Source organism: Rhizobium sp. CFBP 13726 (assembly GCF_014841925.1).
GTDB lineage: Bacteria > Pseudomonadota > Alphaproteobacteria > Rhizobiales > Rhizobiaceae > Neorhizobium > Neorhizobium soli.
The window spans coordinates 1,076,232-1,132,023 of the sequence record NZ_JACYUU010000001.1 but is presented as its reverse complement, the minus strand read 5'-3'; the positions used below and the strand labels follow the sequence as shown (position 1 = coordinate 1,132,023).

57 protein-coding genes, 1 tRNA gene and 1 pseudogene (2 of these 59 only partly in view) are annotated in these 55,792 nt (G+C 60.3%); 30 read left to right on the top strand and 29 right to left on the bottom strand.

Translation table 11 applies throughout. The features are described from left to right. The 7 genes and pseudogenes from alaS to IFT66_RS05560 form a co-directional block, all read left to right on the top strand. Positions 1 to 1,559, top strand: partial view of an alanine--tRNA ligase gene (alaS, locus tag IFT66_RS05585; RefSeq protein ID WP_192076952.1) — the 3' portion only. Its footprint begins 1,099 nt before the window's first position; the window shows 1,559 of its 2,658 coding nt (coding positions 1,100-2,658); the start codon falls outside the window, past its left edge; its stop codon occupies positions 1,557 to 1,559. Positions 1,560 to 1,611: 52 nt separating this feature from the next. After that, positions 1,612 to 2,478 carry a tRNA 2-thiocytidine(32) synthetase TtcA gene (gene ttcA / locus IFT66_RS05580; protein ID WP_192076951.1) on the top strand — a complete coding sequence of 289 codons (867 nt, stop codon included), beginning with the start codon at positions 1,612 to 1,614 and terminating at the stop codon, positions 2,476 to 2,478. Between the two features lie 40 nt (positions 2,479 to 2,518). After that, entirely contained in the window at positions 2,519 to 3,343 is an 825-nt protein-coding gene (locus tag IFT66_RS05575; protein WP_192076950.1) for an inositol monophosphatase family protein, read from the top strand. A gap of 96 nt (positions 3,344 to 3,439) precedes the next feature. Beyond that, positions 3,440 to 3,655, top strand: a pseudogene (locus tag IFT66_RS23820) (ArsR family transcriptional regulator); the annotation flags it as partial. Continuing rightward, entirely contained in the window at positions 3,639 to 4,124 is a 486-nt protein-coding gene (locus IFT66_RS05570) for an SRPBCC family protein (protein ID WP_192076949.1), read from the top strand. The pseudogene IFT66_RS23820 and the gene IFT66_RS05570, both read left to right, overlap by 17 nt. A 221-nt stretch (positions 4,125 to 4,345) precedes the next feature. Beyond that, positions 4,346 to 4,729 (top strand): ADP-ribosylation/crystallin J1, encoded by a 384-nt coding sequence (locus tag IFT66_RS05565; protein ID WP_192076948.1) that lies wholly within the window; start codon positions 4,346 to 4,348, stop codon positions 4,727 to 4,729. A gap of 220 nt (positions 4,730 to 4,949) precedes the next feature. Then, positions 4,950 to 5,234 (top strand): hypothetical protein, encoded by a 285-nt coding sequence (locus IFT66_RS05560; protein WP_192076947.1) that lies wholly within the window; start codon positions 4,950 to 4,952, stop codon positions 5,232 to 5,234. A gap of 734 nt (positions 5,235 to 5,968) precedes the next feature. Here IFT66_RS05560 and IFT66_RS05555 read toward each other — a convergent pair. From IFT66_RS05555 to IFT66_RS05485, 15 genes are all read right to left on the bottom strand, one after another. Beyond that, the gene (locus IFT66_RS05555) at positions 5,969 to 7,174 is read right to left on the bottom strand and encodes a multidrug effflux MFS transporter (RefSeq protein WP_062456653.1); all 1,206 of its coding nucleotides are present in this window, start codon (positions 7,172 to 7,174) and stop codon (positions 5,969 to 5,971) included. A gap of 118 nt (positions 7,175 to 7,292) precedes the next feature. Further along, on the bottom strand, positions 7,293 to 7,625 hold the full coding sequence (gene grxD, locus IFT66_RS05550) for a Grx4 family monothiol glutaredoxin (protein ID WP_062456655.1): 333 nt from the start codon (positions 7,623 to 7,625) through the stop codon (positions 7,293 to 7,295). Positions 7,626 to 7,770: 145 nt separating this feature from the next. Next, positions 7,771 to 8,040: a hypothetical protein gene (locus IFT66_RS05545; protein WP_192076946.1), complete on the bottom strand. Its 270-nt coding sequence runs from the start codon at positions 8,038 to 8,040 to the stop codon at positions 7,771 to 7,773. 16 nt (positions 8,041 to 8,056) lie between these two features. Beyond that, positions 8,057 to 8,293, bottom strand: a complete 237-nt coding sequence (locus IFT66_RS05540) for a BolA family protein (protein WP_062458029.1) — start codon at positions 8,291 to 8,293, stop codon at positions 8,057 to 8,059. Positions 8,294 to 8,442: 149 nt separating this feature from the next. Beyond that, the gene (gene purL / locus IFT66_RS05535; protein WP_192076945.1) at positions 8,443 to 10,650 is read right to left on the bottom strand and encodes a phosphoribosylformylglycinamidine synthase subunit PurL; all 2,208 of its coding nucleotides are present in this window, start codon (positions 10,648 to 10,650) and stop codon (positions 8,443 to 8,445) included. A gap of 102 nt (positions 10,651 to 10,752) precedes the next feature. Next, positions 10,753 to 11,250 carry an acyloxyacyl hydrolase gene (locus IFT66_RS05530; protein ID WP_092661132.1) on the bottom strand — a complete coding sequence of 166 codons (498 nt, stop codon included), beginning with the start codon at positions 11,248 to 11,250 and terminating at the stop codon, positions 10,753 to 10,755. A 170-nt stretch (positions 11,251 to 11,420) separates the two neighbouring features. Beyond that, complete coding sequence (locus tag IFT66_RS05525) at positions 11,421 to 11,819, bottom strand: hypothetical protein (RefSeq protein ID WP_174196610.1); 399 nt, start codon at positions 11,817 to 11,819, stop codon at positions 11,421 to 11,423. Positions 11,820 to 11,869: 50 nt separating this feature from the next. Next, entirely contained in the window at positions 11,870 to 12,544 is a 675-nt protein-coding gene (gene purQ / locus IFT66_RS05520; RefSeq protein WP_192076944.1) for a phosphoribosylformylglycinamidine synthase subunit PurQ, read from the bottom strand. Continuing rightward, entirely contained in the window at positions 12,541 to 12,798 is a 258-nt protein-coding gene (locus tag IFT66_RS05515; protein ID WP_062456667.1) for a hypothetical protein, read from the bottom strand. Before IFT66_RS05515 ends, purQ begins: the two co-directional genes overlap by 4 nt. 17 nt (positions 12,799 to 12,815) lie before the next feature. After that, a complete protein-coding gene (purS, locus tag IFT66_RS05510; RefSeq protein WP_062456669.1) occupies positions 12,816 to 13,058 on the bottom strand; it encodes a phosphoribosylformylglycinamidine synthase subunit PurS in 243 nt (80 codons plus the stop codon). Between the two features lie 15 nt (positions 13,059 to 13,073). Then, on the bottom strand, positions 13,074 to 13,838 hold the full coding sequence (gene purC, locus IFT66_RS05505; RefSeq protein WP_062456672.1) for a phosphoribosylaminoimidazolesuccinocarboxamide synthase: 765 nt from the start codon (positions 13,836 to 13,838) through the stop codon (positions 13,074 to 13,076). A gap of 236 nt (positions 13,839 to 14,074) precedes the next feature. Beyond that, complete coding sequence (locus tag IFT66_RS05500; protein ID WP_192076943.1) at positions 14,075 to 14,629, bottom strand: RBBP9/YdeN family alpha/beta hydrolase; 555 nt, start codon at positions 14,627 to 14,629, stop codon at positions 14,075 to 14,077. Positions 14,630 to 14,674: 45 nt separating this feature from the next. Continuing rightward, complete coding sequence (purB, locus tag IFT66_RS05495; RefSeq protein ID WP_062456678.1) at positions 14,675 to 15,982, bottom strand: adenylosuccinate lyase; 1,308 nt, start codon at positions 15,980 to 15,982, stop codon at positions 14,675 to 14,677. Between the two features lie 102 nt (positions 15,983 to 16,084). Beyond that, positions 16,085 to 16,759: a ribulose-phosphate 3-epimerase gene (rpe, locus tag IFT66_RS05490; protein ID WP_192076942.1), complete on the bottom strand. Its 675-nt coding sequence runs from the start codon at positions 16,757 to 16,759 to the stop codon at positions 16,085 to 16,087. 69 nt (positions 16,760 to 16,828) lie between these two features. Further along, positions 16,829 to 17,890, bottom strand: coding sequence for a branched-chain amino acid ABC transporter substrate-binding protein (locus IFT66_RS05485; RefSeq protein ID WP_446737873.1), 1,062 nt, complete (start codon positions 17,888 to 17,890; stop codon positions 16,829 to 16,831). A 197-nt stretch (positions 17,891 to 18,087) separates the two neighbouring features. Here IFT66_RS05485 and IFT66_RS05480 point away from each other — a divergent pair, with 197 nt between their 5' ends. The 4 genes from IFT66_RS05480 to IFT66_RS05465 are packed head-to-tail and all read left to right on the top strand — an operon-like array spanning position 18,088 to position 21,085. Then, positions 18,088 to 18,417 (top strand): XdhC family protein, encoded by a 330-nt coding sequence (locus IFT66_RS05480; RefSeq protein WP_062456684.1) that lies wholly within the window; start codon positions 18,088 to 18,090, stop codon positions 18,415 to 18,417. Then, the gene (locus tag IFT66_RS05475) at positions 18,414 to 19,109 is read left to right on the top strand and encodes an XdhC family protein (protein WP_174196614.1); all 696 of its coding nucleotides are present in this window, start codon (positions 18,414 to 18,416) and stop codon (positions 19,107 to 19,109) included. The genes IFT66_RS05480 and IFT66_RS05475 overlap by 4 nt, the downstream gene beginning before the upstream one ends. A gap of 3 nt (positions 19,110 to 19,112) precedes the next feature. Beyond that, on the top strand, positions 19,113 to 20,756 hold the full coding sequence (locus tag IFT66_RS05470; RefSeq protein ID WP_192076940.1) for an NTP transferase domain-containing protein: 1,644 nt from the start codon (positions 19,113 to 19,115) through the stop codon (positions 20,754 to 20,756). 2 nt (positions 20,757 to 20,758) lie between these two features. Next, complete coding sequence (locus IFT66_RS05465; protein WP_174196616.1) at positions 20,759 to 21,085, top strand: TfoX/Sxy family protein; 327 nt, start codon at positions 20,759 to 20,761, stop codon at positions 21,083 to 21,085. A gap of 223 nt (positions 21,086 to 21,308) precedes the next feature. On the opposite strand, the gene IFT66_RS05460 is transcribed toward IFT66_RS05465, so the two are convergent. From IFT66_RS05460 to bcp, 4 genes are all read right to left on the bottom strand, one after another. Further along, positions 21,309 to 21,734: an NUDIX domain-containing protein gene (locus IFT66_RS05460; protein WP_192077144.1), complete on the bottom strand. Its 426-nt coding sequence runs from the start codon at positions 21,732 to 21,734 to the stop codon at positions 21,309 to 21,311. Then, positions 21,731 to 23,284: a DEAD/DEAH box helicase gene (locus tag IFT66_RS05455; protein WP_192076939.1), complete on the bottom strand. Its 1,554-nt coding sequence runs from the start codon at positions 23,282 to 23,284 to the stop codon at positions 21,731 to 21,733. The genes IFT66_RS05460 and IFT66_RS05455 overlap by 4 nt, the downstream gene beginning before the upstream one ends. Positions 23,285 to 23,512: 228 nt before the next feature. Beyond that, positions 23,513 to 24,820, bottom strand: a complete 1,308-nt coding sequence (locus IFT66_RS05450; RefSeq protein WP_192076938.1) for a peptidoglycan DD-metalloendopeptidase family protein — start codon at positions 24,818 to 24,820, stop codon at positions 23,513 to 23,515. 158 nt (positions 24,821 to 24,978) lie between these two features. Continuing rightward, a complete protein-coding gene (bcp, locus tag IFT66_RS05445) occupies positions 24,979 to 25,446 on the bottom strand; it encodes a thioredoxin-dependent thiol peroxidase (RefSeq protein ID WP_062456705.1) in 468 nt (155 codons plus the stop codon). Between the two features lie 114 nt (positions 25,447 to 25,560). Between bcp and IFT66_RS05440 the strand changes: the two genes are divergently transcribed. Further along, positions 25,561 to 28,968 (top strand): YhdP family protein, encoded by a 3,408-nt coding sequence (locus tag IFT66_RS05440; protein ID WP_192076937.1) that lies wholly within the window; start codon positions 25,561 to 25,563, stop codon positions 28,966 to 28,968. A gap of 51 nt (positions 28,969 to 29,019) precedes the next feature. Here the strand turns inward: IFT66_RS05440 and tyrS are convergent, their stop codons facing one another. After that, a complete protein-coding gene (gene tyrS, locus IFT66_RS05435) occupies positions 29,020 to 30,273 on the bottom strand; it encodes a tyrosine--tRNA ligase (RefSeq protein WP_192076936.1) in 1,254 nt (417 codons plus the stop codon). 207 nt (positions 30,274 to 30,480) lie between these two features. On the opposite strand from tyrS, the gene IFT66_RS05430 reads away from it, so the two are divergent. Beyond that, the gene (locus IFT66_RS05430; protein ID WP_192076935.1) at positions 30,481 to 31,683 is read left to right on the top strand and encodes a GGDEF domain-containing protein; all 1,203 of its coding nucleotides are present in this window, start codon (positions 30,481 to 30,483) and stop codon (positions 31,681 to 31,683) included. Between the two features lie 56 nt (positions 31,684 to 31,739). Here IFT66_RS05430 and IFT66_RS05425 read toward each other — a convergent pair whose 3' ends face one another. After that, the gene (locus IFT66_RS05425) at positions 31,740 to 32,417 is read right to left on the bottom strand and encodes an alpha/beta hydrolase (RefSeq protein ID WP_062456717.1); all 678 of its coding nucleotides are present in this window, start codon (positions 32,415 to 32,417) and stop codon (positions 31,740 to 31,742) included. Positions 32,418 to 32,672: 255 nt separating this feature from the next. Between IFT66_RS05425 and IFT66_RS05420 the strand changes: the two genes are divergently transcribed. From IFT66_RS05420 to sufA, 7 genes are all read left to right on the top strand, one after another. Beyond that, complete coding sequence (locus IFT66_RS05420; protein WP_192076934.1) at positions 32,673 to 33,839, top strand: cysteine desulfurase family protein; 1,167 nt, start codon at positions 32,673 to 32,675, stop codon at positions 33,837 to 33,839. A 147-nt stretch (positions 33,840 to 33,986) separates the two neighbouring features. Beyond that, positions 33,987 to 35,456 (top strand): Fe-S cluster assembly protein SufB, encoded by a 1,470-nt coding sequence (sufB, locus tag IFT66_RS05415; protein ID WP_184653217.1) that lies wholly within the window; start codon positions 33,987 to 33,989, stop codon positions 35,454 to 35,456. 63 nt (positions 35,457 to 35,519) lie between these two features. Further along, complete coding sequence (gene sufC / locus IFT66_RS05410) at positions 35,520 to 36,275, top strand: Fe-S cluster assembly ATPase SufC (RefSeq protein ID WP_174196623.1); 756 nt, start codon at positions 35,520 to 35,522, stop codon at positions 36,273 to 36,275. Positions 36,276 to 36,301: 26 nt separating this feature from the next. Next, on the top strand, positions 36,302 to 37,579 hold the full coding sequence (sufD, locus tag IFT66_RS05405; RefSeq protein ID WP_446737872.1) for a Fe-S cluster assembly protein SufD: 1,278 nt from the start codon (positions 36,302 to 36,304) through the stop codon (positions 37,577 to 37,579). Between the two features lie 34 nt (positions 37,580 to 37,613). Continuing rightward, complete coding sequence (locus IFT66_RS05400) at positions 37,614 to 38,858, top strand: cysteine desulfurase (RefSeq protein WP_113110545.1); 1,245 nt, start codon at positions 37,614 to 37,616, stop codon at positions 38,856 to 38,858. 16 nt (positions 38,859 to 38,874) lie between these two features. Beyond that, a complete protein-coding gene (locus IFT66_RS05395) occupies positions 38,875 to 39,249 on the top strand; it encodes an SUF system Fe-S cluster assembly protein (protein WP_062456735.1) in 375 nt (124 codons plus the stop codon). Positions 39,250 to 39,353: 104 nt separating this feature from the next. Then, entirely contained in the window at positions 39,354 to 39,746 is a 393-nt protein-coding gene (gene sufA, locus IFT66_RS05390; protein ID WP_062580792.1) for a Fe-S cluster assembly scaffold SufA, read from the top strand. A 57-nt stretch (positions 39,747 to 39,803) separates the two neighbouring features. Here sufA and IFT66_RS05385 read toward each other — a convergent pair whose 3' ends face one another. Genes IFT66_RS05385 through IFT66_RS05375 form a run of 3 tightly spaced genes read right to left on the bottom strand, consistent with a single transcriptional unit; the run spans position 39,804 to position 43,013 of the window. Further along, positions 39,804 to 41,009, bottom strand: coding sequence for an ABC transporter permease (locus IFT66_RS05385; protein ID WP_062456741.1), 1,206 nt, complete (start codon positions 41,007 to 41,009; stop codon positions 39,804 to 39,806). Beyond that, positions 40,990 to 41,727 carry an ABC transporter ATP-binding protein gene (locus tag IFT66_RS05380; protein ID WP_184653211.1) on the bottom strand — a complete coding sequence of 246 codons (738 nt, stop codon included), beginning with the start codon at positions 41,725 to 41,727 and terminating at the stop codon, positions 40,990 to 40,992. The genes IFT66_RS05385 and IFT66_RS05380 overlap by 20 nt, the downstream gene beginning before the upstream one ends. After that, complete coding sequence (locus tag IFT66_RS05375; RefSeq protein ID WP_192076932.1) at positions 41,727 to 43,013, bottom strand: efflux RND transporter periplasmic adaptor subunit; 1,287 nt, start codon at positions 43,011 to 43,013, stop codon at positions 41,727 to 41,729. Before IFT66_RS05375 ends, IFT66_RS05380 begins: the two co-directional genes overlap by 1 nt. A 203-nt stretch (positions 43,014 to 43,216) precedes the next feature. On the opposite strand from IFT66_RS05375, the gene IFT66_RS05370 reads away from it, so the two are divergent. After that, positions 43,217 to 43,477, top strand: coding sequence for a DUF2171 domain-containing protein (locus IFT66_RS05370; protein WP_062456750.1), 261 nt, complete (start codon positions 43,217 to 43,219; stop codon positions 43,475 to 43,477). 67 nt (positions 43,478 to 43,544) lie between these two features. Here the strand turns inward: IFT66_RS05370 and IFT66_RS05365 are convergent, their stop codons facing one another. Together IFT66_RS05365 and IFT66_RS23695 are read right to left on the bottom strand one after the other, a co-directional pair. Then, positions 43,545 to 43,724 (bottom strand): hypothetical protein, encoded by a 180-nt coding sequence (locus tag IFT66_RS05365; protein ID WP_174196627.1) that lies wholly within the window; start codon positions 43,722 to 43,724, stop codon positions 43,545 to 43,547. A 77-nt stretch (positions 43,725 to 43,801) separates the two neighbouring features. After that, positions 43,802 to 43,927, bottom strand: a complete 126-nt coding sequence (locus IFT66_RS23695; RefSeq protein WP_256413796.1) for a hypothetical protein — start codon at positions 43,925 to 43,927, stop codon at positions 43,802 to 43,804. Positions 43,928 to 44,212: 285 nt separating this feature from the next. On the opposite strand from IFT66_RS23695, the gene IFT66_RS05360 reads away from it, so the two are divergent. Both IFT66_RS05360 and IFT66_RS05355 read left to right on the top strand, forming a co-directional pair. Then, complete coding sequence (locus tag IFT66_RS05360; protein WP_244508774.1) at positions 44,213 to 45,940, top strand: type I secretion system permease/ATPase; 1,728 nt, start codon at positions 44,213 to 44,215, stop codon at positions 45,938 to 45,940. Positions 45,941 to 45,948: 8 nt separating this feature from the next. Beyond that, positions 45,949 to 47,244, top strand: coding sequence for an HlyD family type I secretion periplasmic adaptor subunit (locus tag IFT66_RS05355; protein WP_113165614.1), 1,296 nt, complete (start codon positions 45,949 to 45,951; stop codon positions 47,242 to 47,244). Positions 47,245 to 47,275: 31 nt separating this feature from the next. Here the strand turns inward: IFT66_RS05355 and IFT66_RS05350 are convergent, their stop codons facing one another. Next, a complete protein-coding gene (locus IFT66_RS05350; RefSeq protein ID WP_062458038.1) occupies positions 47,276 to 47,521 on the bottom strand; it encodes a DUF982 domain-containing protein in 246 nt (81 codons plus the stop codon). 100 nt (positions 47,522 to 47,621) lie between these two features. After that, positions 47,622 to 47,697: transfer RNA gene (locus IFT66_RS05345), tRNA-Lys, on the bottom strand. A 218-nt stretch (positions 47,698 to 47,915) separates the two neighbouring features. On the opposite strand from IFT66_RS05345, the gene IFT66_RS05340 reads away from it, so the two are divergent. Next, positions 47,916 to 48,668: a cytochrome c biogenesis protein CcdA gene (locus IFT66_RS05340; RefSeq protein ID WP_113110540.1), complete on the top strand. Its 753-nt coding sequence runs from the start codon at positions 47,916 to 47,918 to the stop codon at positions 48,666 to 48,668. Positions 48,669 to 48,711: 43 nt separating this feature from the next. After that, positions 48,712 to 49,674, top strand: coding sequence for an AEC family transporter (locus IFT66_RS05335; RefSeq protein ID WP_192076931.1), 963 nt, complete (start codon positions 48,712 to 48,714; stop codon positions 49,672 to 49,674). On the opposite strand, the gene IFT66_RS05330 is transcribed toward IFT66_RS05335, so the two are convergent. Continuing rightward, complete coding sequence (locus IFT66_RS05330) at positions 49,651 to 50,853, bottom strand: UbiH/UbiF family hydroxylase (RefSeq protein ID WP_192076930.1); 1,203 nt, start codon at positions 50,851 to 50,853, stop codon at positions 49,651 to 49,653. The two genes, IFT66_RS05335 and IFT66_RS05330, sit on opposite strands and share 24 nt — an antisense overlap. A 215-nt stretch (positions 50,854 to 51,068) precedes the next feature. Between IFT66_RS05330 and pcsA the strand changes: the two genes are divergently transcribed. From pcsA to IFT66_RS05305, 5 genes are all read left to right on the top strand, one after another. Beyond that, on the top strand, positions 51,069 to 51,797 hold the full coding sequence (gene pcsA, locus IFT66_RS05325; protein ID WP_192076929.1) for a phosphatidylcholine synthase: 729 nt from the start codon (positions 51,069 to 51,071) through the stop codon (positions 51,795 to 51,797). A 166-nt stretch (positions 51,798 to 51,963) separates the two neighbouring features. Next, complete coding sequence (locus IFT66_RS05320) at positions 51,964 to 53,559, top strand: ATP-binding cassette domain-containing protein (protein ID WP_192076928.1); 1,596 nt, start codon at positions 51,964 to 51,966, stop codon at positions 53,557 to 53,559. Continuing rightward, positions 53,549 to 54,634 carry an ABC transporter permease gene (locus tag IFT66_RS05315; protein WP_192076927.1) on the top strand — a complete coding sequence of 362 codons (1,086 nt, stop codon included), beginning with the start codon at positions 53,549 to 53,551 and terminating at the stop codon, positions 54,632 to 54,634. Before IFT66_RS05320 ends, IFT66_RS05315 begins: the two co-directional genes overlap by 11 nt. Next, positions 54,634 to 55,548, top strand: coding sequence for an ABC transporter permease (locus IFT66_RS05310; protein WP_062580772.1), 915 nt, complete (start codon positions 54,634 to 54,636; stop codon positions 55,546 to 55,548). The genes IFT66_RS05315 and IFT66_RS05310 overlap by 1 nt, the downstream gene beginning before the upstream one ends. 45 nt (positions 55,549 to 55,593) lie before the next feature. After that, positions 55,594 to 55,792, top strand: the beginning of a protein-coding gene (locus tag IFT66_RS05305) for a BMP family ABC transporter substrate-binding protein (RefSeq protein ID WP_062456782.1). Its footprint extends 875 nt past the window's final position; 199 of the gene's 1,074 nt are visible here — the first part of the coding sequence; its start codon is at positions 55,594 to 55,596; the stop codon falls past the right edge of the window.

Sequence of the window (55,792 nt, the reverse complement as noted above, 5' to 3'; positions counted from 1 at the left end):
TGCTTTCGGACGCGACCAGCACGCTCGACAAGGGCGACATGCTCGACGGCGAGACGGCGTTCAAGCTTTACGACACCTACGGCTTCCCGCTCGATCTGACGCAGGACGCGCTCCGCGCCCGCGAAATCGGCGTCGATCTTTCGGGCTTTACCGATGCGATGGAACGCCAGAAGGCCGAAGCCCGCTCGCATTGGACAGGCTCCGGCGACAAGGCGACCGAAACCGTCTGGTTCGAAATCAAGGAAAAGTTCGGCGCCACCGAATTCCTCGGCTATGACACCGAGACGGCCGAAGGCGTCGTCCAGGCGATCGTCAAGGATGGCAAGGCCATCGACAGTGCCTCGAGCGGCGATGCCGTACAAATCGTCGTCAGCCAGACGCCGTTCTACGGTGAATCCGGCGGCCAGATGGGCGATGCCGGTTTGATCTCGACCGACCACGCCAAGCTTGAAGTGACCGACGTCCAGAAGCGGGGCGAGGGGCTGTTTGTCCATATCGCAACCGTGACCGAGGGCACGTTGAAGGCTGGCGACGCGGTCATCCTCGCCGTCGATCACGCCCGCCGTTCGCGCCTGCGCTCGAACCATTCCGCGACGCATCTGCTGCATGAAGCCCTGCGCGAAGTGCTCGGCACCCATGTGGCGCAGAAGGGCTCGCTGGTCGCTCCTGAGCGTCTGCGCTTCGACGTGTCGCATCCGAAGCCGATGTCGTCAGAGGAACTGCAGGTCGTCGAAGATATGGCCAACGCCATCATCCTGCAGAACGCGCAGGTCACCACGCGCCTGATGAGCGTCGACGACGCGATTGCCGAGGGTGCAATGGCACTGTTCGGCGAGAAATACGGCGATGAAGTGCGCGTTGTCTCGATGGGCAAGGCCGTCGATGGTCCGAAGGCCGGCAAGCCTTACTCGATCGAACTTTGCGGCGGGACGCATGTCAACGCGACGGGCGATATCGGCCTCGTGCGCATACTCTCCGAAAGCGCCGTCGGCGCTGGTGTTCGCCGTGTCGAAGCGGTGACGGGGGACGCGGCGCGTGCCTATCTTGCCGAGCAGGATGAGCGCGTGAAGACGTTGTCGGGTGCGCTAAAGGTTCAGCCCGGTGAGCTTGTCTCCCGCGTCGAGGCGCTGATCGACGAGCGTCGCAAGCTTGAGAAGGAGTTGGCGGATGCCAAGCGCCGGCTCGCCATGGGTGGCGGTCAGCAGGGCGGCTCTGCCGACGACATCCGCGAGATCGCTGGCATCAAGTTCATGGGCAAGGCGCTGGCCGGCATCGATGCGAAGGACCTGAAGGGTCTCGCGGACGAAGGCAAGGCTACCCTCGGTTCGGGTGTCGTGACGCTGGTTGGCGTGTCGGAAGACGGCAAGGCGAGTGCGGTCGTGGCGGTGACGCCTGATCTTATCGGCCGCTTCAGCGCTGTCGATCTGGTGCGGATCGCCTCTGCGGCACTTGGCGGCAAGGGCGGCGGCGGACGGCCGGATATGGCGCAGGCCGGTGGCCCTGACGGTGCCAAGGCCAATGATGCGCTGGAAGCCGTGGCCGCAGCGCTCGGCGCCTGAGGTTGGAATGATCGGGCGGCCACTGGCCGCCCGTTTCACATGAGGTTTGGACATGGGATTGAACGCAACAATACCGGATGAGATCGACGAGGTCGTGGATGGCCTCGTGCCGTCCCTATTCAGGGATGCACCGAGTTCGGTCTCGTTCAACAAGTTGCGCAAGCGCCTGCTGCGGCAGGTTCGTCAGGCGTTCGACGATTTCGGCATGCTGAAGGATCAGAAACGCTGGCTGGTCGGCCTGTCGGGCGGCAAGGACAGCTATTCGCTGCTCGCCATTCTGCTCGATCTGCAATGGCGTGGCCTGCTTCCGGTCGAGCTGCTTGCCTGCAATCTCGATCAGGGACAGCCGAACTTTCCCAAACACATCCTGCCGGATTATCTCACCTCCATCGGCGTCAAGCACCGGATCGAGTATCGCGATACCTATTCGATCGTGAAGGAGAAGGTGCCCGCAGGCGGAACCTACTGCGCGCTCTGTTCACGGCTTCGGCGCGGCAATCTCTACCGGGTTGCCCGCGAAGAGGGTTGCGACGCGTTGGTTCTCGGGCATCACCGGGAAGATATTCTCGAAACCTTCTTCATGAACTTCTTTCACGGCGGACGGCTTGCCGGCATGCCGGCGAAGCTTCTGAACGACGAAGGCGACGTGATGGTGCTGCGGCCGCTCGCCTATTGCGCCGAGGACGATCTGGCGAAGTTTTCTGCCGCCATGGAATTCCCGATCATCCCGTGCGACCTCTGCGGCTCGCAGGACGGGCTGCAGCGCAATGCGATGAAGGCCATGCTTGCCGATATCGAGACGCGCATGCCGGGCCGCAAGGATACGATGCTGCGGGCACTCGCGCATGTGAACCCGTCGCACCTGCTTGATCCGAAACTGTTCGACTTCTCCGGCCTCAGCGCCAACCCCGACGCCTGATCCCCAACAAGCTGCTCCCACCACTGCAGGATCTCATACAATGACCATGCCGCTCGATATAGCCAAGCTTGCCGACATCCTGCGCCTTGCGGCGAAGGAAGAGATCCTGCCGCGGTTCCGGCGGCTTGGAAGCGGCGACGTGCGTTCCAAAAGCGAGCCGTCGGATCTTGTGACCGAAGCGGACGAGGCTGCCGAGCGTCTGATCCGCCGCGAGCTTGAAGCGCTGGCGCCTGATGCTCTGTTTGTCGGCGAAGAATCGGTGGCCGCCGATCCGTCGCTTCTCGCCAAGCTTGGAGGCTCGGATTTCGCGATCGTCGTCGATCCTGTCGATGGCACGTTCAATTTCGCCTCCGGCATTCCTGCCTTCGGTGTCATGGCCTCTGTCGTCTGGAAAGGCGAAACGGTGGCCGGCATCATCTACGATCCGATGGGTGACGACTGGGTGATGGCGGAAAAGGGCGCAGGCGCCTCCCTGCGCCGTCCTGACGGCGATGCGGTGCGCCTTGCGGTCGCGGAAGCGACACCGATCGGCGACATGGTCGGAATGGCGTCACCCGGGTATTTCTTCGGCGAGGAAAGAGAGCGGCTGCTGGCCAATCTGGCGAAGGTGCGTTTCTTTGCCAACTATCGATGTGCCGCGCACGAGTATCGCACCTTTGCCGGCGGGCACGTGCAATACCTTCTCTACAACAAGCTCATGCCTTGGGATCATCTGGCGGGCACCCTGATTGCCACGGAGGCCGGCGGTTATGCGGCGCGCTTCGACGGATCCGATTACCTGCCGAACCACGTGGATGGCGGGCTGCTGGTCGCGACCTGCAAGGACAGCTGGCAGATGCTGCGCCGCGAACTCATCGGCGACTGAGCCTTCAAGGGGTCGGTCCCAGTAGAGGGCGAAACGACACCGTAAGCCAACTCCGTTGTCCTCGTTGAACCCTCGTGTATTTTGGTGCCGGAAGGCGGCATGCGGAAGCATATCCAGGTTCTCGAACGAGCGGGGCTCGTTGTCACCGAGTAGATCGGACGGGTGAGAACCTGCAGGCTTGCGAGACACGGACTTGAGGCGGAGGCCGAGTGCGTAGAGGCGCATCGAAAGCTTTTCGAGGCCCGCTTCGAACCATTGAATGAACTCATCAGTACCATGCAACGGGAGGTAACCGATGAATCAGCAAGTTGACGTGACATCATTGGAGCGCAGGGGCGATCGCGAATTGGTCGTCACGCGGACATTCAATGCGCCGCCGATTGCCGTTTTCAGGGCGTGGAGTGAGCCCGAGATCTTCCGGGCTTGGTGGGTGCCAAAATCGGTCCCCGGCCTATCGCTCGTATCGTGCGACATGGACGTGCGTACCGGCGGCAAGTATCGGCTGGAATTCGGTGCTGGCGGCGATTCCGATACCATGGCCTTTTATGGCAAGTATCTCGAGGTCGTACCGAACGAGCGCATTGTCTGGACCAACGACGAGGGCGAAGAGGGCGCGGTCACGACCGTGAGCCTCGAGGACCAGGGCGGAATGACGCTGTTGCGTTTCCACGAGGTCTATCCGTCCAAGGAGGCGCTTGAGGAGGCCCTGCAGGGCTCGGCGGTCGCATTGCCCGAGCAGTTGGACCAGCTCGACGAATTGCTGACCAGCAAAGCTGAGTAGCGCTGTTGCGGAAACGCATCGGGGCAACGTATGCCTCAGGCGCGCTACCCCACCGAGCTTTTCGCGGGTGGTGAAGGCAAAGCAAACCAATCTCGCGGCACCGTTCTATGTCCGCAACGGGCCGAAAGGCGTCTTCGGCAGCGTTGCGCCAGAAGCGGACTTTCGTAATACCTGAAGCCTCGTGTAGAGCTACGAGATCAAGCGTTCTTGCGGAGATAGCGATGGAAAAAGTAACCCTTTGGCGATCTGTAGGTCCGGTCGAGTTGGAGTTGATAAAGCAGAGTGGCATGAAGGCATTTCCGCCCCGACTACCCGACCAACCCATCTTCTATCCGGTCCTTTCCGAAGACTACGCCATTCGGATCGCAAGGGATTGGAATGTCAGTCGCGACGGCGCAGGCTATGTCACCCGCTTCGAAGTTCTCAAAACGTTTCTGGCTTCCTACGCGCCTCAAGAGGCCGGGGGCCAAGCGTTGAGAGAATACTGGATACCTGCTGAAGACGTTGAGAGCTTCAACCAAGCCATCGTGGGAGAGATAGCTGTGATAAGGGCGTTTGGACACGAAGGGAAAGACATCGAACGCCCTGATGAAAGTCAGCTCTGAGCCGAAGCCGACCTCGGCAGCTTTGCGCCAATAGAAGGTATTCGTTAAATGGTAAGTATTCTAGGCTGCCCCCATAGTGATGACTTGCGGATTGGGATCGATGCATCTAGTGCCATGGACGTTGTTGGCAGCGCTGCTATAAGGGTCTCGTGTTTTGAGCGTTTTCAGGTTCAGAAAGACAGACGAAGTTTGGAGCTTAAGGCGTAGCATCGTCCTAGATATGATCGACTGGTGGATCGAGAGCGCCGGTTCTCGGCCCTTTCTCATCAAGTTCAAGCAGAGCTATGATTATGGATACAACCATGGTGACCTCACCGAAGTCGCCGACGCCGACAAGGCTGAATTGCGCGATCTTGTGCAATTGATGCTGAAGTCTGGATACGAGAACCAACTGCGATTGGACCCTGTGGCAACCTCGCACGTGCGAGAAAGCCTAACAGAACTCCAGCGGCTCCTTAACGCCGATCTTGAAGGCACGCCGCTCTATCACAGAGAGACAGGTTGACTTGAGCAGCCTCGGTCTTCTCCATACTCGATGGAGAAAGTAAGGGATGTATAAATTTCACCAACTCAATTGACTGCTTGGGCCGCATTGGGCCGACAGCCGACCTCGGCAGCTTTGCGCCAATTGCGGAGGTAGAACGTATTCAAGCTTGATCCAGTATCAGCGCAAGGAAGCATAAATTTCAACAACCCGGATGACTGCTGCCGGCCGGTTGCGGACATAGAACGGCGCCGGCCGCTTGCGATGTGCAGCACTATTGCTTCGCTCGATTTACAACGATTATGCGGCCCAGAAATACGATAACAAAGGGTGTCCATAGTGCGAGGACTAAATAGTAGACTGCGGTCGCCCCGACACACTCACTTTCATCGATCCGACAGGACTGAGCTACTCCAAGGCGAAGAGGTGACAGAGCGAGGGCTAGTGCTGCTCCAACAACCAGCGGAGACATCCATGTCGGGAAACCTTGGCGAACGATCAAGGTGAATGTGATGATTGCGATACAAGGCAGCAAAGCTATCAACCCTAAAGGCATAGTTTCTTCCCAGTCAGTCACAGACGTAACTGAATACTATGCGATCTGATTGTTGTCGCAATGTCCGTTATCGGCCGAAAGCTGACTCTCTCCGTTAGAGTGTCAATTCGCCCTCTACCTGACCGACCCTTCGAGACAAAGCGGAACCGAAAAAGGCCGGATCGCTCCGGCCTTTTTTGCGCTCTGACGTGATGGACTGTCAGGCCTTGTGGTTGTGGGGCCGGAAGAGCTTTCCCTTTTCGCCGATCAGCACGAAGATCAGGCCGATGACCGAGACGGTAAAGAAGCCTGCCACCATCGGGGTTGCCGTGCCGTCGAAGGCCTGGCCGATCGATGCGCCAATGATCGCGCCGCCGACCGTGCCCATGAAGCCGAGGACGGAGGACGCGGTGCCCGCCACGTGGCCGAGGGGCTCCATTGCCAGCGAATTGAAGTTCGAGGCAATCAGGCCGAACAGGAACATGGCCATGGCGAAGAAGGCCAGGAACAGCAGGAAGGGCATCGGTTCGGATGACAGCAACTGGACGCTCAGCCACAGGAAGGTGACCACGACGAAGCCGATGATGGCGGCGTGCGACAGCTTGCGCATGCCGAGCCTGCCGACCCAGCGAGAGTTGAGGAAGGCCGAGATCGACATGAACAGAGCGACCGCAGCAAACGCCACCGGAAACCAGACGCCGAGCTGGTAGATGCCGACATAGACCTGCTGGGCCGAGTTGATAAAGCCGAACAGGGCGCCGAAGATGAACGTGCTCGCGAGCGTGTAGCAAAGCGCCATGCGATTGGTGAGCACGATCAGGAAGCCGGCGACGATGGACTTTACCGTGAACGGGCGGACATCGGCCTGATCCAGCGTTTCGGGCAGCTTGCGGGCAACCCAGATCGTGACAATGATTGCGACGACGGCGATGAAGACGAAGATCAGGTGCCAGTCACCAAACAGCAGCACGAGTTGTCCCGTTCCAGGCGCGATGATCGGCACGATCATGAATACCATCATGATGAGAGACATGACTTCCGCCATGGCGCGACCGCCGAAGACGTCGCGGACGATCGAGACGGAGATGACGCGAGTGGCCGCCGAGCCGATGCCCTGGATGAAGCGCAGGATGAGCAGGCCCGCAAACGAGGGTACGAAAACGACGGCGATCGCGGAGACGATATAGATGCCGAGACCGATCAGCAGTGGCGTGCGTCGGCCGAAACGGTCGGAGATCGGGCCATAGAAGAGCTGGGCGATGCCGAAGCCGAACAGATAGGCCGAGACGACATACTGTCGATGGTTCTCGTTCTCGACGCCGAGTGCTGCGCCGATCTGCTGTAGTCCGGGAAGCATGATATCGATGGCGAGGGCGTTGAGTGCCATCAGAGCGGCCATCATGGCAATGAATTGTGCCCTTCCCATGCCTTGCAGCTTTGGGACAACGGGATGTGAAGGATTTGTCACGGGGGATTTCCTAAAGAATGGGAAAGGCGCCGTGGGAGCGGCGCCTTCAAAATTTTGGAGAGTATATCAAGCCGGATCAGGCTGCGCGGACGGTAATGCCCTGTTCCTCGATATGGGTTTTGAGCTCGCCCGACTGGAACATTTCGCGGACGATATCGCATCCGCCAACGAATTCGCCCTTGATGTAGAGCTGAGGAATCGTCGGCCAGTTGGAATAGTCCTTGATGCCCTGGCGGATTTCCGCGTCGGCCAGAACATTCACGCCCTTATAGTCGAGCCCGAGGTAATCGAGGATCTGGACGACCTGGCCGGAGAAGCCGCATTGCGGGAACTGGGGCGTGCCCTTGAGGAAGAGAACGACATCGTTCGTCTTGATTTCGTTTGCGATGAAGTCGTGAATGCCGCTCATGATCTTTCCTTTCACATGCGGTTTCAAGGACCGCTGCGGTGTCTTGCCCCTTAAATAGCAAGGTGACCTTACTAATTCCAGCGCAATTCCGCTTGAAGTGTCAAACTGTTTACGCCTTCGCGCGACGCCACCAATGACGTGCCCCTTAGGGCTGTCGACTGCGTTGCTTGCTGCGGCTGGTGGCGGTGCGCCGGCGGCTCGTCTGCTTTTTCGCTGGCTTCGCAAGTTCTGATCGCGTTCTGGGCTTTTTGCCGGTGAACCTACCCGTGGTCGCGGACCGCGTGCTTCCCGATGCAGCGGCGCGGGTCTGACGCTTTTTGCGCTTGGAAGGCGTGCGGCCGTGCGACTTGCCCAGAAGCTGCTTGACGACATCGTCCACAACGCTGGTAACGATCTGCTTGATCAGGTCGGACATCGCACCCGAAGCTCCGTTACTCTGATGGAGCGGAGGTCTGAAGCGCCAGGGCATGCAGAACGCCGCCCATATTGCCCTTCAGCGCTTCGTAGACCATCTGGTGCTGCTGGACGCGGCTCTTGCCGCGGAACGCGTCCGCGACGACCTCGGCTGCGTAGTGGTCACCGTCACCCGCCAGATCGCGGATCGTGACCTTGGCGCCGGGAATTCCGGCCTTGATCATGTCTTCGATATCGCCGGGACGCATGGGCATATTGTCTTCCTCTTCTTCGGCCGCAGACTCATATCGCGGCATGCTTTGACCGAAAGACTGCCTGAAAGCCGTCCTCCGGTCAAAGAGGTAACAACCTCAAATCCAGATTGCTAGAGGATTTGGATCGATCGACGCCGCCCGGTCGTTGCTCATGCCATGAACGAGGGGAACCAGCTCTCGTGAGCGATGGTGAGATCCTCGACAGTGATGTCGACGATGTCATCAACGACGACGCGTTCGCCGGCGACCTTGCCGAGGCGGCGGAAGGGCACGGCTGCACCTTCAGCATTGGCCTGCAGGAAATTGGCGATGTCGGCCGGAACGGCGATCACGTAACGTGCCTGATCTTCCCCGAACAGGAGAGCATGCGACGGTCCGCGCTGTTCCGACAGGCTGACGGTCATGCCCTTTTCGGACGCCATCGCCATTTCGACGAGGGCGAGACCCAGGCCGCCGGAGGAGATGTCGTGGCAGGCGCTGACGTGGCCGTTGCGGATTGCCGAGCGGACGAAGTCACCGTTGCGGCGTTCGGCGGAAAGATCGACGGTGGGTGCTGGGCCTTCTGTCGAGCCGAGGATGTCGCGCAGGTAGATCGAGGAGCCGAGATGGCTGCCATCGGTACCGATCATGATCAGCACGTCGCCGTCGCCGGCCGAGCCGATCCTTGCCATCTTCTGCCAGTCGGGCAGCAGGCCAACGCCTGCGATCGTCGGGGTCGGCAGGATGGCGACGCCGTTGGTCTCGTTGTAGAGGGAGACGTTGCCGGAGACGATCGGGAAATCGAGTGCCAGGCACGCTTCACCGATGCCCTTGATGGCGCCGACGAGCTGGCCCATGATCTCAGGCTTTTCCGGGTTGCCGAAATTGAGGTTGTCGGTGGCTGCGAGCGGTTCTGCGCCGGTCGCGACGATGTTGCGCCAGCATTCGGCGACCGCCTGCTTTCCGCCTTCATAGGGGTCTGCCTCGACATAACGCGGCGTGACATCGGACGAGAAGGCGAGCGCCTTGGTGGGATGGGTCTCGATGCGCACGACACCGGCATCGCCGCCGGGGCGCTGCAGCGAATTGCCCTGGATCAGCGTGTCATACTGTTCCCAGACCCAGCGGCGGCTGGACTGGTTGGCAGAGCCGACCAGCTTCAGAATGGCATCGTTGTAATCCGTCGGGGCTGCAACGTCTCCCGCTGCTAGGTCAGGGCGCGGGTTTTGCTGGATCCACGGACGGTCGTATTCCGGCGCTTCGTCGCCCAGTTCCTTGATCGGCAGGTTGGCGACTTCCTCGCCCTGATGGATGACGCGGAAACGCAGGTCATCTGTGGTCTTGCCGACGATTGCGAAATCGAGGCCCCATTTGACGAAGATCGCCTTGGCGACTTCTTCCTTCGAAGGCTCCAGCACCATGAGCATCCGCTCCTGGCTTTCCGAGAGCATCATTTCATATGCGGTCATGCGCTCTTCGCGGACCGGGACCTGATCGAGCTGCAGTTCGATGCCGAGGCCGCCCTTGGCGCCCATTTCGACGGCCGAGCAGGTGAGGCCGGCGGCACCCATATCCTGAATGGCGATGACAGCGCCGGTCTTCATCAGTTCGAGGCAGGCTTCGAGCAGGCACTTTTCGGTAAAGGGGTCGCCGACCTGAACGGTTGGGCGCTTCTCCTCGATATCGGCGTCGAATTCGGCCGATGCCATCGTGGCGCCGCCGACACCGTCGCGGCCGGTCTTCGCACCGAGATAGACGACGGGCAAGCCAACGCCCTTGGCTTCCGACAGGAAGATTCCGTCGGATTTTGCAAGTCCAGCTGCGAAGGCGTTGACGAGGATGTTGCCATTGTAGCGTTCGTCAAACTCGACTTCGCCGCCGACCGTCGGCACGCCAAAGGAGTTGCCGTAACCACCGACGCCGGCAACGACGCCGGAGACGAGGTGTTTTGTCTTTGCGTGGTCAGGGGCACCGAAACGCAGGGCGTTCATGGCCGCAATCGGCCGTGCACCCATGGTGAAGACGTCGCGCAGGATGCCGCCGACGCCGGTCGCCGCACCCTGGTAGGGCTCGATATAGGACGGGTGGTTGTGGCTCTCCATCTTGAAGACGACGACATCGCCGTCATCGATATCGACCACGCCGGCGTTCTCGCCAGGGCCCTGGATGACGCGCGGGCCCTTGGTGGGCAGCGTGCGCAGCCAGCGCTTGGATGACTTGTAGGAGCAGTGCTCGTTCCACATAGCCGAGAAGATACCGAGTTCGGTATAGGTCGGCTCGCGGCCGATCAGATCCAGGATCCGCTGATATTCGTCGGGCTTGAGGCCGTGGGATGCGACGAGTTCTGGCGTGATCGGGAAGCTGTTCGGAATGGTCATGATCTTCTCTATGTTGCGGAGCGAGATATGCGCCGCTCTTTAGCCTATGTCTTGACGAGGCGCGACAAGAAAATGCCGGCGCGCCACAGGCAAAAGCCGAGATCAGAACCGGTAACCTACCGTCAGACCCGCGCGGGTCAGACCATCGTTTGGTCCGTCGCAGAGATTGGCGTGAGACGAATGGCCCGCCTGCGCCAGGAGCTGCCAGTTTCCGAGAAGTTTGACGCCTGCGGCCACATATTCGTGGAAGAGTGCGCGGCAGCCAAGCTGAGGGTCGTCGCCGCTGTCCAGGTTGCCGTCATGCAGCGCGCCGCCGAAGCCTGCTTCCACGAAGACATTGCGCGTGACCGGCATTGTCCACGAGAAGCCTGCATAGACCTGGCTCGTTTCGCCCGTGGTGCTGAGTTCGCCGCCGACGTGAAGACGGGGCCGCAGGACCTTCTCAACGCCCGTCGCCTGTTCACGACCGAACGGATCGGTGAGGAGCATTCCCGTCAGGAAGACGCCGTTTTCCTTGCGACCGCTGTCCAGGGAGGTGAGGACTCCAAAACGCGCGTCGTCGAACAGTTGTTCGGCAGCAACGATCGGTGTCGCGACCATGGACAGGAATGCCAAGGGTGCAGCGAGGGCGATCCGCGCCGGCAGTGTCAGGGAAATCGGCGGCAAACTACTCTCCTCGAATCGGCTTTATGTTGCCGTTTGAGGAGAGAGTGGTCTGCGAAACTCGTACGGAGCTTACGCTATCGACAGAAGGCTTCTGACGGTCGAGATCAGCAGTTGGTGTTGCCAGCGGCCCAGCGTTGCACATCGGCGTTGACGCGGCCCGACACAGGCTCGCTCATCAGCGGGCCGAAGGTGGAAAGCTTGGCAGGTCTGCCCTCCGCCTGCACCACGAGAAGCGGACGGATATCGGACGAGCCCTTGCGTGTCAGAAGAAAGCGTGGACGACCGGAGAAGGACGTCAGTTCCGGCGCGAACGCGTAGGACTTGAAGGCCGGGTCGCCCGACCGGAACCAGCAGCGATTGGCGCCAACGGCAACCTTTTCCATCACGTCGAGCGCCGATGCGTTGCTGACCGCTTTGACGGGTGGTTTCGACTGGCAGGACGCGAGCGCGGTCCCGAGAGCGACAAGAGAAATGGCAGTCATAGTACGGTAAGAGATCTGCATGTCGTTCCCGGAGGGTTATGGTATTGTCTTCTACGGAGACCTGAGACCGGTCAGGCAGCGATCACGTCGAGCGCCGAGGCAAAAAGGCCGCGACCGTCACTGCCGCCATGCGCGGCTTCGATCAGGTTTTCCGGGTGCGGCATCATGCCGAGAACGTTGCCGCGCGCGTTGATGACGCCAGCGATATCGCTCAACGAACCGTTGGGGTTGGTGCCTTCCGCATAGCGGAACACGACCTGGCCCTTGTCTTCCATGGACGCGAGAGTTTCTGCGTCAACGAAGTAGTTGCCGTCATGGTGGGCGACCGGGCAGCGGATGATCTGGCCCTTGCCATAGGCGCGGGTAAAGTCCGTTTCGGCATTCACCACTTCGAGCTTCACGTCCTTGCACACGAACTTCAGCGACGTATTGCGCATCAGTGCACCCGGCAGCATGCCCGCTTCGACCAGGATCTGGAAGCCATTGCAGACGCCCATGACCTTCACGCCCTGTTCGGCCTTCTGCTTGATGGCCTGCATGACCGGCATGCGGGCAGCAATTGCGCCACAGCGCAGATAGTCGCCGTAGGAGAACCCGCCCGGAATGACGATCAGGTCGATATCATCAGGGATCTCGGTTTCCGTCTGCCAGATGGTGACGGGCGCCTGGCCGGAGATCTTGGTGAGGGCGGCGATCATGTCGCGGTCGCGATTGAGGCCGGGAAGCTGGACGACGGCGGACTTCATGGGTGCGGTTCAAACCTTGCCTGTGCCTCAGACAGCTCGCGCAGCTCGAGGCGGGTTTCGATACGGTCGAGACGCAGGTCGTGGCGCGCCAGTGCCGTGTGGATATTATGCATGTCCTGATGGAGCGATATCATCGCACCACGCATGGCATTCACTTCTGCCTTCAGATCCCGTTGGCCGATTTTGATGTCAGATATGTCTGCTTGCACGCGCTTCATCAGTTCGTACATGAGTTCATTCGTGACGTCGGCCATGACACACCCCGCAACCGTTAGTCGATTGCGATAGTATAGTTCTCGATTACCGTGTTAGCCAGAAGCTTTTCGCACATCGACTTCAAGTCTGCTTCGGCCTTTACCTTGTCGGTGCCCTCAAGGGAAAGGTCGAACACCTTGCCCTGACGAACATGGCCGACGCCTTCAAAGCCGAGGCTTCCGAGCGCGCCTTCGATGGCCTTACCCTGCGGGTCTAGAACGCCGTTCTTGAGCGTAACGGTCACGCGTGCCTTGATCACTGAATATCCCCCGAATTACTTGACAAGAACCGGGCCGGTCCCGCGGAGCGGCTCGTTTTCGTTGATGATGCCGAGACGGCGCGCCACCTCGGAATAGGCTTCGACCAGACCGCCGAGATCGCGGCGGAACCGATCCTTGTCCATCTTTTCCTTCGTCTCAATATCCCAGAGACGGCAGCTGTCGGGCGAGATCTCGTCAGCCAGGATGATGCGCATCATGTCGCCTTCGAAAAGGCGGCCGCATTCGATCTTGAAATCGACGAGCTGGATGCCGACACCGAGGAAAAGGCCGGACAGGAAGTCGTTGACGCGGATGGCGAGCGCCATGACATCATCGAGCTCGGCCGGGTTTGCCCAACCGAAGGCGGTGATGTGCTCTTCGGACACCATCGGATCGGCAAGCTGATCGGACTTGTAGTAGAATTCGATGATCGAGCGGGGAAGAACGGTGCCTTCCTCGATGCCCAGACGTTCCGACAGCGAGCCGGCGGCGACGTTGCGCACGACGATCTCGAGCGGGATCATCTCCACTTCCTTGATCAGCTGCTCGCGCATGTTCAGCCGACGAATGAAATGCGTGGGAATGCCGATCTTGTTCAGGTGTGTGAAGAGATATTCCGAAATGCGGTTGTTCAGAACGCCCTTGCCGTCGATCACACCGTGCTTCTTCTTGTTGAAGGCTGTGGCATCGTCCTTGAAGAACTGGATCAGCGTGCCTGGCTCCGGGCCTTCGTAAAGGATCTTTGCCTTGCCTTCGTAAATACGGCGGCGACGGTTCATGATTGTTTTCTCGTTGTTGGCACCCGGGGCAGGCGCAATGGATCGTGTTTGTGGGGTCCATATCGGAAAAGATCGCATTTCACAATGCGGGGGCCTTCCGTCCGGTTTTCATCCCGATGAAAAAAGCTATGCCGGCTCCCTCTACCGCATAGGCCGCAGACGACTCAGTCGTGTACCGCGGCAACTTCCCAGCCTAGCAGGAAAAATGCGTCTTGATTCCGGCGTGCCCCCCGAGTTCAGGGCTTCAGTTTGCCGAGGAACTGGGCAAACACCATCGTACCCTCCGGCCAGGGACCATGCCCCGATTCCGCGTTGATATGCCCGGATTCCCCTGCATCGACCAAGACCGATCCCCAGGACGCGGCGATATCGTCGGCGTGCTCGTAGGATCCGAACGGATCGTTTCGGCTGGCCACGGTAAGCGTCGGGAACGGTAGCGGATCGCGCGGGTAGGGGCCGAAGGTCATCAGGTGTTTTGGCCTGATCTTCGGGTTCTCGACCTCGGGCGGCGCAACGAGAAACGCACCGGCGATCTTCTTCTTGAAAAGAGGGATCGCATGGATGGCGGTTGCCACGCCCAGCGAGTGGGCGACGAGCACCACCGGTCGCGTCGAGGCGTTCACCTCTTCCACGAGCCTTTGGACCCAGTCGTCCTTGACTGGCTTTGCCCATTCCGATTGCTCGACCCGGCGGGCGGTGGCGAGTTTAGACTCCCACCGCGTTTGCCAGTGGCCTGGGCCGGAATTGGTGTAACCCGGGATGATGAGGATATCGGCTTCGGATGCTTTCATGCCGCTAATCTGTGTTTGCGTGATTTCAATATCAAGCTGCCTGTATCACGCTTCGCCAAAGACGCGGGTGAAGATCGTGTCGACATGCTTGGTGTGGTAGCCGAGGTCGAACTTCTCGCGGATCTCTTCCTCGGAAAGGGCGGCCCGGACTTCCTGATCGGCCAGCAGCTCTTCGAGGAAGTCCTTGCCTTCTTCCCAGACCTTCATGGCATTGCGCTGCACCAGACGGTAGGCATCCTCGCGCGAGGTGCCAGCCTGCGTGAGCGCCAGAAGGACGCGCTGGCTCATGACCAGACCCTTGAACTTGTTCATGTTCTTCAACATGTTCTCTGGGTAGATCACCAGCTTTTCGATGACGCCGGCGAGACGGTTGAGGGCGAAGTCGAGGGTGACGGTCGTATCAGGGCCGATGGCGCGTTCGACGCTCGAGTGACTGATGTCACGCTCGTGCCATAGAGCAACGTTTTCCATCGCCGGAACCACCGACATGCGCACAAGGCGGGCAAGACCGGTCAGGTTCTCGGTCAGAACAGGATTGCGCTTGTGCGGCATGGCCGACGAGCCCTTCTGGCCGGGCGAGAAGAATTCCTCCGCTTCCAGAACTTCCGTGCGCTGCATGTGGCGAATTTCGATCGCGACGTTTTCGATCGACGAGGCGATGACTCCGAGGACCGCGAAATACATCGCATGACGGTCGCGCGGGATGACCTGCGTGGAAACCGGTTCTGCCTTCAGGCCGAGCGCTGCTGCGACATGCTCCTCGACGCGGGGATCGATATTGGCAAACGTGCCGACGGCGCCTGAGATCGCGCAGGTGGCAACTTCCTCACGGGCTTCGAGCAGACGGGTCTTGTTGCGATACATTTCCGCATAAAAGCGCGCGAAGGTCAGGCCCATCGTCGTCGGCTCGGCATGGATGCCGTGGCTGCGGCCGATGCGGACCGTATCCTTGTGCTCGAAGGCACGGGTCTTGAGGGCTTCAAGAACGCGATCAATGCCGGCGATCAGGATGTCGGTCGCCCGCACGAGCTGGATGTTGAAACAGGTGTCGAGGACGTCCGAGGATGTCATGCCCTGGTGGATGAATCGGCTGTCGGGGCCGACGAATTCGGCAAGGTGGGTGAGGAAGGCGATGACGTCATGCTTGGTGACGGCTTCGATCTCGTCGATGCGCGCGACATCGAATGTTGCGCTGCCGCCTTTTTCCCAGATCGTCTCGGCCGCCGACTTCGGGATCACGCCGATCGCGGCAAGCGCGTCGCAGGCATGCGCCTCGATTTCGAACCAGATGCGGAACTTCGTCTCTGGAGACCAGATGGCGACCATCTCGGGCCGGGAATAGCGAGGGATCATGAGCGTGCGGCTTTCCTGTCAAGTGTTGCCCAGCCTGTAGCAACAAGCGGGCCAAAGCTCAATAACTTCGGGTTTGTTTGCGGGTAAGAGGGCGCCTGATGGTTAGCGCGCGCTGCTTGCCGCTGTTTTCAGTGCGTCGATATTGCGGCGGTAGGCGTCGATGCCGTCACCCTTGTAGATGGCGGAGCCGGCAACGAAGACGTTTGCGCCGGCAGCGCTCGCAGCGCCGATCGTGTCTGCAGTAATGCCGCCGTCGACTTCGATCTCGATCGGGCGGTCACCGATCAGGGACTTCGTCGCACGGATCTTGTCGAGCATGGCGGGGACGAATTTCTGGCCGCCGAAGCCTGGGTTGACGCTCATGATCAGGATCAGATCGACGTCATCGAGCACGTTTTCGAGCGACGACAGCGACGTTGCCGGGTTGAGCGTCACACCGACCTTCTTGCCGAGGCTGCGGATCGTCTGCAGGGAGCGATGCAGGTGAGGGCCCGATTCAGCGTGGACGGTAATGCTGTCGCAGCCGGCCTTGGCGAAGGCCTCAAGAAAGGGGTCGGCCGGTGCAATCATCAGATGGCAGTCGAAGAACGCATCCGTATGCGGTCGCAGCGACTTGATGACGTCAGGTCCGAATGAGATGTTGGGTACGAAATGACCATCCATGACGTCGAGATGCACCCAGTCGGCACCGGCCTGCACGACGTCGGTGACTTCCTGGCCAAGCTTGGAGAAATCGGCGGCAAGAATGGACGGTGCGATTCGGATCGGCAGGGTCATGGGATTGGTCTCCGGTTTTCGGAAGGCTTTAACATCCCGTTGCGACGGGAACAATCGCTGGCCAGACCATCAGTCGGTGGCCGGCCCGATCTCCACAAAGTCCTTACCTTGCCACTCCACCAGACGGAACGGGTTCTGCTTCAACTCGTGGTCCGGGCCGAAGGCGACGGGACCGATCGCAGTCGTGAAGGAGCCTGCCGCAAGAGTGTCGGTCAGGGAACGACCATTGGACGTCTCGGTCACCGCCCGGTGAACAAGTTCTGTTGCCGCATAAGCGGGCAGAACGTAGCCTTCCGGCTCGACATTGCCTGCGCGTAGTTGCGTGACGGCGGTGGAAGCTTCAGGCGCAACTGCGTAATCCGGAAGGGCTGCCGCGAGCACGCCGTTGGCAAGGCCAACAGGACGGTTTGCGGCACGCAGCGCATCTCCGCCCATGACTGTCAGGGAAACGCGTTCGGCTGCAGCGTCGCGAACGATGATGGCGGTATCGTTTCGGTCGCCACCGATAAAGACATGGGTCGCGCCGGCCTTTGCCAGGCGGCGGACGAGAGCGATCTGTTGCTCCTGGCCAGGCCTGAACACGTCGGTGAACGCGGGGCGGATGCCTGACGGTTCCAGCTTCTGGCGCACGGCGCTTGAGAGCTCGCGGCCATAGATCGTGCCGTCGTCGATGAATGCGATCGGCTCGGCTTTCCAGCGGGATAGGATGGCAGCTGCAACAGCATCCGCTTCGGTGGTTTCGGTCGGTGCCAGACGGAAAAACGGCCAGTCGTTGCGAAGTGCATCCTCCATCAGGATCTTCGACCGCACCGAGACCGAAACGGCTGGAATAGCGGCGGCCTTCAGAGCGGGCATCGCCGTCGTCAGCGTTTCCACGCAGAGGAAGCCGATGGCCGCGCTGGCCTTTGCATCCGTCAGAGACTTCGATACCGCGAGCCCGCCATTCTCGTCACAGCTCTCGTCCAGCTCCACCAGCGTATCGCCATTGGCCTCGGCGGCCGCACGGGCGCCTTGGTAGATCTGGGCTCCGAGGAGGGCGTATGGACCCGATTTCGGTGCGACCACGCCGATGATCGCAGCCGATGCAGACGGAGCAGCGAGGAATGAGGCAAACAGGCCGGCTGATATCAAAGTGCGAATGTCCATGCCTTCCCTTAACTCATTGCGGCTTGCGTTCCAGCACATTTAGCTTTCCCATCCGACCGGTCAAAGAGAATCGCGTCACGACGATAAAAACTGCGCGCAGACGTGGAAAAGCGCGGGTGAGGCTTCCATATCGTCACAACGCGCCAATGCGTGTTTCGAAAATTGCCGTCTGAAAGGCACCGATGACCGTCACATCCAGTCTTGATCCACTCGTCACCGCCCAGAATTGGGCCGAAAGCGGCCGCGACGTGGCGATCGCAACCGTCGTCGAGACCTGGGGATCTGCACCACGTCCGATCGGAAGCCATCTCGCGATCGATGGCGAGGGAAATTTCGTCGGCTCCGTTTCGGGTGGCTGCGTCGAGGGCGCCGTGATTACCGAGGCGATAGAGGTGATTTCGTCAGGCACGCCGAAGATGCTGGAATTCGGCGTTGCCGATGAGACGGCGTGGCAGGTCGGGCTTTCCTGCGGTGGCAAGATCCGCGTCTATGTGGAAAGGCTCGGCCGATGAAGTTCGATGATCTGGCGCGTCTCAACGGCGCCCGGCAGGAAAGACGGGCCTCAGCGACAATAACCGACCTTGCGTCGGGCGAAATTTCTCTTGTTTCCGAGGAAACGGTTCCGGAGGGTCCGCTTGGTGCCGCCATCGCGGACGCGATGCGCAGCGGCAAGGCCACGAGCGTCGAAATCGACAATCGCATTCTGTTTATCAATGTCTATCTGCCGCCGCCAAGGATCGTCGTGATTGGCGCGGTTCATATCAGCCAGGCGCTCGCCCGTCTGGCGCCGGTGGCGGGCTACGACCTCACGATCATCGATCCTCGGACAGCCTTTGCCACCGAAGAACGGTTCGGTGATGTCGATGTCATCGCGGAGTGGCCCGAAGACGTGCTGAGAGAGCGACCGTTCGATAGCTATACGGCTGTCGCGGCCCTGACGCATGATCCGAAGATCGATGATTTTCCCTTGTCGCAGGCGCTGAAGGCGGGCTGTTTTTACGTCGGGGCGCTCGGTAGCCGCAAAACTCATGCGAAGCGCGCTGATCGACTGAAGGATATGGGACATTCCGAGGAGGAGATTGCCCGGATTTCAGCGCCGATCGGTCTCGACATCGGTGCTGCGAACCCGGCCGAGATTGCGCTTGCCACACTTGCCGACATCGTCAGGTCGTTGCGCCGGCGCGACCTCCTTACGCAGGGTTAGGGAATGAAATACGCCAGCTTCCCGTTGCGTGAGGCCGAAAACATAGTGCTTGCCCATTCAATCCGGTTTGAAGGTCAGCGCGGACGACTGCACAAGGGTCACCGGCTAGCGCCTGATGACATCGAGCGTCTTCGCGAAGAGGGTATCGCTTCCGTCATAGGCGTGCGGCTCGATGCAGGAGACGTTCTTGAAGACAAAGCGGCGGGAATGCTGGCCGCCGCAATCGCACCTGATCACCTCACGTTTTCGGAGCCAGCAACGGGACGTGTCAACGTTTATGCGGCAACGGCCGGTCTGTTCGTCGCCAACACGCACGTCGTCAACGCGCTCAACGGCGTGGACCCGTCGATCACGCTTGCCTGTCTCAAGGATCGCGTATCGGTCAAGGCAGGCGACATGGTCGCAACGTTCAAGATCATTCCGCTCGCTGTCGATGGCGATTGTCTCGGGAAGGCTGTGGCGCTGCTTGGGGCTTCTACACCGTTTGAGGTCAAACCGTTCGAGGCTCATGCTGTCACGTTGATTGCAACGGAGCTTCCGACGCTGAAGACGTCGGTGATGGATCGAACGGCGAAGCTCATCGAGCAGCGGCTTGCACTTTCGGGCAGCACACTGGTGCGCGAGATCCGTATTCCGCATACGCACGACGCCCTGACCGCCGCACTGCAGGCGCTTGATCTCGGGAACTGTCGCGAGCCTTCGCTGGTGATCGTGTTTGGTGCGTCCGCCGTTGCCGATGAAGAGGACGTCATTCCGGCTGCGATCCGAGCCGCTGGCGGTGAGGTGATCCGCGTCGGCATGCCGGTCGATCCCGGCAATCTTCTTGTTTACGGCGATATTGGTGGTGTCACGGTGCTGGGAGCACCCGGTTGTGCACGGTCTCCGAAGGAAAACGGTTTTGACTGGATGCTCCACCGGCTGCTTGCCGGTGAAAGACCGACATCGGACGATATTGCCGCACTGGGGGTTGGAGGACTTTTGATGGAGATCCCGACAAGGCCTGCGCCGCGGGACCGCAGCGAGAGCAAGGACGATGTCTCGCTTTCGGTTGCGGCTGTCCTGTTGGCCGCCGGTCAGGCCAGGCGCATGGGAGAAAGTGGCCTTCACAAGCTGCTTGCTGAGTTTGACGGTGTGCCGCTCGTGCGCCGCTCCGCCGAGATGCTGTTGGCCTCGAAGGCCACACCCGTGGTCGTTGTCACCGGTCACCGACAGCAGGATATTGCTGCCGAGCTATCTTCGCTCGACGTCCGTCTCCAAGACAACCCCTCCCATGAAGCCGGGATGGCAAGTTCGTTGATTGCCGGATTCACGCGGCCGGATGTCGCGGCAGCGGATGGGGTCCTCGTCATGCTGGCAGATATGCCGGGCGTGACCGTCAGCCATATCGATGCCTTGCTCGGTGCCTTTGGGGACGCCGGTGGCGAGGCGATCGTGCGCGCAGTCTCCAACGGCAAGCGCGGCAATCCGGTTATTCTGCCGCGCGCCACCTATGATGCTGTACGGAACCTGCAGGGCGATGTCGGCGCAAGGGCGATTATCGAAACTTCCGGTCTTCCGGTGATCGATGTCGATATCGGTCCGGCAGCCCATCTTGATGTGGATACGCCCGAAGCGGTCATGGCTGCAGGTGGCGTTCTGAGGACGTAACGATGGATAATATTGCGATCGAAGAGATGTTCGAAGGTCTCGGGCCCGTCAGCATCCGTCGGATGTTCGGCGGCAAGGGCATCTACCATCAGGGCCTCATCGTCGCGATCGAGCTGCGCGACGAACTGATGCTGAAAGCCGATGCCGTGAGCGCGCCTGAGTTCGCTTCTGCCGGCGCGCGGCAGTGGAGCTACGAAGGCAAGAAGGGCAAGTCCGTGATGATGCCTTACTGGACGGTACCGGAAGATGCGTTCGAGGACCCCGACCTCATGTCAAAGTGGACAAGACTGGCCTACGAGGCCGCAATCCGAAGTGAAATCGACAAGTAACCTATATTTTTGGCACGGCAAGATTTCGCGTATTGAATAGGCAATAGGTTTCGCGCTAAAATAGGCATCGTAATGGGGGATGCAGGCTTACCGAGCAGTCGGTGCGTTTCCATCTGACGTAAAATACAACGCTATTTCATCACGGGCAGCCGTTCCGGGAAACCGGGACGGCTTTTTGCGTTGCTGTTCTATCGACGTCCGCCGCGGGCTGGAAGTTGTGTGTTCAGATTTTGGAAAGATGTTCAAATGCGCGGATCGAGAAGACCGAGAGTGGCATTGGCGGATCGGCAGGGTCAAACCATCCCAGATCCGAAAGCTTGTCCGGTTCGGTCAAGCGTGGCTCGCCGGAGAAATCGCGTGTGACGTAGATCATGGAGATCCAGTGTTGTGCGTCTTCCGGGAGGATCTGTTCAGTCGTGCAGAGAAACTCAACTTTGCCGATCGACAGGCCGGTTTCTTCCTCGGCCTCACGACGTGCCGCATGCGCGGACGGCTCCATCTTATCGACCTTGCCGCCGACGATGTTCCAGTAACCGGCTTCCGGCGCCTTCAGGCGACGGCAGAGGAGAACCCTCCCATCATCCCGCAGAATGACCAACCCGGCGCCGACGCCGGGAAAGTCTATGCCGGGTCTCAAGGACAAATTCAGACCTTGGCGTTGGCGACGATCAGCATGAATGCCGGAATGTCGTCGCCGAAACCGACTGGTGTCGGGCCGTCATCGTGGTCGCGGTAGTGACGGCGACGCTCGCGGTTGTCGTCATTGGCAGGATTCGGAGCAGGGGCCGGGCGAGGAGCGCGTTGTGCGCCATTGTTCTGCGGCTTCCTGTCGGCGCTACGTTCGCGCTTTACGTCTTCTACCCTGGCTTCAATCATATTTTCCGTCTGGCTCCGATCATCCTGGCTCGTCAGTTCTGCAATCTTGACCGGAGCTTCTACGCTCCTGGTCTGCTCGGCGCGCTTGCCGCGACCGCGATCCTTGTCGCGCTCGCCACGCTTGCCGCCACGATCGCGACCCTGGCCGCGTTCCTGACCCTTGTCGCTGCTTTCCATCGGTGCCGGCAGGGCAGCGATGTCACCGTTCAGCCATTCGATCTTTTGAGTGATCAGCTTTTCGATGGCATCGAGATACTTAGCATCGGATTTTGTCACGAGCGTGAATGCACGACCGGACCGTCCTGCACGGCCGGTACGGCCGATGCGGTGGACATAGTCTTCCGCATGGATTGGAACGTCGAAGTTGAAGACGTGGCTGACGTCGGGAATATCGAGACCGCGCGCTGCGACGTCGGAGGCGACCAGTAGCGTGATCTGGTTGTCCTTGAAGCCTGCCAGCATGTTGGTACGCGAGCGCTGATCCATGTCGCCATGGAGCGCGCCGACAGAGAAGCCGTGGCGCTCGAGCGAGCGGAACAGGTCGGCGACATCCTTCTTGCGGTTGCAGAAGATGATCGCGTTTTTCAGGTCGTCCTGCGCGCGGATCAGGTCGCGAAGGGTTGCCCGCTTCTCGTAATCCTTGTTGTGGGCGGCGACCAGGCGCTGCGTCACCGTCGTTGCTGTCGAAGAAGGCTTTGCCACTTCGATGCGTTCCGGGTTCTGCAGGAAGCGGTCGGCCAGCTTCTGGATTTCCGGCGGCATCGTTGCCGAGAAAAACAGCGTCTGACGCGTGAACGGGATCATCTTGGCGATCTTTTCGATATCCGGGATGAAGCCCATGTCCAGCATGCGGTCGGCTTCGTCGATCACGAGGATCTCGACGCCTGTCATCAGCAACTTGCCGCGCTCGCAATGGTCGAGCAGGCGGCCTGGCGTGCAAATCAGCACATCGGCGCCGCGCTCAAGCTTGCGATCCTGTTCGTCGAACGACACGCCGCCGATCAGAAGAGCGACGTTCAGCTTGTGATTCTTGCCGTATTTTTCGAAGTTCTCGGCGACCTGTGCCGCGAGTTCGCGGGTCGGCTCGAGGATCAGCGTCCGTGGCATGCGGGCGCGAGCACGGCCTTTTTCCAGAAGTGTCAGCATCGGCAGCACGAAGGATGCCGTCTTGCCTGTTCCCGTCTGCGCGATGCCGCAGATATCGCGGCGCTGCAGGGCAAAGGGGATGGCACCAGCCTGGATCGGTGTCGGGATGGTGTAGCCCGAGTCGGTGACTGCAGAGAGTACTTTCTGGCTAAGGCCAAGATCAGCGAATGTGGTCAAAGGGAAATCTGTTTCCGTTGCAATTCGGGGAAGTGATCCGGTGCCGACGGTAACTGGCGTACGACAACTGGCCCGCGACATAGGACCAAAATGCCGGAAAGTCAAGAAATCCCGGAATATTGCTGCCGGATGTGGTGAATAGAGGCGGCAAGGCTTCCAATGTGTTGTCGAACGCGCTCAGTTTCGCAACGCATGACCCATTCCGGACCTCTCGCGCATCTTTGCGGCCTAATTGAGATAATTGTCGAGCTTCATACCGGCGTTCAGGAAATGCACGGGGTCGACCGGCGAACCGTCGCGTCGCACTTCGTAATGAACATGCGGTCCCGTGGACCGTCCGGTGGAGCCTGCACGTCCGATCACCTCGCCGGGAGCCACAGTCTCTCCGGCTCTGACAAGGATGCGCGACATATGGCCATAGCGCGTGGTGATGCCTTGGCCATGATCGATCTCGACCAGATTGCCATAGCCTGCTGAGGGACCGGCGACAACGACTTTGCCGGCGCCCGTACTCTTCACGTCGTCACCGGTCTCGGCTTGAAAATCGATGCCTGCATGCAGCGCGAGGCGTCCGACAAACGGGTCCATCCGGTTACCAAACCGGCTGGTGACGGAACGGCCTGGGGCCGGGTTTCCGAATGGCAGCTCGCGCGCCACGTCGCGGACGCTTTCAAGCCGGTTAAGCGCGGAATCGAGATCATCGAGCGATGTGTCGAACGTGTCCGAGAACAGCTGAGGCTGGACGTAGGGCCCACCAATACCCGGGTCCGGTTCGGTCGGAGGAGCGGCCGCGACCTGCACGCCCGTACGCCGGAGGATGGACGTGATGGCGTCTGCTGTCTGCGATGCGCCAGTGGTGAGATCGGCGATCTTGACGATCTGGCGCTTCTCGATGTCCTTCAAGGACAGAGTCACCTTGGAAAAGATGCGGTCGGCTCGATCCGCGAGATTTTCGCGAAGAGGGGTGTAGGCCAATGGGTTGGCGACGCCGAGATCCGCCGGAGCGGAATGGTTCGACAACAGGCCTTCGATCGCGTCCAGTCCATGACTGACGGATGCCTGCTTGTCCTTGCCTTCTGCCTGGTAGGCTGAAGTTGGTGACGACGAGGTGCCGGCGGACGGGACGATGCCCGATTCTTCCGCGCGGTCTAGAAGCGAACCAAGCTTGCCGTGCCGCGAAAAGAGGGCGTTTTGCTGTTCAAGCAGTTTCTCGACCTTTTGCTCCACGACCTGCTGATCGAGCAACTGGCGGGATGTGATGCGGTCGAGCTGGGCGCGCAGGGCAGAGATCCGGTCTTCGTAATCATGCTGCATGCGCGCCTGGCGCGCCATCGTTGCGCCGATCAGATCGTCGCGGATCACGAGATAGCTGGTGGCGCCGAGATATCCGATCGCCAACGCGCCGACGACGCAGACGGAGACTGCCGCCATCCAGGGGCGGATCGTCATGTGGCGGATCTTTTCGCCGCTTGCGAGAATGAGAACGTGCTCGGGAGCACGATTTCCAAAAACGCGGCTTTGAGTTCCGTTTGCCACCTTCTGCTCCTGAAGATGCGCATGAGACGAGTCGTGCGCGGTGATCCTTCCTCCGCACTAGACCGCTTTATAGTTAACAAACCGTTGTTTTTCGTGCCGCAGAGCAGGAGGCGTGACACCGCAATTTCGCATCAACATGCGACAGGGAGGTGGCTGTCTTACAGGGTCTGTACGGCTTTCAGCACCTCTTCGGCGTGACCGGCAACCTTTACCTTCGGCCAGACATTTGCGATCCGGCCATGGGCATCGATCAGGAACGTCGTGCGGTCGATTCCCATGTACTTGCGCCCGTACATGCTCTTTTCCTTCCAGACGCCGTAGAGATTTGCGACGGCGGTATCCTCGTCCGATCCGAGGATCACTGCGAGCGCATGTTTCTCGACGAACTTGTCGTGCTTCTTCACCGTGTCCGGGGACACGCCGATGACGGCGGCGCCGGTTTTTTCGAACTCGGGGAGGAGGGCCGTGAACGCCAGCGCTTCGGTGGTACAGCCGCTGGTATCGTCCTTTGGATAGAAGTAGAGAACCACCGGCTTGCCGGCGAACGTCTGCAGCGAGACGGTACCACCGCCGTCGCGGGGAATATCGAACTGTGGGGCGATGTCGCCAATGGCCAATTCAGACATGAATTTCCTTTCTTTCGCCGGGATCTTGAGCAATTGTCGGCCCATCGGTAGTCTATTGGTGCCCGTTGCGTCTAGTCAGGCTGCAGCGGGTCTTGAGAAGGTAATGTCAGCCTGATGGCGGAAATTCGCGGCGAAAAGGTCAGCTTCAACCGCAAGGATATGGTTCCGCTGCACGAACTTCCCTCTGCACAGGCGGAAGATCCCATTATCGTACACTGCCCACCGCGCCGATCGCGCATGCGCCGCGTGGGCAAGACTTTTTTGCTGTTTACGATGCTGATTCTGGCTGCTGCCGGAACTGCGATTGTCGCCATCGAGAGCGGCGTCGTCGACGGCGCGCTGACGGCGCGGGCCCAGTCGGCCCTCAACAACGCGATCGGACCCCGTTATGTCGCTTCGGTCGGTTCGACGGCGATCCGGTTTGATTCGGTGATGCGGATCGCGATCGAGGCGCGCGACGTGGATATCGTCGAGCAAGCGAGCGGTCAGCGGCTGAGCCGTGCGGAAGCGCTGCGGATGGCGATCGATCCGATGAAGCTTCTCGGTGGTCGCGTTTCCATCAACAACATTTCCGCGCAAGGCATTCGGCTGGAGACGGCGCAGTTGCCGGCAGGCGACCCTATGGCGCTGTCGCAGGTTCGCGTCGATGCGATGCCGAAGCTGCTCGAGCAGGCGTTCCAGCGCCTTGATGAAGTGCGCGGCCTGATCGAGCGTACCGGCACCGCATTCGTCCGGATTGCCGGCATCGAAATTGTGCTGCCGTCTGCCCCTGGCCAGAAGCCGCTGATGTTCGTCGTCAACGAGCTCAATATGCAGCGCAACATCGAGGGCGAGATCGATATCAGGGGGATCGTCAGCCTTAACGACCGCCAGGCAACGCTGGTGGCAGGATCCCAGACTATCGAAGGCGTGACGACCGGACTTTCCGCAAAGCTCATGGGGCTGGACTTGACGTCTTTCCTGTTGCATCGCGATGCAGCCGGGATGCCGCGCGAAGGGCTGGACAGTGCCGTCAATCTTGAACTTGCTGCGACCCGTTCGCGCGAGACCACTGTTCCGGTCATCACCGCAAAGCTCAAGCAGTCGCCAGGAAGGTTCTATTTCGACAGTATCGAGCAACCCTTCAGCGGCGCGGATATCGATGTCGCCTATGATTTCACCAAGGACGCGATCGAAATCCAGAGATCGGAAGCGCGTTTTGGCCCGACTGTCCTTCCGTTCACCGGCGCGGTCGTCGATCTCAACAGGGTCGATCCGGCAGACCACCGGCCGGGGTTCGGTCTCGATCTCCTTGTCAGCGGCGGAACAGCAGCCGGCGCGTCGAACGCCGAAGAACCGGCACAGTTCGATCTGAAAGCCGTCGGACGCTATCTCTCGGCCGATCGCGAGTTGCAGTTCGACGAGATGGCGATGTCCAGTCCGCTTGGGCGGATGGCCGCTGCGCTGAAAGTGCGCTTCGGCACGCAGTCTCCGGAAATCAGCTTCGGCGGTCAGTTGCCACAGATGCAGGTGACTGCAATCAAGCAGCTCTGGCCCTTCTGGATGGCCCGCAAGGCACGCGACTGGGTGATGGGAAACATGTTCGGGGGAACGCTGAGCAACGGCTCCATCGCCGTCTTCATTCCGGCAGGACGCATGAAGGGACCGGGCGTTCCGCTCGATCTCAACCGCAACGAACTGCAGATCAGTTTCGACCTTGCCGACGGGCGCGTCAACCTGCCCGCCGACATCCCGCCGCTTCGCGACATCTACGGCCGTTTCGACCTGAAGGGCGAAGCGATGCAGGTCGACATCACGCAAGCGGGTTCGTTTTTTCCGTCGGGGCGCGCGGTCAAGGTTGAGGGAGGGCGTTTCTCGATCCCATCGACCTACGCGAAGCCGCTGATGGCCGATATCGCGCTGAAACTGAGCGGGCCGGCGGATGCCATCGCGGAACTCACGAGTTTCAAGCCCATCAACGGTCTAAAAAACACAGAGTTCAAGCCATCGGATTTTTCCGGCACTGCCAAGGTGGATGTGAAGGCGCAGTTTGGTCTGGTCAATGACCAGAACCCGCCGAAGCCGGTCTGGAATGCGCATGCGGATCTGCGCGACGTTGCGCTGGCGACCCCGGTGTCCGGTCGCAAGATTTCCAATATCGACGGCACGCTCGATATCGATCCGCAGGCCGCCAGACTGAGCGCGAAGGCTGCGATCGACGAGGTGCCTGCAGACGTCACCCTCGTGCAGCCGATCGACAGCGCGTCGACTGTCAAGCGTGAACAGGTCATCAAGGCAGTCCTCAGCGACAGCCAGCGGGACAAACTGGTGCCCGGTCTCTCGGAGATCGTCCAGGGCACGATCAGCGTGGAACTGACCAGGCTCGATGATACCAGGCAAGGCGTCAGCCTCGATCTGACGCGCTCTGCGCTCTCGATCCCGGGCATCGGCTGGACGAAGGGCAACGGCGTCGGTGCCAAGGCGCAGTTCGAGATTGCCGGGGAGGGACTCCAGCGGACAGAGCTCAAGAACTTCGAACTGGTGGGCGACGGGTTTGGCGCGCAGGGCAATATCGTCCTCACCAATGGTAGCCTCTCGTCGGCGGAGTTTTCGAGCGCCCGCCTGTCGCCGTCCGATAATTTCAGCGTTGCGGTGAAGCAGTCGAAGGGTGTCTTCGATGTGTCGATCGGCGGATCCTCTGCCGATATTAGGCCTATCATCACCAAGCTGCGCTCGGCTACGCCGGGCGCAAGTGGGTCGGGTTCCTCTGCCAAGAGCAGCGGTGGCGCGACGATCCGTGCCAAGCTCGATCGCGTGGTCGGCTTCAACGACGAGGCCCTATCGAACGTCACTCTGTTGTTTGCGATACGCGATGGCGACATTGCCTCGGCCGACCTTTCCGCCGTAACGGAAAGCGGGCAGGCCGTTGTCAGCGACATAACGAAGGGCAACACGATCTCGATGACCAGCGGCGACGCGGGCGCCGTCGTGCGGTTTGCCAATATCTACAACAACATGCGGGGCGGTCTCCTCAATTTGCGGCTGAGATCACAAGGGTCCGACTGGGCCGGCAATGTCGACATCCGAAGCTTCGCTTTGGTAGACGAGCAGCGCCTGCAATCGCTGGTGTCGACCCCTGTGGGCCGGGATGGGGAAAGCCTCAGCAAGGCGGTCAAGAAGGAAATCGATCTCAACGCCGCGCGCTTCCAGCGCGGTTTTGCCTCGCTCGTCTACCGGAACGGTGCGCTCTCTGTTGCCAACGGCATCGTTCGTGGCGAGCAGATCGGCGCGACATTCCAGGGCATGCTGCGCGACGCCCGCGGCAGCATGGACATGACCGGCACCTTCATGCCGGCCTATGGCATCAACCGGCTTTTCGGCGAGCTTCCGCTGATAGGTGCCATTCTCGGCAACGGACGAGACCGCGGACTGATCGGCATCACCTTCAAGCTCGAAGGCGTCTTCGACAAGCCGAAGCTGACGATCAATCCGCTGTCGATCATCGCGCCCGGCGTGTTCCGGCAGATCTTCGAGTTCCAATAAAAAAAGGCCCCACTAACGAGGCCTTTTCACTGTTCTGCAGACCGCTGGCACTCAGGCCGGGCGGACGAGGATATGCTTCTTCTTGCCGAGAGACAGCTTGATCACGCCATCGGCCGTGACGTCGCCGGTGCCGATGACAGCGCGTTCGTCCGAGACCGCCGTATCGTTGATGCGCACGGCACCACCCTGAATATGTCTGCGAGCTTCGCCGTTGGAGGCTGCAAGGCCTGCCTTGACGATCAGCGCCAGCAGGCCGAGACCGGCCTCAAGTTCCGACGATGCGACGTCGATCGACGGCAGGTTGTCGGCGAGCGCACCTTCCTCGAACGTCTTGCGGGCGGTTTCAGCCGCTTGTTCGGCATTGTCGCGGCCGTGCAGCATGGCGGTGACTTCAGTCGCGAGGATCTTCTTGACCTCGTTGATTTCCGAACCGGCAAGTGCTGAGAGGCGGGCAATCTCGTCAATCGGCAGCGTCGTGTAGAGCCTCAGGAAGCGCGAGACGTCTGCGTCCTCGGTGTTGCGCCAGTACTGCCAGAAGTCATAGGCAGACAGCATGTCCGGGTTGAGCCAGACCGCGCCGTTCATGGACTTGCCCATCTTGGCACCCGACGACGTCGTCAGAAGCGGCGAGGTTAGGGCGTAGAGCTGCGGTGTCCCCATGCGGTGACCAAGGTCGATCCCGTTGACGATATTGCCCCACTGGTCGGAGCCGCCCATCTGCAGGCGGCAGCCGTAACGCTGGTTGAGCTCCACGAAATCATAGGCCTGAAGGATCATGTAGTTGAATTCGAGGAAGGACAGCGACTGCTCGCGATCCAGGCGCGTCTTGACGCTGTCGAAGGACAGCATGCGGTTGACCGAGAAATGACGGCCGACATCGCGCAGGAATTCGAGGTAGTTGAGATCGCGCAGCCAGTCGCCGTTATTGATCATCAGCGCATCCTTCTGACCTTCGCCGTAGCTCAGGTAGTTGGAAAAGACGCGCTTGATGGAAGCTATATTGCTTTCGATCGTGTCGATCGTCATCAACTGGCGAGCGTCGTCCTTGAACGAGGGATCGCCGACCATGCCGGTGCCGCCGCCCATCAGCGAGATCGGCCGGTGGCCGGTCTGCTGCATCCAGTGCAGCATCATGATCTGGATGAGACCGCCCGCATGGAGGCTTGGTGCCGTCGGGTCAAAGCCAATATAGGCCGTCACGGTTTCCTTGGCGAACAGTTCGTCGAGACCCGATTCGTCGGAAATCTGGTGAATGAAGCCACGCTCATCGAGCGTGTGGAGGAAATCGGACTTGAACCTGGACATCTTACTTCTCTGTGGATGCGTTTTTTGTCTTGAGAGCCGGCGTCTAGCACTGTTTTGGTGGTTTATCACTCCAAAAATGCAGCGAAATGCGCTTGCACTTATCTGTGACTCGCCGTCATGGTTCATTAATCTTTTGTTTTCTGCCAAGCCACTAAGGTGAAGGCAGGACTGCGGCATTCCTTATTTTCTAAATGCATTGTTGGGTTGATGAACGGGGCAGTTTTTTTCCTGGGGGTGAATTTCGTCGTCGCGATATGTTTCTGTATCGTGTTTGCGGTTGTTTCCACCCGCAGTCGGTCGCGCGTTGCCGCGCTTTGGTTCGGGGCCGGTTTCGGCGTCGCTTCACTGGCCGCTGTTTGCGAGATTGCCGTCGCCTATCTGCCCTTTCCGCGTCCCTGGGCGATCGGAGCTTTTGCAACCGTTCTCGGTGGCATGATTTTCCTGCTGTTCGGCATTGGCAGTCTCTATGACGTTCGCATCAACCGTCGACTTGCCGGATTGATGTTCGCCGTCAGCTCATTCGGAAACGTCTTCGTCTATGATCTGCGGCCCGGCACGCCGCTTCACGCATTTTCCTACCAGACTCCGTTTGCCCTGGTTATCCTCGCAAGCGCCGGCGTGGTTCTGCAGGCTTTGTTGCGCTCGAACCGGCAACTGCTGATCGACAAGGTCGTATGCGCGCTCCTTGCGGTCACAGGGGTACATTTCATCGCGAAGGCCGCACTTGCGATCGCCGTTGGTGCCGGGTCCGTCGCGACAGACTATATCCGCACCGACTATGCGCTGATCTCCCAGAGCCTGACGGCTGTTCTGATGGTCGCGGTCGGCCTGACACTGCTGTCGGTGCTGGTGCTCGAAATCATGGCGGATGAACGCAGCGTGTCGGAAAGCGACGCTCTGTCGGGCCTTGCAAACCGGCGCGGCTTCGAGCGCCGGGTGAGATCCGCAATCGCGACGTTTCCAAACGGACCGCATGCGGTGGTTTTATGCGATCTCGACAGGTTCAAGACCATCAATGACACCTATGGGCATCATGCCGGGGATATGGTGATCCAGAGTTTTGGGACCTTGCTTTCCTCCTGCGCGCCAAAAGAAGCAATCGTCGGCCGGATGGGCGGCGAAGAGTTCTCCGTGTTCCTTCCCAACACGCCGATGGACGTGGCGCTGATGGTGGCTCAGGCTCTGAGGGGCGGCACGATGGCGATGTCGGTGGCGGGTCTGCCACCCACCTCAAGGATCACGGCGAGTTTCGGCGTCGCCAATCTCACCAGCCCCGACGCGCTCGACGAAATGTTCCGGCAGGCGGATGTGGCGCTCTATGCCGCGAAGCGGGCCGGCCGTAACCGGGTTCATGAAGCGACGTCAGACGATGGGCGTCCGCGTGCGGCACATGTGCGACCGGTCAACTGAAGATACGAAAATGGCCGCAAACGCGGCCATTTTTGTTTCTTCGATGCAGAGTCGTCTTAGCGGATGCGCTTGGCAGCCGGCTCGGGGACGAGTTCGCCATTGAGGCGGCGATCGAGGTAATCCTCGCATTCGCCCATCAGCGTCTCGGTCTGGCCGTTGAAGAAGTGGTTCGCGCCCTCGATGATCTTGTGCGTGATGAGGATGCCCTTCTGGGTCTTCAGCTTCTCGACGAGGCCGTTGACGTCCTTTTCAGGCGCAACCCTGTCTGCATCGCCGTTGATGATGAGGCCGGAGGAGGGGCAGGGCGCCAGGAACGAGAAGTCGTAGATGTTCGGCTGCGGCGCAACGGAGATGAAGCCTTCGATTTCCGGGCGGCGCATCAAAAGCTGCATGCCGATCCAGGCGCCGAAGGAATAACCGCCGACCCAACAGCTCTTGGAATCCGGATGCAGGCTCTGCACCCAGTCGAGTGCAGATGCTGCGTCCGACAATTCGCCGGCGCCGTGGTCGAATTCGCCCTGGCTGCGTCCGATCGAACGGAAGTTGAAGCGGAGCGTGGTGAAACCGCGCTTCTGGAACATGTAGAAGAGCTGGTATACGATCTGGTTGTTCATCGTGCCGCCGAACTGCGGATGCGGATGCAGGATGATGGCGATCGGTGCGCTCTTTTCCTTGGAAGGCTGATAACGGCCCTCCAGGCGGCCTGCAGGGCCGTTGAAAATCACTTCGGGCATCGGTACTCCGGTCGGTCAAACGTGATCTGATGCCAGACTGGGTTGCTATCCACGGTTCATCCGTCGAGTTTGACTTGACGAAGCCGCTCAGCTTTTCTAAAACCCAGTTTAGAACCATTCGAAATTGGGGCCGCCTTGGCAGCGCCCGATGCGATGTCTCTTAAGGCAAGCGTGGCCGGAATTTCAAGAAAAATGCGGCCTGCGGCAACCCTAGATGAGACCCAACGGTAATTAGGGACGGAATCTGATCAGGCAATGGCGTTGAACCGCACCTATCTCGACTGGAACGCGACGGCACCTTTGAGTGCGCCGGCGCGTGCTGCGATGCTGGAGGCACTTCAGCTTCCCGGCAACGCATCGTCGGTTCATGGTGAGGGCCGGTTGTCGCGCGCGGCCGTCGACAAGGCGCGGCGCCAGGTTGCGGCCTTGGTCGGCGCAGATCCGGCGCATGTTACCTTTACCAGCGGTGCGACGGAGGCCTCGAACCACGTTCTGACGCCTGACTACCGGATGGGCCGTTCGCCCGTCGCGATCGGCGCTCTCTACGTTTCGGCGATCGAGCATCCGGCGATCCGCGAAGGCGGCAGGTTTGATCCTGCCCAAGTGATCGAGATACCGGTGACGCCAACAGGCATCGCGGATCTCTCGACGCTGGAAACCCTGCTGGCGGCGCATGACCATTCTCTTGGCCTTCCGATGGTCGGGCTGATGCTGGTCAATAACGAGACGGGCGTAATCCAGCCGGTGGCGGAGGCTGCGGAGATCGTCCACAGGCATCGCGGGCTTCTGGTCGTCGATGCGGTGCAGGCCGTCGGTCGTATCCCGGTCGATATCACCAGGCTTGATGCCGACTTCATGGTGATCTCGTCGCACAAGATCGGCGGACCGAAGGGCGTCGGCGCCCTGATTTCGCGCGGCGAAGTTCTGATGCCGAAGCCGCTGATCCGGGGTGGCGGGCAGGAGAAGGGTCACCGTTCGGGGACCGAGAATTTTCACGCGATCGTCGGCTTCGGCGCGGCGGCTGCGGCGATGAGCGAAGACCTCGATGATCGCAATGCCGGTATCGGCGCTTTGCGGGATCGGCTTGAGGGCGAGATGCGCAAGGCTGCTGCCGATGTGATGATCCATGGCGCGGACGTTCCCCGCGTTGGCAATACCTGCTTCTTCACCCTGCCGGGGCTGAAAGCGGAAACGGGTCAGATCGCTTTCGATATCGAGGGGATCGCGCTTTCGGCCGGTTCGGCCTGCTCTTCGGGCAAGGTCCGCGAGAGCCATGTGCTGACGGCGATGGGCCGGGATCCACAGCTGGGTGCCCTGCGCATCTCGCTCGGTCCCGACACGACAGACGAAGACATTACGCGTGCGGTTGCGGCTTTTGCCAAAATCGCAGCCCGTCGCAAGGCCCAAGGCGTTGCGGCGTGACAGCGCTCTAATTTGTGCGAGCGCAACTTTCTACTTGCCTAAAGGTGTGAAAACCGCCTTTTGGCGCCTACATACGGGAGGAACAGAACCTCCCGGAGACATGACAGAATTGCCGGAATTTGAACCGGCAAGATTTGGAGAATGAACATGCCAGCTGTCCAGGAAACAATCGATCAGGTCCGTGGGATCGATATCGATCAGTACAAATACGGCTTCGAAACCATCATCGAAGTGGACAAGGCGCCCAAGGGCCTTTCGGAAGACATCATCCGCTTCATTTCAGACAAGAAGCAGGAGCCCGAATGGATGCTGGAATGGCGTCTCGACGCCTACAAGCGCTGGCTGACAATGGAAGAGCCGACCTGGGCGCGCGTCGATTATCCCAAGATCGACTTCAACGATCTCTATTACTATGCCGCGCCGAAGACCACGTCTGGTCCGAAGTCGCTCGAGGAAGTCGATCCCGAGCTGCTGCGCGTTTATGAAAAGCTTGGCATTCCGCTGCGCGAGCAGGAAATCCTTGCGGGCGTCGACAAGCCGCGGGTTGCCGTCGATGCTGTGTTCGATTCCGTGTCGGTTGTCACGACCTTCAAAAAGGAACTTCAGAAGGCCGGCGTGATCTTCATGTCCATCTCGGAAGCCATTCGCGAGCATCCGGACCTGATCAAGCAGTATCTCGGCACCGTCGTTTCGGCCACCGACAACTATTACGCCACGCTGAATGCTGCGGTGTTTACCGATGGCTCGTTCGTGTTCGTACCGAAGGGCGTTCGCTGCCCGATGGAACTGTCCACCTACTTCCGTATCAACGAGAAGAACACCGGCCAGTTCGAACGCACGCTGATCATTGCCGAGGAAGGCGCTTACGTGTCCTATCTCGAAGGCTGCACGGCGCCGCAGCGCGACGAGAACCAGCTGCATGCCGCAGTGGTCGAACTCGTTGCTCTCGACGATGCCGAGATCAAGTATTCGACCGTTCAGAACTGGTACCCGGGCGATGCCCAGGGCAAGGGCGGTATTTACAACTTCGTCACCAAGCGTGGCGATTGCCGCGGCCACCGTTCGAAGATTTCCTGGACCCAGGTCGAGACCGGTTCGGCGATCACCTGGAAATACCCGTCCTGCATCCTGCGTGGTGACGATAGCCGCGGCGAGTTCTACTCGATCGCCGTGTCGAACGGTCACCAGCAGATCGATAGTGGCACCAAGATGATCCACCTCGGCAAGAACACGTCGAGCCGCATCATCTCGAAGGGGATTTCGGCAGGCGTCTCGCAGAACACCTATCGCGGTCAGGTCTCCATCCATCGCAAGGCTGAAAACGCCCGTAACTTTACCAACTGCGATTCGCTTCTGATCGGCGACAAGTGCGGTGCGCATACCGTGCCTTACATCGACGTGAAGAACTCGTCGGGCCAGATCGAGCACGAAGCGACGACCTCGAAGATCTCCGACGACCAGAAGTTCTACGTCATGCAGCGCGGCATTCCCGAAGAAGAAGCGATCGCCCTGATCGTCAACGGCTTCGTCAAGGATGTCATCCAGCAGCTGCCGATGGAATTTGCGGTCGAAGCGCAGAAGCTGATCGGGATTTCGCTCGAAGGCTCCGTAGGCTGATCGGCCTGTCATTTGAATAGCGCGCCTGGCGCGTCACTAAAGAGTATCCGGAAAGATAGACCTATGCTTGAGATCAAAAACCTGCATGCCCGCATTGCCGAAGACGGCACCGAAATCATCCGTGGCCTGAACCTGACCGTGAAGGCTGGCGAAGTTGCCGCCATCATGGGGCCGAACGGTTCCGGCAAGTCGACGCTGTCCTACATCCTGTCCGGACGTCCGGACTATGAAGTCACCGAGGGCGAAGTCCTTCTGAACGGTGAGAGCATTCTGGAACTCGATCCGGCGGAGCGTGCCTCCAAGGGCATCTTCCTCGCCTTCCAGTATCCGGTCGAAATCCCGGGCGTCGCTACCATGCAGTTTCTCAAGGTGGCCATGAACGAGCAGCGCAAGGCGCGCGGCGAAGCCGAACTGACGACGCCGGACTTTATCCGACGCGTCAAGGAAGCAGCTGCCGAGCTGAAGATCGACATGGACATGCTGAAGCGTCCGCTCAATGTCGGTTTTTCCGGCGGCGAGAAGAAGCGTGCGGAAATCCTGCAGATGGCGCTGCTCGAGCCTTTGCTCTGCGTGCTCGACGAGACCGATTCCGGCCTCGACATCGATGCGCTCAAGATCGTGGCAGATGGCGTCAATGCGCTGAAGTCGCCGGATCGTGCGACGATCGTCATTACCCACTATCAGCGCCTGCTCGACTATATCGTGCCGGATACGGTCCACGTTCTCTACAAGGGCCAGATCATCCGCACCGGTGACAAGGCGCTGGCGCTCGAACTCGAGGCCAATGGCTACGCGGACATCATCGGCAAAGCAGCCTGAGACGCGGGAAGGAATTTGGCATGAACATGCAAATGAATCAGCCCGTCCGGCTGACGGCCGCCGAAACGGCGCTCGTTGAGGCTTTTGCGGCCCAGGTCGGCGAATTGCCGGGCAACGGTGCCGTCACGGGAACCCGCGATCGTCTTCTCGACGACCTGAAGCGGTCCGGCTTGCCGACGCGACGCATCGAGTCCTGGCACTATACGGATCTCAAGAACCTGCTGCGCTCGGTTCCTGAGCGTGTCGTCGGCGGCGTATCGGTTCAACCGGTCGCGCCGCTGGTCGAAGGGGCGAAAGTCCTGTCGATCGTTCAGGGCGTGGCGGATAACCGCGCGACGATCGATGGCGTCGAGCTTTCGGTCTTCAGGGACCAGCTCGCCGATGGTTCGGCAGTGGCGGGTCTTGCGGCGTTCGACAAGGACGACGCGATCGCTCGGATCAACGGCAGCTTCGTGCGGGACGGCTTTGCGCTTTCCGTACCGGCGGACGTTGCGGTCGAGCAGCCGATCGAACTGCAGGCAGTTCACGGCGCCGGTCAGGTCCATACGCGGTTTCCGGCCGCGTTCGGAGCGCGGTCCAAGGCAACCATCATCGAGCGTCACTGCGCGGTGACTGAGGATGCGGCACTCGTATCGTCGATCAGCGACCTGACGCTGCAGGACGGCGCTGAGATCACCTGGATCATCCTCCAGACTCAAGGGGCTGACGACACCCATCTCGGTCAGATCCGCATATCGCTCGGTACCGATACCAAGCTGCGATTGTTCATCGTCAACGCCGGCGGCAAGCTGGTGCGCCAGGAGCTTCGCGTCGAGGTTCAGGGCGAGGGATCGGAGTTCACGCTGCGTGCCGTCAACCTGCTCGGGGGCGATACCCATACGGACGTGACCATGGTTCTCGGCCATAACGTTCCGCACACGAGCTCGACGGAAATCATCCGCAACGTCCTGTTCGACAAGGCGAGCGGTGTGTTCCAGGGCATGATCAAGGTTGCCCCGGACGCGCAGAAGACCGACGCGAAGATGGCGTGCAATACGCTTCTGATGTCCGACGACGCCGATTTCTCGGTGAAGCCGGAGCTGGAAATCTTTGCCGACGACGTGATCTGCGGCCATGGCGCCACGGTTTCCGATATCGACCGCAACCATCTCTTCTACCTGATGGCGCGCGGCGTTCCGGAAAACAGGGCCCGTGCCATGCTGGTCAACGCCTTCGTGGCGGAGATTGTCGAGGAACTGGAAGAAGAAAAGCTCGTCGAAGCGCTGGAAGGCGTCATCTCCGACTGGCTCGAAAAGCACGCCTGATTTCAAAGGCGCGCGTCCGCAAATGAGGCATGACATGGACCAGATCACACCTGCGACAGCTTACGACGTCGAAGCGATCCGAAAGGATTTCCCGATCCTTTCGACCATGGTGCATGGCAACAAGCCGCTGGTCTATCTGGACAACGGGGCTTCTGCCCAGAAGCCGCAGGCCGTGATCGACGCGATCGCGCATTCATATTCGAACGAGTATGCGAATGTGCATCGTGGCCTTCACTACCTCTCCAATGCGGCAACGGATGCCTATGAGGCGGCGCGCGAGAAGGTGCGCCGTTTCCTGAACGCCGGTTCCGTCGACGAAATCATCTTCACCAGCAACTCGACGGCGGCGATCAACACCGTCGCCTATGGTTATGGAATGCCGCATATCGGTGACGGCGACGAGATCGTCATCACCATCATGGAGCACCATTCCAACATCGTGCCATGGCACTTCATTCGCGAACGCCAGGGCGCGAAGATCGTCTGGATCCCGGTCGATGACGACGGTGCCTTTCATCTCGAGGACTTCGAAAAGGCGCTGACGGACAAGACCAAGCTGGTTGCCATCACCCATATGTCGAATGCGCTTGGTACGGTGGTTCCGGTCAAGGACGTCTGCCGTATCGCGCACGAGCGCGGCATTCCCGTTCTCGTCGACGGCAGCCAGAGCGCTGTCCACATGCCGATCGATGTGCGCGATATCGACTGTGACTGGTTCGTGATGACCGGCCACAAGCTCTACGGTCCCTCGGGCATCGGCGTGCTCTATGGCAAGGCGGACCGTCTGAAAGAGATGCGGCCGTTCATGGGCGGTGGCGAGATGATCATCGACGTGGCCGAAGATTTCGTCACCTACAACGATCCGCCGCACCGGTTTGAGGCCGGGACACCGCCGATCGTTCAGGCGATCGGTCTCGGTCATGCGCTGGACTATATGGACAAGGTCGGGCGTGATGCGATTGCAAGGCACGAGGCGGATCTGACAGCCTATGCCACCCAGCGGCTGAGTGCGATCAATTCGCTTCGGATCATCGGCAATGCGCCGGGCAAGGGCGGGATCTTCTCGTTCGAGCTTGCCGGCATTCATGCGCATGACATCTCGATGGTGATCGACCGGCGCGGTGTGGCGGTGAGAGCCGGCACCCATTGCGCCATGCCGCTCTTGAAACGCTTCGGCGTTACCTCCACATGCCGTGCATCCTTCGGCATGTACAATACCCGCGCCGAAGTGGATGCGTTGGCCGATGCGCTCGACTACGCCCGCGATTTCTTTTCCTGAAGGACTTTTGAAGGCCATGGACGACCAGATACCGAAATGGGATGCCCGAGAAGGCATTATCCAGTCCGCCATTCCCGAAGACGAGGTGGCGCGGCTTTCCGACGACATCGTCGCGGCTTTGAAGACCGTCTATGACCCGGAAATTCCGGCCGATATCTTCGAACTCGGATTGATCTACAAGGTCGATATCGAGGACGACCGGATGGTGAAAATCATGATGACGCTGACAGCGCCCGGTTGCCCGGTTGCCGGCGAAATGCCGGGCTGGGTGGAAAATGCCGTCGGCGCCGTCGAAGGCGTGTCCGGCGTCGAGGTCGAGATGACTTTCGATCCGCCGTGGACGCCGGAGCGGATGTCTGAAGAGGCGCAGGTCGCCGTCGGATGGTATTGATCGGTTAAGGCACCGGTACTAAGTTGGACTCACGAGACGTACTCTCGAAACACCAGGTCTAGAAACACCGGGCCTTGAACCCGGTCGTGGAAGGAAAGAATGCCATGGGCTTTGCTGTCATGACGATCACCGACGCTGCTGCACAGCGCGTCAACCAGATCACCTCGAACTCCGGTCCTGATGCGCTCGGCTTGCGCGTCGGTATCAAGAAGGGCGGTTGCGCCGGCATGGAGTACACGATCGATCTCGTGACTGTGCCGAATGCCAAGGACGACCTGATCGAGCGGGACGGTGCCAAGGTGTGGATCGAGCCTTCGGCCGTTCTTTACCTGCTCGGCACCCAGATGGATTTCGAGACGACCAAGATGCGGTCCGGCTTCACCTTCGTGAACCCGAACCAGACTTCGGCCTGCGGTTGCGGCGAATCGGTCGAACTGAAGCCTGCCGATCTGGCGGCGCTTGCGCAGCAGCGCACCACGCAATCTCCAGCCGCCTGAGGCGGTAATTTGAGATGTTAAACAAAAAGGGCCGCGAGGCCCTTTTTTCATGCGCGTTTATTCGTGGCGCAAAGCCTCGATCGGATTGAGCTGGGCTGCCCGCCGAGCCGGGAAGTAACCGAAGATCATGCCGATCGCTGCCGAAAAGGCGAAGGCCATAAGGATGATCGTCGGGCTTGCCACGAACGGTACCTGGAGGAAGCTGACAACGCCGTAGGCGAGCGCAAGCCCGGTGATGATACCTGTCACGCCGCCGAAGATCGACAGCATCACGGCCTCCACGAGGAACTGCCGGAGAACCTGGCTTTCGAGTGCGCCGATGGCGAGACGGATGCCGATCTCGCGGGTGCGTTCGGTGACCGAGACCAGCATGATATTCATGATGCCGATACCGCCGACCAAGAGGCTGACGGCAGCAACGGCGCCGAGAAGGCCTGTCAGGAGAACCGTCGTTCCCGTCATCGCCGCCGCGATTTGCGACATGTCGTTGACGGAGAAGTCGTCATCGCGTCCGATCGCGATGCGCCGCCGCTCGCGCAAGAGGCCTTCGACGTCCGACTGGACCTTGGCGGTCGAGACGCCGTCCTGGGCAGAGATAACGATGCTGGAAATCGTCGTCGTTCCACCGATCCGGCGCTGGTGCAGTTTCAGCGGCATGATGACGGTATCGTCCTGGTCGTCGCCCATGCCGGACTGACCCTTGACGGCGAGAACGCCGACGACCGGGCAGGCGATGTTGCTGACCCGGATCAGCTGTCCCACCGGGTTGGCAGCACCGAACAGCTGTTTGCGGACGGTCTCGCCGATGATGCAGGCCGCATGGCTGCCGCGATCCTCGTTCGGATTGAAATTGCGGCCGAGCGCCATATCCCAATCCTGCACGATGAAATAGTCGTTGGTGGTGCCGACCGCGCTCGACGAATGGTTGGCGCCGCCCGCGATGACCGTGGCAGTCCCGCGATTGATCGGTGCGACGCCACGAAGGCCGGAGACCTGCTCCTTGATCGCCAGCACATCCTTGTCGTTGAAGCGCTTGGCTTCCGTGCTCGCGCGTCCCGGTCCCCACTGACCGGGGCGGATGAACAGGGTGTTGGTGCCGAGACGCGAGAGTTCGTCGCGGACCTTCGCAGTCGTACCGTTGCCGATCGTCACCATCGCGATGACGGCGGCGACACCGATCACGACGCCGAGGACCGTGAGGAAGGAGCGCAGCAGATTGCGGCTGATTGCCCGCCAGGCGAGCTTAGCGGCTTCCAGCAGCATGGCTTGCCCTTTCGAGATTGGGTTCGTCGGAGACGAGATGACCGTCGGTAAAGCGCAACAGACGCGACCCGTAGGCTGCGATATCTTCCTCATGGGTGACCATGATGACGGTGATGCCGTTGTCGCGGTTGAGCCGGGTGATCAGCTCCATGATCTCCGTGCTGGTCTTCGTGTCGAGATTGCCGGTTGGTTCGTCGGCAAGAAGCACGGCCGGATCGGTGACGATCGCCCGTGCAATCGCGACACGCTGCTGCTGGCCGCCGGAGAGTTCCTGGGTGGTATGCCCTTCGCGCCCGGCGAGGCCGACCTGCGCCAGCGCCGCAGTTGCGCGCTCACGCCGCTCCTTGTGCGCCATGCCGCGATAGACGAGCGGCAGTTCCACGTTCTCGACGGCCGATGTGCGGGCGAGAAGATTGAACCCCTGGAACACGAAGCCCAGCATGTGACGTCTGAGAAGTGTCCGCTGCTCGCGGCTGAAATCTGATGTCGGCACGCCCTGAAACAGAAACTCGCCGGATGAGGGGATATCGAGCCCGCCGATTATGTTCATCGCCGTCGATTTACCCGATCCGGACGGACCCATGATCGACACGAATTCGCCAGCGGATATGGCAAGGTCGATCTGGTCCAGCGCCCGGATCGTCGCTTCGCCGCGCCCGTAGAATTTCGAGACCTTGTCGAATGCGATGAGGGGCGCAGGCGTGACGGCGAGGTCCATCACTGCGCCCTTGCCACGGCGTCCGTCACCAGTTCGTCGCCGTCGCGGATCTCGCCTGATTTCAGCACCGTGAACTGGCCATCGGTCGGCCCGGTCTCAACAGGCACGCGCTGGGCTTCACCGTTTCGAAGTACCCAGACAGCGCGCGTGTTGTTTGCTGCCTGTTCGCCCCGATTGCGATTGCGCGAGGGGCGCGGCGGCGAGAACAGCCGGGAGAGGACGTTGCCGCGCTGCCGTGCGGTGGTGGCCGGCGAGTAGCGAAGCGCAGCGTTCGGGACAAGCAACGCATCCTTGACCGACTGGACCGTGATGTCTGACGTGGCCGTCATGCCCGGCCGCAGCAGCAGATCGGCATTGTCGACGGTCAGGATCGCCTTATAGGTCACGACGTTGGACACGGTTTCGGAGGCGAACCGGACGGTTTCGATTGTGGCCGGAAAACTCCGCTCCGGATAGGCGTCGACCGAGAAGCGCGCAGGCTGCCCGTCCTTGACCTGGCCGACATCCGCCTCGTCGACGGAGACCTGGAGTTCCATGCGCTTGAGGTCGCCGGCGATTGTGAAGAGGACCGGTGCATTGAGCGAAGAGGCGACCGTTGCGCCCGGATCGACTTCGCGGGTCAGCACGATCCCGTCGATCGGGGACACGATCGTCAGTTTCCCGAGATTAACCTCGGCGAGCCTCAGGCTTGCTTCGGCAGACAGGATCGCGGCCTGATTGATGTCCTTCGTCGCAACCGCCGATTCGTAGGCATAGCGCGCCGCATCCAGATCCTGCTGGCTGGAAATGCGATTGGCGACGAGTGCCGTCAGGCGGTCGAATGAAATCTTCGCGGAAGCCGCTTCTGCCTCGGCCTTCAGGACATTGGCCTTCGCGGACGCAAGTTGAGCGCGCGCGCTCTGCACATCCGCTTCCTGCTTGCTGGTGTCGAGTTCGAGCAGCACATCGCCGGCCTTGACCGCGCTGTTATAGGTCACGTTGACTTTCCTGACCGTGCCGGAAAGCTCGCTCGATATGTCCACCTGATCGGTCGGCTGGACGGAACCGGTTGCAGTGACAACTACCGCAAGGTCTCCGCGCTTTGCGGCCTGCGTCGTGTAATCGTATCGTGGGCCGCTGCTGCCGAAATAAGAGTAAGCCATCAGGGCTGCGGCGGCGATGAGGATGAGGAGAGGCCAGACAAACCAACGTCCACGCTTTTTCCGCTTGCCCGAAGACGCAAGGATCGCGGCGAGATCAGGCGCATCCTGTTTACGGCTGGCTGGGGGAGTGGACTGGACGTTCAATGGCTATCCTCGATGCGGTGGAAATAGCGCGAGCCGTTCCGGTCTAGCGAGGGATCGCGTCGAAACCGCGGCTTTGCAACTCTGGAACGAGGCATTCGCATGAAAGCAGCCGGTGGCCAACTTAAATGTCGGTAATGTATCGGAGGCACTGCATCGAACTTCGCGGTTGTGCGTTATGGCTGAACACACAAAGGAGAACTCAGATGATCGATGTCGCCCTTATCAAGGAACATGCGGAAGTGATCGGTGCGGACGGCGTCCACATCGGAACGGTCGACCGCGTTGAAGGAAACCGTATCAAGCTGACCAAGAAGGATAGCGGTGAGGGGAGCCATAAAGGCCATCACCATTTCATTTCGCTTGAACTCGTTGCCGATGTCGAAGGCGACAAGGTCCGTCTCTCTGCAGATGGTGACGTCGCAGTAACGTTCGAAGAAGAAGACGGCGGCAAGCCGATCCACTAAAGCAATTCAGCATGCAAAAAGGCCGGCGTTTCTGACGCCGGCCTTTTTTGTTTACGCATCAAAAATTTTAACGGGTTGGATGGGGAACCCCGAAGCGCTCGGGAAGAAAAGCCGTTTCAGTCGCGGCGCCACTCAAGCGAGCGGATTTCTCGTGCGCAACAGGCGTGCTTGGAATGCCAACAAGAATTACAAAGACGGCACCAACAGCAGCTGAACAACACACCAGCAGAATATTACGCATGGTCATGCTTGCACTTCCTCTCGTGATGCGATCGCTTGAGATCGCGATGATGTAAGCCGGTCCTTGTCCTCCGTGTGATGATCCTAGTTGGCAGCCGACAGCTGGGTCGGAGACGCGAGTATTTCCGTATCGCCAAGCGAGTGATCAGAATACTTGAACACCAAAATACTGAGGACCGAACCGATAAGAGCGACGAAGACTATTCTCATGCTGAGACTCCTTTGCCGTCAGAACGGCGGTCCTGAAGTAAGGTTCCGTAAACCAATTCGTGATAGCCGCCGATTTAAGAACTTTGCGAATTGTTGATTGACAAATGGTTTGCCCCGGCACGTCCTTGGACGAGAGCGGGGCACTTGTGCCGGATAGATCTGTCTGCCGCGCGGCTTTATTGAACTTTAAACCCGTTACGGGTAATAGGTGTGATCCCTGCATCAGGATTGCGCATTATGGCCGAAACCGCTTCGGGATCCCCACGGCAAGCCTCCAAAGATCCGATGAGCGAAGCCATTGCGCGGAGCAGAACCGGTCTCGTTGCGGTCGCGGTCGCGAGCGGACTGGTCAACGTGCTCTATCTCACCAGCTCATTCTTCATGCTGCAGGTCTATGATCGCGTCATCCCAAGCCGCAGCATCCCGTCGCTGATCGCGCTCAGCTTGCTGGCATTGATGCTGTATCTATTTCAAGGCGCATTCGAGCTTACCCGCAGCCGCATGCTGACAAGGATTGCCGGCATCATCGATGATACGATGGGGTCGCGGGTTTTCAAGATGATGCTCAAGGCGCCGGTCAAGACGAAGGCGTCGATCGACGGTCTTTCGATCATGAAGGATTTCGACCAGGTCCGTTCGTTTGTCTCGAGCGCGGGGCCGCCGGCCTTTTTCGACCTGCCGTGGCTGCCGTTCTATGTCGCCATCTGTTTTCTGTTTCATCCGGTCATCGGCTATATGGCAGTCGGCGGGGCGCTCATCCTGATGGTGCTCACCTACCTCACCAACCGCAGCACGCAGGTTTCAGCCAAGAAAGTGCACGAACTGACGGGCCAGCGCAGCGCCTTTCTTTCGGCGGCACAACGCAATGCCGAAGTCATTGAGGCCATGGGCATGGCAAACGACTTCTCACGGCAATGGACTGCGACAAACGCCAACTATCGCAGCAGCTATCAGACCAATTCCGATACCTCGAACGGATACCTGTCCGTTACCAAGATTTTTCGAATCGCGCTGCAGTCGGCAGTCCTTGCCGTCGGCGCGGTGCTCGTCATCGAAAACCAGGCATCCGGCGGCATCATCATCGCGTCGTCCATCCTTACCTCCCGTGCGCTTGCCCCGGTCGAGCAGGCGATTGCAAACTGGCGTGGCTTCGTTTCGGCCCAGCAGGCCTGGAAGCGGCTGCGGCATATGCTCAATGCACTGCCGGAGGCCGATATGCCTCTGTCGCTGCCCGCACCGAAGCAAAGTCTGGCGGTGGAGAGCCTTTCGAGCGGCCCGGCTGGGCTGCAGAAACTGGTGATTTCCAATGTATCGTTTACGCTTCAGGCCGGCAGCGCTCTCGGCGTGATCGGACCGAGTGCATCCGGCAAATCATCGCTCGTGCGGGCTCTGACGGCCGTCTGGCCGATCTATCGCGGCAGTGTCAGGCTGGATGGCGCAGCGCTCGACCAGTGGAGCGACGAGGACCGTGGCCGCCATCTCGGATATCTTCCGCAGGAGATCGAACTTTTTGCGGGCAGCGTTTCGGACAACATTGCGCGGTTTCGTGAAAACCCTGATGCGGCCGATGTCATTGAGGCGGCAAAGGCTGCGGGCGTCCACGACTTGATCCTGCGCCTGCCGAACGGCTATGATACCGATATTGGCTTGAGCGGTTCCATGCTTTCGGCCGGTCAACGCCAACGCATCGGGCTTGCGCGTGCGTTGTTCGGCAAGCCGTTTCTGGTTGTTCTGGACGAGCCCAATTCCAATCTCGATTCGGAAGGCGAGGTCGCGCTGACGGACGCGATCATCGGCATCCGTAAACGCGGGGGCATCGTGATCGTGGTTGCGCACCGCCCGAGTGCGCTCGCGGCGGTGGATTTCGTGCTGATGATGAAGGACGGTGGTCTTGCGGCCTTTGGTCCCAAGGACGAGGTGCTCTCGAAGGTGCTTCGGCGCGAGAACCAGCCGAACGAGAGAAGTTCGCCGCTCAAGGTCGTCGGGGAAAGCCCGGAACAGATAAGGCAATAGGTCTCAAGATGACAACAGCCGAGCGTTCGCTGAAGCGCCATATCATGCTCGTATCGACGTTGAGCGTGTTGCTTGTCGGCGGCATCGGCGGCTGGGCACTCAGCACGACATTGTCGAATGCGGTGGTGGCCGAAGGCAGTGTCGTGATCGAGGACAATGCCAAGAAGGTGCAGCACCTGACCGGCGGTATTGTCTCCGAGCTGCTCGTCAAGGAAGGCGCGCATGTCAAAGCGGGGGACGTCCTGCTGCGGCTGGATGGCACGTCGCTCAAATCCAATCTCGGCATTACCAACAGCACGCTGGCACAGCTTTACGCGCGGCGCGCGCGGTTGCAGGCGGAACGCCGAGGTGAGGAGAACTTCACGGTCAAGGAAGCCGAGGCCGCGGGTATCAATTCCCAGACGAACCGCATCCTGATCGAAGGCGAACAGCAGTTCTTCCTCAGCCGTCGCGCCTCGCTCGAAGGTATGAAGAAGCAGCTCGCCGAGCGGAAGAGCCAGCTGGCCGAAGAAATTGAGGGTGCCACGCTGCAGATCAAGTCGATCGACGATTCGATCGTGCTGATCGATGAGGAACACACGGCTATCAGCTCGCTCTACGAAAAGCAGCTCGTGACGATGCAGCGTGTCAACACGCTGAAGCGCCAGCGCGCCGAGCTTGACGGCAATCGCGGACGGATGATCGCGACGCGGGCGCAGGCGCATGGCCGCATCAACGAGATCAACCTGCAGATCCTGCAGCTCGACGAAGACAGGCAGACGGAAAACGCGCGTGACCTGACCGATGTCGAGGCAAAGATCGCCGAATCAGAAGAACGCCGTATCGCCATACAGGACCAGCTCGACCGTCTCGACGTTCGCGCACCGCTTGACGGTTACATTTATCAGCTGGCGCTGCACACGGTGGGCGGCGTTGCCAATCCGGGCGAAGCGCTGATGCTGCTGTCGCCGGAGACGCGCAGCCTGACGGTCGAGGCGAAGGTCGCTTTGCGCAGCATCGACCAGTTGAGCGTGGGACAAAGCGTCGACATCCGCTTCAGCGCTTTCGACCAGAAGACCACGCCTGAAGTCCAGGGCAAGATTTCGTCGATCTCGCCCGATTCGGTTGTCGATCAGCGTAGCGGCGCTGCCTCCTATATCGTGCGGATTGCGCCTGATGCAGGCGATATCGCGCGGTTACAGGGCCTGTCGCTCTATCCAGGAATGCCCGCGGAGGTGTTTATCAAGGTCGCCGACCGGTCGGTCATCTCCTATCTGACCAAGCCGATGATGGATCAGATCAACCACACGTTCCGTGACGAGTGAGCGGAAAGCGACCAATAGGCAGCTATTGGTCTCAGGCGCTGACGAGAACGCCGGCTTCCTCGGCAGCAGCGACGAAGGCCGCACGGGCGTCTTCCGGCTTGCGTTTTCCACCATCCACTTCGGCGCACACGATCAGCGCACGGTCGATCAGCGGACCGTCTTCGACAGGCCAGTCCTCGATCATCGCCCAGGCCGCAGCCTGGGTCGTTTCGACTGTCGTTTCGACAGGCGGCTCGCCAATCAGGACGACGACAGGTTTTGACCAAGGGTTGTTCATCATCGGGGGAATTTCACATGATTTGATGCAGGTCGAAGACTACGGAACATCTGAAGTCCATCTTCGCCAGCGTCGAGTTTCACCACATTATCTGGATAAATGGTGAGAGCGCAGGGGTTCGAACCCTGGACCTACTGATTAAAAGTCAGTTGCTCTACCAGCTGAGCTACGCTCTCCCTAAAGACTGCCGAGGCATCCTTTGAAAGTGCGCGGAACATATGCAGGTCACTCTTTGCGGTCAACCCCGCTAGCTGTGCAAAATTGCGTTCCTCAACGCTTTTCCCCGGCCGCTTCGCCTGCGCGCAAAAAGGTGACTGGCTTTCCGGGCGCGGCATGCTTAGGTGCAATCGATCCCACGGTGGGACACTGCCGATGAAAACCTGCGGACCAAAACGTGTCGATTGCTGATATCTCTCTTCTGAGCGCCTTTATTGCCGGCGCTCTATCGTTTCTTTCCCCGTGCGTCCTGCCGCTGGTGCCGCCCTACCTGTGCTACATGGCCGGCATTTCCGTCGACCAGTTCCGCGACGGGCATGCGGCCGTGTCGCGGTCAAAGGATACGCGCCGCGCGGTTCTTTTGGCCGCGTTCTTCTTCACCCTCGGTTTTGCGACCGTGTTCGTTGCACTTGGCGCCGGTGCGTCGACGATCGGTGTTCTTCTCCGGCAGCATCTCGACCTGCTCTCCAAGATCGGCGGCGTGATCATCATCATCATGGGCCTGAATTTCCTCGGCGTGTTCCGGATCGGCCTGCTTGCGCGCGAGGCGCGGTTTCATGGCGGTGGACAGCCGGCGACGCTGTCTGGCGCCTACGTTATGGGGCTGGCTTTCGCGTTCGGCTGGACGCCGTGCATCGGTCCAGTTCTCGGCGCGATCCTCGGTGTTGCCGCGTCGCGCGATACGGTGGGCGAGGGCGCCATGCTGCTCGCAATCTATTCGCTCGGTCTCGCCGTGCCGTTCTGGATCGCTGCCGGTTTCTCCGGTGCCTTCATGCGGTTCCTCACCCGCTTTCGACGGCATCTCGGTCACGTCGAGAAGGCGATGGGCGTGTTGCTGATCCTGACCGGCCTTGCTTTCATCTTCGGTTTCGTGACGTCAGCCGCGATCTGGTTCCAGCAGACCTTTCCAATCCTGATGCAAATCGGCTAACGGAACGGCCACAAGGTCAACCGCGGTAAGGATTAAAGGCGGCATGGGCGACATCATCGGCTTGCTGCTACCGTTTTTCGGATTGATCCTGATCGGCTACGTGGCCGCAAAGGTCACCAAACAACCTGCCGAGGCGCTTGGATGGATGAACACGTTCATCATCTATGCGGCACTTCCGGCGCTATTCTTCAAGCTCGTCTCGCGCACGCCGATGGAGCAACTGGCGCGGGTCGACTTCATTCTTGGCGAGATCTTCGCGACCTATCTGATCTTCACGGTCGTGTTCCTGATCGGGTTCCTGATCCGCAAGACGTCATTCGAGGACTGCACGATCCAGGCGTTTGCCGGCGCTTACGGCAACATCGGATACATGGGGCCGGGGCTTGCACTGCTCGCTTTCGGCGAAGCGGCTGCCGTTCCGGTGGCGCTGATCGTCTGCTTCGAGAACGCCGCCCATTTCATCGTGGCACCCGCCATGATGGCGGCAGCCGGCGGCGACGGTCGATCACCGCTGGCGGTGGCGGGCGATATCGCCCGCAAGGTTCTGCTGCACCCGTTCATCATCTCGACAGCTGTCGGCTTTGCATTCGCCGCGATGGCGTGGCAGCCGGCCGAACCGGTACAGCGGCTTATCGATTATCTGGCGCAAGCGGCGGCGCCCTGCGCGCTCTTTGCAATGGGGGTGACGCTGGCGTTGAGGCCAGTGCGGCGTGTTCCGGTCGAGATCGGCTATATCGCCGTCTTCAAGCTGATCATACTGCCACTGACGACGTTTTCGGTCCTGTCGCTGATCGGTGGTTTCGAACCGATCTGGATCTACTCGGCGACGCTGCTGTCAGCCCTGCCGACAGCCACCAATGTCTTCGTCATCAGCCAGCAATATGGCGTCTGGCAGGAGCGCGCGTCGGCGAGCATCCTGATTATCACGCTGGCGTCTGTCTTCACCCTGCCAGCGATCCTTTATCTCATCCATTCCGGTTTTCTATCTGCGGGCTTGCTTCCTTAGGCCAGAAAAAATTTCGCGCAGTCCGCGGCCCGGTTCGATCCCCTCCCGCATCATCAGATTGCGTAACGGCGGGGCGTTTTTCAAGACCTGCAGACCGCCCGCCCGCAGCATCTGGACGGGCAAGAAGTCCGACAGAAGTGAGCGGTTGAGGAGATCGACACCGAAGGTGCGGGTCATGATATCGGGGCGGCGGCTCCGGTTGAAACGATCGCCGATATCCGCGCCAATCGGTCTGTCCGGTTCGTCCGTCACCAGATCACTCAGCGTGATGATATCACGCAGCGAGAGGTTGAGGCCTTGGGCGCCGATCGGGGGGAAGGCATGCGCGGCTTCGCCGACAAGTGCGACACGACCCTTGCCGAACCGGTCTGCCATCAGGCTCGAAAGCGGCCAGGCCTGCGGGGCGGCTTCGACGGTCACCTTTCCGAGCATCGACTGCATGCGGTCTTCGACGAGCTGCGACAGCTGGTCGAGATCGGTCGCCATCAACCGCTCGGCCTCTTCGGGCCTCACAACCCAGACGAGGCTGGAGCGGGAGCCGGGCAGGGGAACCTGCGTGAACGGTCCGGTTTCTGTATGGAATTCCGTCGAAACGTTGTGATGCGGCACCGTGTGGGCAAAGTTCATCACCAGGGCGGACTGTGGGTAGGACCAGCGGCGGACACCTATCCTGGCGGCCTCGCGCGTGCTCGACTTGCGCCCATCCGAGCCGATGACCAGATCAACGGACATCGACGAGCCGTCCGACAAGGTGAGGCTGGCGCGATCACCGTAGAAATCAAACGCGTCGACCTGATGGGTGAACCGGGTCACGTTCGGCTCAAGGTCGATCGCCTTTTCCAGCGCCGGAGACAGGGCGTTGTTGGGAATGTTGTAGCCGAATGCGTAGAGCCCGACATTCTGCGCGCGAAACTGTGTAGTGGGCGCGCGCAGCAGACGCGTCGTGCCGTCGACGATCTGCATGATCGACAGCGGCGCGGCCGATGGCGCGATGATATCCCACAGACCCAGTCGATCGAGCAGGCGGATGGATTGATCCATCAGCGCGGTCGTGCGCCCATCGTCTCGCTCGGATGCCGGCGAAATCAGCGCGACTTTGCGGCCGGCTCGACCAAAAGCCAGCGCCGCTACCGATCCTGTCAGGCCGCCGCCAACGACGGCAATTTCGAACTCGTGCATCTGTCACCTCCGGAGCCATTCGCTCTCACCGTATTTATAGAGTGCTGGCCGTAATTCCAGCCGTAGCAGCGTCAGATTCGGCACGCGCTGCCCACGAGGGATCGAGAGAAATCCTGGTTTTCCCGGTCATAATCAGGTGTGCGCCGGCATGCGCAGTTGCAAACGGGGACAATTGGCCGCATATCTCGCAGGCTTCACGGAAAGGCGGGGGACGCGTGTTCAGGCGACTATTCAATTATCGGAACGTCCCTTACGCGGAAATCCGGGCTTTCTCCGTGCATCTCCTGACGGCGTCAGGCTCGTTCCTGGCATTCCTCGGTGTCGTGGCTGCGGCAGAACATCGATTTGTCGACATGTTCTGGTGGCTGGGGCTGGCACTTCTGGTTGACGGGATCGACGGACCGATTGCGCGCAAAGTGCATGTGAAGGAAGTCCTGCCGAACTGGTCGGGCGATACGCTCGACAATATCATCGATTACGTGACTTACGTTCTCCTGCCGGCCTTTGCGCTTTATCAAAGTGGAATGATCGGCGAACCCTGGTCATTCGTTGCGGCCGGCGCCATCGTCGTTTCGAGTGCGATCTACTATGCCGACATGGGCATGAAGACCGACGAGTACTTCTTCTCCGGTTTCCCGGTCGTCTGGAACATGGTGGTGCTGACGCTGTTCGTCATCGATGCCAGTGCGACGACGGCCATGATCGTGGTCTCCGTATCCGTGGTTGCCACTTTCCTGCCGATCAATTTCCTCCATCCGGTGCGCGTCAAGCGCCTGCGGCCGCTCAATCTCGGGATCTGCCTGCTCTGGTGCGCGCTCGCCGGCTACTCGCTGCTCCTGCATTTCCAGTCGCCGGACTGGCTCGTCTGGGGCGTCGTGATCAGCAGTCTTTATCTCTATTGCATCGGCGGCATCATGCAGCTTTTTCCAAGACTTGGAAAATAGCTGCGTTTTTTCGCAACGCGTCTCTTTGCTGTTGTGCAAGGCAACAAAAACGGTATCAATATCAACCCAGTATCCGGTCAGACCGGACGGGTTCAGCATTTGAAATAACTGCGACGCGGAAATACCGGCACTCAAGACCGGGCGCGCGGGTGAACGAGGGGACGTCGTGACTTTTTCCGAGAGCGAGCAGGCTGCTTCGCTTTTGTCGGTCCGTGGACTGACGAAGCTGTTCGGCGATTTTGCTGCGTGCAGTGGTATCGATCTCGATATCGCGCCGGGTGAAATCCATGCGCTGCTCGGCGAAAACGGTGCCGGCAAATCCACTCTCGTAAAGATGCTGTTCGGCGTGCTTCAGCCATCGGGCGGGCAGATTGTCTGGCAGGGGAACCCGGTGACGATTGGTTCGCCTGGGGAAGCCCGGCAGCTCGGCATCGGCATGGTGTTCCAGCATTTTTCGCTGTTCGAAGCGCTGACGGTTGCCGAAAACATTGCCTTGTCACTCGATCCGAAAACGCCGCTTGCCAAGATCGCCGAAGAGGCTGCCTCGCTTTCCAAGGCGTACGGACTGCCGCTTGATCCTTATGCGCATGTGGCAGACCTTTCGGTCGGTGAACGCCAGCGGATCGAGATCGTGCGGGCTCTCCTCCAGAACCCGAAGCTGATCATTCTCGACGAGCCGACCTCCGTGCTCACGCCGCAGGAAGCGGACCGGTTGTTCGAGACGCTCTTCAAGCTGAAGGCCGAGGGCCGCTCGGTGCTTTATATCAGCCACCGGCTGGAAGAAGTGCGTCGCATCTGCGACCGCGCCACCGTGCTTCGCCACGGCAAGGTGACCGGCGCCTGCGATCCGAGGCAGGAGACGCCAGCGTCACTTGCCCGGATGATGGTGGGGACGGAAGTTGCCGCGGTGCATCGGGACGAGACGGTGGCGCTTGGCGACATTCAGCTCGATGTCACCGATTTGACAGTGAGGGCGCGCTCGCCATTCGCGGTCAGCCTGAAGAATATTTCTATGCGTGTGCGCGCGGGCGAGATCCTCGCGATTGCGGGCATTGCGGGCAATGGCCAGAGCGAACTGTTCGACGCGCTGTCGGGCGAATATCCGGTTGCCGATGATGACCGGATCAAGGTCCGCGGCAAGTCCGTGGGTCGCACGGGCATCAATGGCCGGCGGTTGCTCGGTGCCAGTTTCGTGCCGGAGGAGCGGCATGGTCATGCTGCCGTGCCCGGCATGTCGCTGACCGACAATCTGCTTCTGGCGCGCAGCCAGCCGGACCGCAAGGCATTCCTGTCAGGTGGTCTGGCGTCGATCGTGCGTTCCGGTGCGATCCGCTCGGCTACCAAACGCATCTGCCAGCAGATGGACGTGCGCAAGAGTGGCGAGGATCCGCTGGCCGGCTCGCTCTCAGGCGGCAATCTGCAGAAATTCGTTGTCGGGCGCGAACTCGATCGGCAGCCTTCGATCATGATCGTCAACCAGCCGACCTGGGGTGTCGACGCCGGGGCTGCGAGCCGTATCCGGCAGGCGCTGATCGATCTGGCGAAATCCGGCTCCGCCGTTGTCGTGATCAGCCAGGATCTCGACGAGATTTTCGAGGTGGCAACCAATATCGCGGTTATTTCAGAGGGCAAATTGTCGGAGCCGCATCCGGTCGGCAGTCTGTCTCTGGAGCGGATCGGGTTGATGATGGGCGGCATCCACGAGAGCCATTCGATCCCTGACGCCATGCCGTCCTCGCCGGAGGAAACGCATGCGCATTGAACTGCAAAAGCGCGCCCGCGTCTCGACCCTGTTTTCGGTTCTCTCCCCGCTTCTGGCACTGGTGCTGACACTGATCGGCGGGGCGATCCTGTTCTGGGCGCTCGGCAAGAACCCGGGATCGGCGCTCTACAGCTTCTTTATCGAGCCGCTTCTGGAAGTCTGGTCGCTGCATGAACTGGCCGTCAAGGCCGCACCGCTGATCCTGATCGCGGTCGGGCTTTCGATCTGTTACCGTTCCAACAACTGGAATATCGGCGCCGAGGGTCAGTTCACGATCGGTGCGATCACGGGTTCGATCCTGCCGGTCCTCTATCCCGAGTGGCATTCGCCGATGATCCTGCCGCTGATGCTTCTGATGGGCATTGCCGGCGGCGCGCTCTACGCGGGTATTCCGGCGCTTTTGAAGACGCGGTTCAACACCAACGAGATCCTGACCAGCCTCATGCTGGTCTATATCGCGCAGCTGTTTCTCGACTGGCTGGTCCGCGGCCCTTGGCGCGACCCGCAGGGCTATAATTTTCCACAGACGAAGAGCTTCCAGATAGAAGCGGTGCTGCCGGAAATGCTGGCCTCCGGCCGGGCCCATTGGGGCTTTGCCTTCGCGATCATCGCAGCGGTGGCGCTCTGGTTCATGATGCGCTTCATGTTGAAGGGTTTCGAGGTTCAGGTGCTCGGGCAGTCGGAACGGGCAGGGCGTTTCGCCGGCTTTTCGGCACGGCGCATGGTTTGGTTCTCGATGCTCGTCTCCGGCGGTCTTGCCGGGCTTGCGGGGATCTCGGAAGTGTCCGGTTCGATCGGTCACGTGCAGCCGTCGATCTCGCCCGGATACGGTTTCACCGCGATCATTGTGGCATTCCTCGGGCGTCTCAATCCGCTCGGGATCATCGCGTCGGGCCTGGTTCTGGCGCTCACCTATCTCGGCGGTGAGGCGGCACAGCTTTCGATCGGGATCTCCGACAAGGTCAGCCGCGTCTTCCAGGGCCTGCTGCTGTTCTTCGTTCTGTCCTGCGATACGCTGATCCATTACCGCATCCGGCTGATCTTTGCCGGAAGCCAGGCGGAGGCGAAGAGCTGATGTTCGAGGCGATCCTTCTCACCGTCATCACTGCCGCAACGCCGCTCGTCATTGCGGCGCTCGGCGAACTCGTGACCGAACGTGCCGGTGTCCTTAACCTCGGCGTCGAAGGCATGATGATCATGGGCGCCGTCTGCGCCTTTGCGGCGACGCAGATGACCGGTTCGCCCTATATCGGCATCGTCGCCGGCATTGTCGGCGGTGGGCTGTTCTCGCTGCTGTTCGGGTTCCTGACGCTGACGCTGGTGGCAAATCAGGTGGCGACGGGACTGGCGCTGACGATCCTGGGTCTCGGCATTTCCGGCCAGCTCGGCGAGAGCTTCGTCGGCCAGCCGGGCATCAAGCTGCAGCCGATCGTCATTCCGCTCCTGTCCGACATTCCCTTCGTCGGCCGGGTTCTTTTTGCGCAGGATCTGACCTTCTATCTGTCTATCGCGCTTGTCATCGGCATCAACTGGTTCCTGTTCAAGAGCCGTCGCGGCCTGAAGCTTCGCGCGATCGGCGACAACCACGGGTCGGCGCATGCGCTCGGCATCAACGTCATCCGCACGCGCTATTTGGCAGTGCTGTTCGGTGGCGCCTGTGCGGGTCTTGCCGGTGCGCAGCTGTCGCTTGTGTATACGCCGCAATGGGTGGAAAACATGTCGGCTGGACGCGGCTGGATTGCACTTGCGCTCGTCGTATTTGCTTCGTGGCGGCCATGGCGGGTTCTCGCCGGCGGCTATCTTTTCGGGGCCGTGACGATCGGGCAGCTCCATGCGCAGGCGTTCGGTATCGGCATTCCGTCCCAGGTTCTGTCCGCACTTCCTTACGTGGCGACTATTGTCGTCCTCATCATCATCTCGCATAATCGTCGCACGACGCTCATCAATACGCCGGCTTCGCTCGGAAAGGCATTCGTCCCCGATCGGTGACCGCGGTAAGCACACCCCGTCTTCAAGCCAATAGAGGTTTAGGAAATGAAGAAACTGATTATCGCCCTAGCCGCGTCGGCCGCCCTTCTGGGTGGTTTCTCGACCGGCGCGCAGGCCCAGGAAAAGAAGAAGGTCTGCTTCATCTATGTCGGTTCCAAGACCGACGGCGGCTGGACCCAGGCGCATGATCGCGGCCGTATCGAGCTGGAAAAGGCACTTGGCGACAAGATCGAGACGCCGTTCC

Bases quoted from the DNA above. Each gene is read 5' to 3' on its own strand.
- ttcA (WP_192076951.1), top strand. From the start codon at position 1,612: ATGGGATTGAACGCAACAATACCGGATGAGATCGACGAGGTCGTGGAT.
- IFT66_RS05575 (WP_192076950.1), top strand. From the start codon at position 2,519: ATGACCATGCCGCTCGATATAGCCAAGCTTGCCGACATCCTGCGCCTT.
- IFT66_RS05570 (WP_192076949.1), top strand. From the start codon at position 3,639: ATGAATCAGCAAGTTGACGTGACATCATTGGAGCGCAGGGGCGATCGC.
- IFT66_RS05565 (WP_192076948.1), top strand. From the start codon at position 4,346: ATGGAAAAAGTAACCCTTTGGCGATCTGTAGGTCCGGTCGAGTTGGAG.
- IFT66_RS05560 (WP_192076947.1), top strand. From the start codon at position 4,950: ATGATCGACTGGTGGATCGAGAGCGCCGGTTCTCGGCCCTTTCTCATC.
- IFT66_RS05555 (WP_062456653.1), bottom strand. From the start codon at position 7,174: ATGGGAAGGGCACAATTCATTGCCATGATGGCCGCTCTGATGGCACTC.
- grxD (WP_062456655.1), bottom strand. From the start codon at position 7,625: ATGAGCGGCATTCACGACTTCATCGCAAACGAAATCAAGACGAACGAT.
- IFT66_RS05545 (WP_192076946.1), bottom strand. From the start codon at position 8,040: ATGTCCGACCTGATCAAGCAGATCGTTACCAGCGTTGTGGACGATGTC.
- IFT66_RS05540 (WP_062458029.1), bottom strand. From the start codon at position 8,293: ATGCCCATGCGTCCCGGCGATATCGAAGACATGATCAAGGCCGGAATT.
- purL (WP_192076945.1), bottom strand. From the start codon at position 10,650: ATGACCATTCCGAACAGCTTCCCGATCACGCCAGAACTCGTCGCATCC.
- IFT66_RS05530 (WP_092661132.1), bottom strand. From the start codon at position 11,250: ATGGTCGCGACACCGATCGTTGCTGCCGAACAACTGTTCGACGACGCG.
- IFT66_RS05525 (WP_174196610.1), bottom strand. From the start codon at position 11,819: ATGCAGATCTCTTACCGTACTATGACTGCCATTTCTCTTGTCGCTCTC.
- purQ (WP_192076944.1), bottom strand. From the start codon at position 12,544: ATGAAGTCCGCCGTCGTCCAGCTTCCCGGCCTCAATCGCGACCGCGAC.
- IFT66_RS05515 (WP_062456667.1), bottom strand. From the start codon at position 12,798: ATGGCCGACGTCACGAATGAACTCATGTACGAACTGATGAAGCGCGTG.
- purC (WP_062456672.1), bottom strand. From the start codon at position 13,838: ATGAACCGTCGCCGCCGTATTTACGAAGGCAAGGCAAAGATCCTTTAC.
- IFT66_RS05500 (WP_192076943.1), bottom strand. From the start codon at position 14,629: ATGAAAGCATCCGAAGCCGATATCCTCATCATCCCGGGTTACACCAAT.
- purB (WP_062456678.1), bottom strand. From the start codon at position 15,982: ATGATCCCTCGCTATTCCCGGCCCGAGATGGTCGCCATCTGGTCTCCA.
- rpe (WP_192076942.1), bottom strand. From the start codon at position 16,759: ATGACCCTGCCGATCCGAATCGCACCGTCCATTCTTGCCGCCGATTTC.
- IFT66_RS05480 (WP_062456684.1), top strand. From the start codon at position 18,088: ATGACCGTCACATCCAGTCTTGATCCACTCGTCACCGCCCAGAATTGG.
- IFT66_RS05475 (WP_174196614.1), top strand. From the start codon at position 18,414: ATGAAGTTCGATGATCTGGCGCGTCTCAACGGCGCCCGGCAGGAAAGA.
- IFT66_RS05470 (WP_192076940.1), top strand. From the start codon at position 19,113: ATGAAATACGCCAGCTTCCCGTTGCGTGAGGCCGAAAACATAGTGCTT.
- IFT66_RS05465 (WP_174196616.1), top strand. From the start codon at position 20,759: ATGGATAATATTGCGATCGAAGAGATGTTCGAAGGTCTCGGGCCCGTC.
- bcp (WP_062456705.1), bottom strand. From the start codon at position 25,446: ATGTCTGAATTGGCCATTGGCGACATCGCCCCACAGTTCGATATTCCC.
- IFT66_RS05440 (WP_192076937.1), top strand. From the start codon at position 25,561: ATGGCGGAAATTCGCGGCGAAAAGGTCAGCTTCAACCGCAAGGATATG.
- tyrS (WP_192076936.1), bottom strand. From the start codon at position 30,273: ATGTCCAGGTTCAAGTCCGATTTCCTCCACACGCTCGATGAGCGTGGC.
- IFT66_RS05430 (WP_192076935.1), top strand. From the start codon at position 30,481: ATGAACGGGGCAGTTTTTTTCCTGGGGGTGAATTTCGTCGTCGCGATA.
- IFT66_RS05425 (WP_062456717.1), bottom strand. From the start codon at position 32,417: ATGCCCGAAGTGATTTTCAACGGCCCTGCAGGCCGCCTGGAGGGCCGT.
- IFT66_RS05420 (WP_192076934.1), top strand. From the start codon at position 32,673: ATGGCGTTGAACCGCACCTATCTCGACTGGAACGCGACGGCACCTTTG.
- sufB (WP_184653217.1), top strand. From the start codon at position 33,987: ATGCCAGCTGTCCAGGAAACAATCGATCAGGTCCGTGGGATCGATATC.
- sufC (WP_174196623.1), top strand. From the start codon at position 35,520: ATGCTTGAGATCAAAAACCTGCATGCCCGCATTGCCGAAGACGGCACC.
- sufD (WP_446737872.1), top strand. From the start codon at position 36,302: ATGCAAATGAATCAGCCCGTCCGGCTGACGGCCGCCGAAACGGCGCTC.
- IFT66_RS05400 (WP_113110545.1), top strand. From the start codon at position 37,614: ATGGACCAGATCACACCTGCGACAGCTTACGACGTCGAAGCGATCCGA.
- IFT66_RS05395 (WP_062456735.1), top strand. From the start codon at position 38,875: ATGGACGACCAGATACCGAAATGGGATGCCCGAGAAGGCATTATCCAG.
- sufA (WP_062580792.1), top strand. From the start codon at position 39,354: ATGGGCTTTGCTGTCATGACGATCACCGACGCTGCTGCACAGCGCGTC.
- IFT66_RS05385 (WP_062456741.1), bottom strand. From the start codon at position 41,009: ATGCTGCTGGAAGCCGCTAAGCTCGCCTGGCGGGCAATCAGCCGCAAT.
- IFT66_RS05380 (WP_184653211.1), bottom strand. From the start codon at position 41,727: ATGGACCTCGCCGTCACGCCTGCGCCCCTCATCGCATTCGACAAGGTC.
- IFT66_RS05370 (WP_062456750.1), top strand. From the start codon at position 43,217: ATGATCGATGTCGCCCTTATCAAGGAACATGCGGAAGTGATCGGTGCG.
- IFT66_RS05365 (WP_174196627.1), bottom strand. From the start codon at position 43,724: ATGACCATGCGTAATATTCTGCTGGTGTGTTGTTCAGCTGCTGTTGGT.
- IFT66_RS23695 (WP_256413796.1), bottom strand. From the start codon at position 43,927: ATGAGAATAGTCTTCGTCGCTCTTATCGGTTCGGTCCTCAGTATTTTG.
- IFT66_RS05360 (WP_244508774.1), top strand. From the start codon at position 44,213: ATGAGCGAAGCCATTGCGCGGAGCAGAACCGGTCTCGTTGCGGTCGCG.
- IFT66_RS05355 (WP_113165614.1), top strand. From the start codon at position 45,949: ATGACAACAGCCGAGCGTTCGCTGAAGCGCCATATCATGCTCGTATCG.
- IFT66_RS05350 (WP_062458038.1), bottom strand. From the start codon at position 47,521: ATGAACAACCCTTGGTCAAAACCTGTCGTCGTCCTGATTGGCGAGCCG.
- IFT66_RS05335 (WP_192076931.1), top strand. From the start codon at position 48,712: ATGGGCGACATCATCGGCTTGCTGCTACCGTTTTTCGGATTGATCCTG.
- IFT66_RS05330 (WP_192076930.1), bottom strand. From the start codon at position 50,853: ATGCACGAGTTCGAAATTGCCGTCGTTGGCGGCGGCCTGACAGGATCG.
- IFT66_RS05315 (WP_192076927.1), top strand. From the start codon at position 53,549: ATGCGCATTGAACTGCAAAAGCGCGCCCGCGTCTCGACCCTGTTTTCG.
- IFT66_RS05310 (WP_062580772.1), top strand. From the start codon at position 54,634: ATGTTCGAGGCGATCCTTCTCACCGTCATCACTGCCGCAACGCCGCTC.